26 protein-coding genes and 4 pseudogenes are annotated in these 42,355 nt (G+C 28.5%); 19 read left to right on the top strand and 11 right to left on the bottom strand.

All coding sequences use genetic code 11. The features are described from left to right. The 3 genes and pseudogenes from OCHUTO_RS01895 to OCHUTO_RS05740 form a co-directional block, all read right to left on the bottom strand. Positions 1–338: pseudogene (locus tag OCHUTO_RS01895) on the bottom strand (hypothetical protein); the annotation flags it as partial. A 166-nt stretch (positions 339–504) separates the two neighbouring features. Next, positions 505–732 carry a hypothetical protein gene (locus OCHUTO_RS01900; protein ID WP_045797166.1) on the bottom strand — a complete coding sequence of 76 codons (228 nt, stop codon included), beginning with the start codon at positions 730–732 and terminating at the stop codon, positions 505–507. Between the two features lie 417 nt (positions 733–1,149). Further along, on the bottom strand, positions 1,150–1,542 hold the full coding sequence (locus OCHUTO_RS05740; RefSeq protein ID WP_269745475.1) for an AAA family ATPase: 393 nt from the start codon (positions 1,540–1,542) through the stop codon (positions 1,150–1,152). Between the two features lie 1,411 nt (positions 1,543–2,953). On the opposite strand from OCHUTO_RS05740, the gene rodA reads away from it, so the two are divergent. From rodA to mrdA, 3 genes are read left to right on the top strand one after another with little or no spacing between them, the layout of a single operon-like run. Beyond that, complete coding sequence (gene rodA, locus OCHUTO_RS01910) at positions 2,954–4,084, top strand: rod shape-determining protein RodA (protein WP_045797168.1); 1,131 nt, start codon at positions 2,954–2,956, stop codon at positions 4,082–4,084. Positions 4,085–4,093: 9 nt separating this feature from the next. Next, on the top strand, positions 4,094–4,579 hold the full coding sequence (locus OCHUTO_RS01915; protein ID WP_045797169.1) for a hypothetical protein: 486 nt from the start codon (positions 4,094–4,096) through the stop codon (positions 4,577–4,579). Then, a complete protein-coding gene (mrdA, locus tag OCHUTO_RS01920; protein WP_232296930.1) occupies positions 4,566–6,326 on the top strand; it encodes a penicillin-binding protein 2 in 1,761 nt (586 codons plus the stop codon). The genes OCHUTO_RS01915 and mrdA overlap by 14 nt, the downstream gene beginning before the upstream one ends. 86 nt (positions 6,327–6,412) lie before the next feature. On the opposite strand, the gene OCHUTO_RS01925 is transcribed toward mrdA, so the two are convergent. The 3 genes from OCHUTO_RS01925 to ubiA all read right to left on the bottom strand — a co-directional run bounded on the left by OCHUTO_RS01925 (position 6,413) and on the right by ubiA (position 11,610). Next, positions 6,413–8,491: a hypothetical protein gene (locus tag OCHUTO_RS01925; protein WP_045797170.1), complete on the bottom strand. Its 2,079-nt coding sequence runs from the start codon at positions 8,489–8,491 to the stop codon at positions 6,413–6,415. A 445-nt stretch (positions 8,492–8,936) separates the two neighbouring features. Then, entirely contained in the window at positions 8,937–10,457 is a 1,521-nt protein-coding gene (locus OCHUTO_RS01930; protein ID WP_045797171.1) for a hypothetical protein, read from the bottom strand. A gap of 280 nt (positions 10,458–10,737) precedes the next feature. After that, complete coding sequence (gene ubiA, locus OCHUTO_RS01935) at positions 10,738–11,610, bottom strand: 4-hydroxybenzoate octaprenyltransferase (RefSeq protein ID WP_045797172.1); 873 nt, start codon at positions 11,608–11,610, stop codon at positions 10,738–10,740. Between the two features lie 41 nt (positions 11,611–11,651). Here ubiA and OCHUTO_RS01940 point away from each other — a divergent pair. From OCHUTO_RS01940 to dnaE (OCHUTO_RS07205), 3 genes and pseudogenes are all read left to right on the top strand, one after another. Continuing rightward, a pseudogene (locus OCHUTO_RS01940) lies at positions 11,652–14,209 on the top strand (valine--tRNA ligase). After that, a pseudogene (gene dnaE, locus OCHUTO_RS07200) lies at positions 14,206–15,645 on the top strand (DNA polymerase III subunit alpha); the annotation flags it as partial. The pseudogenes OCHUTO_RS01940 and dnaE (OCHUTO_RS07200), both read left to right, overlap by 4 nt. 261 nt (positions 15,646–15,906) lie before the next feature. Next, complete coding sequence (dnaE, locus tag OCHUTO_RS07205) at positions 15,907–17,913, top strand: DNA polymerase III subunit alpha (protein WP_458692774.1); 2,007 nt, start codon at positions 15,907–15,909, stop codon at positions 17,911–17,913. Between the two features lie 245 nt (positions 17,914–18,158). Here the strand turns inward: dnaE (OCHUTO_RS07205) and OCHUTO_RS01950 are convergent, their stop codons facing one another. The 3 genes from OCHUTO_RS01950 to OCHUTO_RS01960 form a co-directional block, all read right to left on the bottom strand. Beyond that, on the bottom strand, positions 18,159–19,196 hold the full coding sequence (locus tag OCHUTO_RS01950) for a hypothetical protein (protein WP_156961272.1): 1,038 nt from the start codon (positions 19,194–19,196) through the stop codon (positions 18,159–18,161). 263 nt (positions 19,197–19,459) lie between these two features. Next, positions 19,460–22,654, bottom strand: a complete 3,195-nt coding sequence (locus tag OCHUTO_RS01955; RefSeq protein WP_045797175.1) for a hypothetical protein — start codon at positions 22,652–22,654, stop codon at positions 19,460–19,462. Positions 22,655–22,695: 41 nt separating this feature from the next. After that, entirely contained in the window at positions 22,696–23,700 is a 1,005-nt protein-coding gene (locus OCHUTO_RS01960) for an HD domain-containing protein (protein WP_198139650.1), read from the bottom strand. Positions 23,701–24,417: 717 nt separating this feature from the next. Here OCHUTO_RS01960 and OCHUTO_RS01965 point away from each other — a divergent pair. Beyond that, positions 24,418–26,418 carry an Rne/Rng family ribonuclease gene (locus tag OCHUTO_RS01965; RefSeq protein WP_045797177.1) on the top strand — a complete coding sequence of 667 codons (2,001 nt, stop codon included), beginning with the start codon at positions 24,418–24,420 and terminating at the stop codon, positions 26,416–26,418. 320 nt (positions 26,419–26,738) lie between these two features. Here OCHUTO_RS01965 and OCHUTO_RS07210 read toward each other — a convergent pair whose 3' ends face one another. Next, on the bottom strand, positions 26,739–29,732 hold the full coding sequence (locus OCHUTO_RS07210; protein WP_232296931.1) for an NAD-glutamate dehydrogenase domain-containing protein: 2,994 nt from the start codon (positions 29,730–29,732) through the stop codon (positions 26,739–26,741). Beyond that, entirely contained in the window at positions 29,729–31,654 is a 1,926-nt protein-coding gene (locus OCHUTO_RS07215; RefSeq protein ID WP_045797179.1) for an NAD-glutamate dehydrogenase domain-containing protein, read from the bottom strand. Before OCHUTO_RS07215 ends, OCHUTO_RS07210 begins: the two co-directional genes overlap by 4 nt. Before the next feature lie 81 nt (positions 31,655–31,735). Here OCHUTO_RS07215 and mnmE point away from each other — a divergent pair, with 81 nt between their 5' ends. The 12 genes and pseudogenes from mnmE to OCHUTO_RS06325 all read left to right on the top strand — a co-directional run bounded on the left by mnmE (position 31,736) and on the right by OCHUTO_RS06325 (position 42,071). Then, positions 31,736–33,079: a tRNA uridine-5-carboxymethylaminomethyl(34) synthesis GTPase MnmE gene (gene mnmE / locus OCHUTO_RS01980; protein WP_045797180.1), complete on the top strand. Its 1,344-nt coding sequence runs from the start codon at positions 31,736–31,738 to the stop codon at positions 33,077–33,079. Between the two features lie 47 nt (positions 33,080–33,126). Continuing rightward, entirely contained in the window at positions 33,127–34,065 is a 939-nt protein-coding gene (locus tag OCHUTO_RS01985; protein WP_045797181.1) for a tyrosine recombinase XerC, read from the top strand. A 16-nt stretch (positions 34,066–34,081) separates the two neighbouring features. Continuing rightward, a complete protein-coding gene (gene dksA, locus OCHUTO_RS01990; RefSeq protein WP_045797182.1) occupies positions 34,082–34,522 on the top strand; it encodes an RNA polymerase-binding protein DksA in 441 nt (146 codons plus the stop codon). A 56-nt stretch (positions 34,523–34,578) separates the two neighbouring features. After that, complete coding sequence (ppa, locus tag OCHUTO_RS01995) at positions 34,579–35,100, top strand: inorganic diphosphatase (protein ID WP_045797183.1); 522 nt, start codon at positions 34,579–34,581, stop codon at positions 35,098–35,100. A 24-nt stretch (positions 35,101–35,124) separates the two neighbouring features. Continuing rightward, complete coding sequence (locus OCHUTO_RS02000) at positions 35,125–35,766, top strand: DNA polymerase III subunit delta' (RefSeq protein ID WP_232296932.1); 642 nt, start codon at positions 35,125–35,127, stop codon at positions 35,764–35,766. A gap of 203 nt (positions 35,767–35,969) precedes the next feature. Further along, positions 35,970–36,902: an RluA family pseudouridine synthase gene (locus OCHUTO_RS02005; protein ID WP_045797184.1), complete on the top strand. Its 933-nt coding sequence runs from the start codon at positions 35,970–35,972 to the stop codon at positions 36,900–36,902. Positions 36,903–37,855: 953 nt separating this feature from the next. Further along, entirely contained in the window at positions 37,856–39,610 is a 1,755-nt protein-coding gene (locus tag OCHUTO_RS02010; protein ID WP_045797185.1) for a type I secretion system permease/ATPase, read from the top strand. Between the two features lie 19 nt (positions 39,611–39,629). After that, positions 39,630–40,277, top strand: coding sequence for a putative HlyD family type I secretion protein (locus tag OCHUTO_RS06310; protein ID WP_232296933.1), 648 nt, complete (start codon positions 39,630–39,632; stop codon positions 40,275–40,277). 8 nt (positions 40,278–40,285) lie between these two features. Continuing rightward, the gene (locus OCHUTO_RS06315) at positions 40,286–41,167 is read left to right on the top strand and encodes an HlyD family type I secretion periplasmic adaptor subunit (protein WP_232296934.1); all 882 of its coding nucleotides are present in this window, start codon (positions 40,286–40,288) and stop codon (positions 41,165–41,167) included. 165 nt (positions 41,168–41,332) lie between these two features. Continuing rightward, positions 41,333–41,639 (top strand): annotated as a pseudogene (gene traD, locus OCHUTO_RS06320) (conjugal transfer protein TraD); the annotation flags it as partial. Positions 41,640–41,847: 208 nt separating this feature from the next. Then, the gene (locus OCHUTO_RS05120; RefSeq protein WP_232296935.1) at positions 41,848–41,997 is read left to right on the top strand and encodes a tetratricopeptide repeat protein; all 150 of its coding nucleotides are present in this window, start codon (positions 41,848–41,850) and stop codon (positions 41,995–41,997) included. Beyond that, positions 41,934–42,071: a tetratricopeptide repeat protein gene (locus OCHUTO_RS06325; RefSeq protein WP_232296936.1), complete on the top strand. Its 138-nt coding sequence runs from the start codon at positions 41,934–41,936 to the stop codon at positions 42,069–42,071. Before OCHUTO_RS05120 ends, OCHUTO_RS06325 begins: the two co-directional genes overlap by 64 nt. Positions 42,072–42,355: the final 284 nt, after the last annotated feature.

A 42,355-nucleotide genomic window follows, 5' to 3' on the forward strand; every position in this document is an offset into this window, starting at 1 on the left:
GTTTTATTATTAAGTTCAATTAAACCTGCATCTCTTAATTCTACTAGGCATTGCCTAACCCTTCTGTGCTGAAGTCCTAATGACTCTTCATAAAAGTAATAATTCTCCTGTAATTCCTCTATATCTTTATTGTAATAGATCTGTAGCCTATATACTATCAATGATAAGAGTTGTTTAGAGGTTTTACTTAAGGTTTTTCCATTATCTCCTGTTAACTTTCTCCATTCTGAGGGAATAAAATTTCCAATAAAACGATAAAAAATTGTGTCATTATTGGCACTGTTATTTTTAGTAAAATTACAACCATTGGTTAAAATATCGCGTACTATATGTTGCACTTTTTGCCTCCAAAAATACAGCTATAGCAGGTAGTTTTAGAAAATAATTTTTTATAAATTATTCTAAAATTTTGATTCAAAAGGTCGAATATAGGGAGCATAATTATTCTTATGCAAAACCTATTTTTATCTTCATACTGATTCTATCTGCCTTACAAGACCAGTTTTACCTATAGATAATATTAGTTATTATATAAAATCTATCTTCTAGGTTATAAGGCTGTTCAGTTATTTTCCTTATTTCAGCTAATGGTTCTGGTTTTTTATCATAGCGATAGTACTTATCATTTGTATGAAATCTGTCTCCTATATCTGTTATTACAGACTTAAACCAATCACCAATTTTACCTAAAACTGTTTTCTCACCTAACTCTGCAGCAGTTTTCAAATTCATGCTTTGATCTTTACTTAATTGGTAAATTAAGCTATTAAAATTTGAAGTAGCTTCTTATTACAATATAATTTTAATCTCTATATGCCTTGTCATAGCTACATAAGAGCTTCTTTTATTACTGCACCATCGTGTAAAATATATACATCTTTTATAGATGCTCCTTGAGCTTTATAAATTGTACTAGCATAACCGTGTTTAAAGCTGATTTCATTCCTTTATCTGTTTAGCTATAAACTTTTTTTCACTTACAAATAACAAGCTAGCAAACTCACTATTTCGAATTTCTTTATGCTTGTTTGAAATATGATTCTATCTCCAACCGTATAAGACTCTTTTTTACCAGCTATCAAACGGCAATATTCTGACCTTTCAGGTACCATTGCCTTTAATAAGCTCTTGCACTCAAATTAAGAACATCTACTCTTTGTTACGACTGTAATAATCAACGCTCATGTGGTGAAACTTACTCTGACTCCAGTCTTTAATTAGCCTACTCATAGAGTCTTCCAAAGTATAATCTATCTTGACACCTTCATGTTGCTTTAACAATAATAAACTGCTTTTAACGTTGTCATCAGCAAAGTTTCGAGCTACTTCTTTGCTCCAGTTTTTGCTTTGTCTCTTAATATCTGTTAATACATGGGAGCCAAATTTATTTGCCAATACTTCAAACATTCCACCTCTTTCTACTGATGTGAGTTGTTTTTCATCTCCAGCAAGGATTATTTGGCAATTATTCTCTTTCACTACTTTTAACAGCTCTAAATAATCGTTATTACTTAGCATTCCAGCTTCATCTACTCCAAAAATTGGTGACTGTTAGATATCGATTATCATAATACTTTGGAAATCTTAGCTCCTGTAATAACTCTGGAACTTTTACCTATAATGCTAACTGAGCTAGGTAACCAATTTGTTTTACATCACAACCTTCATCTATTTTCTTCATATAATCAGTCAAAGTTGAGTATTGATAGTCTCTTTTTGTTGACCCAAACTTTTCTCCTGTTAGTTCCTCTTTGATCTCTATTTTAACTTTGATATCAGAATAACGTTTTGCAAAAAAACTAGGAGTTCAATTTTTTACAGCTGGCTACTTTGAAGCATACTACCTAAAATACAGCAGGAAAACCAATCCACCCTTTAGTTTAAATTCTTCATTAAACAGAGCTTTACTCTCTGGGAAGATACACTCTGCAATCGGAATAAATTTAATTCTATCAATATAATACGACATAATTATAATTCCATATTTACTGACTGCATTGCCTGAATTCTAACATTATTGCCCTGTGCTACTTAATTGATTCTTAATCAACAATTCAACCCTAGCAATTACATAGATTTATGTCAATTACTTGCATACAAGAACATTTATGTATAATTAAATTAATTGTCAACCAATATGTTAAGTGTGGTATACGTCACTATATTGTGACACTTTATCAATAGAAATTTTTGTTGGAGCTCTGTTTCTATTCTTTAACGGCAATCTTACTCCATACAAATACTTTTCCCTACTCCAAAACCTTTTGTTACTGATTCAAAGCTCATTTTCTTTCTTTCACTTATAGCCTTTTTTCTAAAATCTATCTAATATGTCATACTAATTTCATTGCATCTTATTATTACTAACTGTTTTATACTAGTTTCGCTATAGAATAACATAGTAACTTTAATAAGATGACAATACTATTCAAAGAATATTAAGATTAGATTCATATAATTATAAATAGCTCATATAATGATATTTAATTTAAGGATGATGATATACTACTATTGTAATCTTTAAATATCTTATTTTAGGCATTATAGCAGGTTCTCTAATAAATATGCGACTTTTAACAAATCATCAAAAGCATATATAGGGCTGTTATATTTTTTTATATGATTTCCTATTTGATAATTTTTTTAATTTTCTTATAGAGTCCTTTATACGCAATGTTTTTTTCACAATTTACCTCTCTAAGTCCTCCATATAATCCTATTCTTCTAGTTCAAAACTGAAGTTTTAAGTAAGTATCTGTAATATCATTCTTATCAAGATTATGCCTTTTAGAGAAAACCTTCTATAGCTATATTAAAAGTGGTTTATAATAAATAAAAGGGAGTAAATATATAGAAAAAATTTTATAAATAATTCTGTATTTTAACATATTAATAGGAAAATTTTATTATTAAGATATGCTTACTTCAACGTAAATAACACATAAATATTTAAATGCAACTATACCAGAATGATATACCCACAGTTAAGTCAAAACTTAGAACGTTACCATTTGTGTTAATATTGGCAATATTCCTAGTTTGTATTTTGGGATTTACAATATTATACTCAGCAACTGATTGTAAGTTTTTTTTACGTGCTCATAAACAAGTTTTATACTATATTATATTTTTACCAATTGGAATACTACTAGCATTAGTCGATGTAAGATATATATATAAATATTCATATATTTTTTATTTTATTTCTTGTGTTATATTAATTATAGTTGAAATTGCTGGATATAGGGTTATGGGAGCTAAAAGATGGATAGGATTTTCTACTCTTAGAATTCAACCTTCTGAATTAGCAAAAATAGCTATAATTTTGATGTTAGCAAGATATTTTCATGATATTAATGTTTATAAGCTCAAAAAGATACAACATAGTATAGTGCCGCTATTATTAATAGCTATACCAACAGGATTAATAATAAAACAACCAGATTTAGGAACTGGAATAATTATGTTACTTATTACAGCATCAATGTTCTTTACTGCTGGAGTAACATTACAGACATTTATTATTACTTTTATAGCTGGCATTACCTCCATGCCTGTTATTTGGAGCTTTTTACATAACTATCAAAAGAAAAGAATTAAAGTTTTTCTTAATCCAGAGCTTGATCCACTAGGGTCTGGATACAATATCATTCAATCTAAAGTTGCAATAGGCTCTGGTGGTTTCATAGGTAAAGGCTTTGCTCAAGGTACTCAAAGTCATTTAAATTTTCTACCAGAACCACAAACTGATTTTATATTTTCTTGCCTAGGAGAAGAATTCGGCTTTCTTGGTGGATTCATGTTATTAACTTTATATTTTATAATAATTTGCTATTCTTTAGTGATTGCTATTAATGCAAGAAGTATTTTTAATAAACTAGTTACAGTTGGAGTTGCTTCTATGTTGTTTTGGCATGTTTTTATTAATATTGCTATGGTAACGGGGCTACTACCTGTTGTTGGCATTCCATTACCATTAATATCGTATGGAGGTACAATAATTGCTTCGACGCTTACCGGAATTGGTTTAGTCATGAATAGTCATGTAAATCAAGATGTTCATAATGTTAAATCGTATCATTAATTAGAAATTATGCTTTATAAATCATTAATTTTTCATTGTATAATCTTATTTTTTGGTATAACTAATTTTATTTTATTTAATTTAAGAGTTGATAGTTTTGCTTTACCAGAAACTGAAGTGCTTGTTTCTTTTTGTGCAGCATTTTATTATAATATCTCGTTGCTTGGAATTTTTACCCATGGTCTAATAATAGACTTTTTTCATGGCATTCAGATTGGCATTACGTCTCTAGCTCTTATAGTTACTTTTTTAATAATCGCTACTATACAAAAGAAATTTAAATTACTAGATTATTGTCATAGCTATATAATTTGTTTAATATATCTAATATTATTTACTAGTTTTAAATTATTTTTAATTGCAATTTATAATCATATAAATATTAATTACCAAATTCTAATCTTTAAAATTATTAATAGTAGCTTGTTTTATTTTCCAATCAAAAAAATCTTGCAATATATTTTTAGTAATTTAGCACTCAGTGATATTAAATAATAAAACACACTACAATAAACTAATTAATCGCAGAACATTTCTATTATTGATAGGAAAGTTATGGCTATTATGTATGTTAGTTGGTAGGCTTTTTTACTTACAAATCCTACAATCTGGTAAATATAAAATTTTGTCAGATAGAAATAGAATTAATATTATAGTATTAGTAGCCAAAAGAGGTAAAATTTTAGATTGTCATGGTAATATATTAGCATTTAATGAGCAAGTATTTCAAATTAGAGCAAATAAAAAAATCTTAGCTCAAAATCAATATACTACCCTAAATTTGTTATATGATATTTTAAATTTCAGTCAAGAAAAGCGTGAACAAATCAATAAAAAGACACTGACAAATATCAATGAAATTCTCATTCTGGATAACATTTCATGGAATGAGTTAGCAATTGTAGAAGAAAATTCATTGAATTTGCCAGGTATATATATTGATATTATAGAGTATAGAGCCTACTCCTACCCATTATCAACATCACATATTTTAGGCTATACAGCATGGGCTAATGATGCTGAGAAAGCAAATTTAAATATAGAACGTACTAGAATTCAAATTGGTAAAAGAGGTCTTGAAAAGCATTTTGAGGACGATCTTAATGGAACGTGCGGTTTTAAAAAAATTGAAGTTGATGCTCGAGGTTTGAAGGTTAGAGATCTTGAAACTACAGAGAGTATTCCTGGTAAAGATATAGTATTAAGCATTGATATTAGATTACAAAATAAACTTTATGAAATGTTTAATAACAACATAGGAGCTGCGATATTAACTGATGTAAATACTGGAAAAATCAAGGCACTAGTTTCAGTGCCAGGTTATAACATTAATGCTTTTCCTAGAAGAATTAGTACAAAGGATTGGCAAGCACTTCTAGATGATCCTAATCTACCATTAGTTAGTCGTGCCTCACAATCGCTATACCATCCTGGCTCAATATTTCAATTAGTAACAGTACTTGCAGCTTTAGATGCAGGTATTAATCCTAAATTAATAATATGTTGTAATGGTAAAAGCTTTGCCAATAACGCTAATTTTGGCTGCTGGGATGGACATGGTAATATTGATATGCTTAATGCAATTAAATACTCATGTAATAATTATATTTATCATCTTGCCAAGATGATTGATTACAATAATATTTTAGCAATGGCTAGAAAATTAGGATTTTGGAGAAAAACTGTAGTAAATTTTTCTAATGAATTGATTGGGAATATACCCACACCTGAGTGGAAAAAACAAAAAATAAAACAAAGGTGGATACTAGGTGATACATTAAATATTGCTATTGGGCAAGGTTATATTACTACTACTCCTCTTCAACTAGCAAGAATGATTACCAGTCTTGCTAATGGAAAGCAATTATTACAGTTAAGTTTGACTGTAGATGAGCATGGTTATCATAAAAATTTAAATATTAATGCAAGTCATATTGACTTTATTTATCAAGCCTTAAAAGCTGCTAGTATTAATGAAATTGGTGAAACAGATCATTCCTTACATAAGCTAATAATTTTAGGTAAAGCTGGTAGTGCTCAAGTAGGATCATCCTGGCAAAGACAGCAATCCCATGGATTATTTGTTGGATTTTCTACTACTTTTGATTGCCCTAAATATGCTGTAGCAGTAGTTTTAGAACATGCTGGACAAACTGGAATTAAATCTGCTACTACAATTGCTAAAAATATTTTGACTGAAGCATCAACTTCTTCAACAATATTCAATTCGGTACAGGAATAATGAAGAATTTCTTTCTCTATTATTTAATACAGCTTAAACATATATACAATTTATTCTTTGATAATTATTATAACAATAGATTTTTTTTAAAATCTAGTTTTTAGAATACTCTTTTTACGTAAATTTAGCGGAGTATTACAATATTGATCATTTGATATTTTCATATTATGATTTTTTAGATTAGGTACTATTTTCTTATCAAGTTGTTGTTGTATATCTTGATAAAGATTAAGGTTATTTTTATAGTTTTGTCCTTTTTGAATTTCTAAATTATCATCTTTATGTTTTCTAGGAAAAGCAATATTAGCTATTGTTTTGATAGAAGATATTATAGCCTTTTTGATATTGCTTATACTATTTGCAATTTTACGCCAAGTTGAGTTAAAGTGGATATAATTTGTATTTGCAATAGCAGAAGGAGTCATACGGTTTTTATATGGAGATAAAATGTGCCCTTTTAAACCTGCAAATACTCCGCTGGCTTTTAATCCAGCTGTACCTCTGCTACAGCCATGATGACCAGCTAAAAATTCTGAGTGATTAGACATCATAACTGAATGAGCAATTTTAGAATTATCCTGCTTTATAGAATTGCATAATTGTGTAATAAAGTTGTTTGCAGCAACAATACCAGTACGATCTTTCCCACTCTTACATGTAATCCAGGATATTTTGTTCCCTTTTTTGGTATTGGATCTAGCAGCTATAGTATCTAATGCTTGATTTTTATAATTTGTTGCAGCATTATTAGTAGCTATAATATTTAGATTTGCTAGCTGTTGTTTAGATTTGCCATCTTCTACAGATTTAATACCTTTATGCATTAGATTACATATCCTTCTTTCTTCCGTCATCACAGCAGCCATGCAATTATGTAATATACCTCTTTTAGAACTAAATTCTGTATTTAAACATTCAATATTTACTTTATGTTTATCAAATAATTCAACAGCTCTTTTAAAATTTAAATTAGTTATACGACACGCTTCATTTTTATCTGAGTAAGAAAACTGAGCTAATGTACCTGAACGACATTCTAAGTGACTATTTAATAACTGTTTATCTTCACTTATTCCTCTAACTTCAAGGTAAGCATTTTTTAGTCCAGGTAAGTTGCGCAATGAAGTAGGCAACATATGCTTATTATCGGTAATTTTTTCGAATTGTTTGATGATTAGATCTTGCTCTAATGTAGATAATTTTTGAAACCATAACGGAGCTTTTTGTTGTTTTAATGTTGAATCTACAATATTTTCATTGTGTTCTAATTTAGAATTAGCTATCTGAAAATACTCTTGAAGAATATTTTTGGACAATGGAGCTGCAATCATTGATGCAATTACTGGATATTTTGCAGAAGTATCTATTTCACTGCTAATAGTTACAACATGCTCATGGTCATCATTAAAGTTACTATAGTCTCTAATTAAAGCAATATTATCCTTAGATACAGGAATAGCGCTGTTATTGTATTTTTTTAAAACTTTAAGTGATTGCTCATTAAATTTAAGAGAAATAGTTTCTAGTTCTTTTTCAGCGATGTGTTTTTGCATCATTCTGTCTTTAGATGCTTTTAGCAGGTTAACTATACTATCTTTAGCATGTAATGCTGAGTCTTGATCTAGATACATGTTAGCAAATTCACAACAAGCTCTAGCCTGATTAGCAATTACAGCCAACCAATGTTCTGGAATTTCTCCTGGTTTTTTATCTATTGGTATTATTGTTTCTAAATTACTGTCACTTTGCAATCTACAATCCCTTACAATTACTTCAGATGTCTTAGATGACCCTAGTATAGGTTGATTCTTATATCTAAAATGCATAATACCCTGTTTTGCTTCAGCACTTTGCCGACTTATTGCAATTAGAGAATCAAAAAATTTACTATTAGAATTTGCATTTAATTGAGAGTACAATCTGGTAACTAATTTATCTAGTAAATGATTATCTGTAGAATATTGTTTACGTAATTTATCTATATCTGTTTTTTGAAAATGCTCATTAATAAGATTGCAAACACTTTGTTGTACATCCTGTAAATTAGCAATACTTTCCCCATAGCTTAATTGTTGATCTGATAGATGCTGCTGATTATTGTTTTGGTCAGTATTTATTAGTTTGCTCTCTATAGAGATATGATTTAATGATTGTTTATTATCCATAGGTAATTTGTATTTTTTTATCTTTAACTTTTATTAAGCTATATCTATATAAATTAGTCAATCACAATGTTAATTACACATTAACTGAATAATAAATTCAATTATCTTATCAAGATATTTAGTTCTTTTTAATCTAAGCTCAATATAAGAAATAGGATATAGGGATTGTTACAGCTATTTTTATATCATAGTGTTAAACAACATATTTTTGTACTTCATTTAAAGAATTTTTCAAAGCTGTTTATTAAATATTAAATCTTAGCTAGAGAAAAATCATAATAGTTCTTTTTATTTCCGAGATTTGCTAGCAGTCTTTATAGACCTGCTTTATTGTTATATTTTTTCTATTTTAATTATTAGATCATATCTGTACTATTGACATGACATTTCACTGCTTTCACAGTCTTTGTTTAAGCAGATCTTTATATTATATAAAATAATATCATTAAATTTGTACTTTAAAGTTTAATCCAACTTGATAATTTAAACTTTGCTTAGATATATTTATCTCCCCATATACATCATATTCAAACTTACTTGATTTAGTAGCTAATGCTCCGCCAATACTACAACATAATTTGTCTATCATATCATATATCACTGCTTCCTGTCGGTATTGATCATAGAAAGCATAATCTACAAGCATATAAACTGATGGAACAATTTTAATCATGCTAAAATTCTCTATTTTTGTAATCTTTGCTCCTAGAATAAATTTACTTTTCGTTTTTTGATAAATACTTGGATTGTTTATTATATTATGTGATAGCAGTGTATCAATTTGTAATCCGAATATAGAAGTGCATAATACTTGTTTACTTTTTATATTATGTCCTATATAAGCTTCTACACCGTATAATGTCTTATAATTCTCTTCAGTATTAAGTTGAAGGTTGCCTAAATTTAATTCAAAACAGATAAAATTATTATTTTTAAATTGAAAAGCATAATATGCAGATACTAATTGCATATTTAACTCTAACATATTAGTTATAGTCTTATTTTGTTGTTGAATATCTGACAGCAAAACTTCAGCTTTTGTAAGGGCTAATACTAGCTTAAATATACTACTACAAGTAACTTTTATATCAAACCCAATATTAGCTCCCTTGATATAAAACTTGCCACTATTATAATTCTCATGTTTACATTGCACTCCTTCTCCTACAAAAATTTTGGTCCATAACCCTACATTATACATAAAAGCATAGCTATCGTATGGCATTGCTGGAGAAGAATCAGAATTAGTATTCAATGTAGAATGTATAATATTATTCTTCGAAAAGTTTTTCATAGTGTTTGATGCTTCGGCTAATAGAATACTGTTATCTATAACAATCTTAGCTATGTTAGAATTGATTGAAGCAAAAATTTTCTCCTCTCCATATACTAAAAAATCACTAACATTGCTATTATAACTCTGTAAATTGTAATTTTTATCGTAATACTTATCTTTGGTTGTAGTACATATGGAAGTATTTGAAATGCTATTACTTAATTTGATACTTTCTATATCGCTATAATAGTATTTGTCTTCTGACTTTTCAGATTCTGAATCTGACTCTTCAGACATTGAAGTTTCATTGTGGTAGTCTAGCAAATCAGAATAGTCATAATAGTATTTGTCTTCTGACTTTTCAGATTCTGAATCTGACTCTTCAGACATTGAAGTTTCATTGTGGTAGTCTAGCAAATCAGAATAGTCATAACAGTATTTATCCTCTGACTTTTTAGATTCTGAATCTGACTCTTCGGACATTGAAGTTTCATTGTGGTAGTCTAGCAAATCAGAATAGTCATAATAGTATCTTCCCTTAGGTTTTTTGGACACTTGAGTTTTATTATATACATCATAATTGCCAGAATTATATGCATCTTTTACAGCATAAGTAGGAAAAATTGCAAATCTAACAAATAAGCAAAATATGACTGCGCTAGTTAATTTTATATCACAGTGTTTTTTCATAAAATAATACAATTCAGTTAAATTACATTAATAATTTAACTGAATTGTATTATTAACTGCAATAAGAATATTTAACTATTTTTGATAAAACTTGAGAATCTTAGTTTTTGATTAAGAAAGATTGGATTGTGAATAAAAATAGCTTAATAAAATGGTTTGCAGAGGATGAAATACTCTCATATCATTTAAAATATATGCTAAAATTATGTTTAGCAGGCCTTTTCCTGCGTAAACTAACTAAATGTATGTCCAAAATTTTGTGATGATATGCTCTAAATTATTATAATAAGATCATAGACATAAATAGTAGCAAGCCTACAATAGAATTAGATTGAAACCTTGTTAAGCAATTTAATGGCTGAGTAATGTTTAAAGTTTTAACCTGCCATATTAATAAAGCTGTAGCTATAGTTATAGATAATAAGGTTAAGGTTGATAATTTAAATCCTGCTAATAATATTGATTTAATGAATAGACTGATAAATGCAAGATATAATGAAGTTAAAATCCATAGCATATATTTGTTATTTTTAAGTAACAAAGCTAAAGATTTAACATTTATTTTTTCATCATCTTCAACATCTGCAAAGGCATAAATTGTATCATAACCAATAGACCAAAAAATACAGCTAACATACATTACAATGCTTGCTAAGGTTAAATTATTAGTAATATTAGTATAAGCTACTAAAACACCTAAATTAAAAGTAATTCCGAGAATTACTTGAGGATAGTAAGTAATGCGCTTCATTAATGGATAAATAAAGATTAATACTGATGCCAAAACAGCTAAAAGAATGGCTAAATATGATAATTGTATTAGTAATATTAATGCAAATATTGCTATAATTATCAGACAGATCACAGCATTAGTAATAGTAATTTGATTATTAGCAAGAGGACGAAGCTTAGTTCTAGCAACATAACAGTCAATATCCTTATCGAGGATATCATTCACTATACAGCCAAAGCTACGCATTAATATACTACCAAGCAAGAAAATTAATAAGCTATCATATTTATCTTTTGATGAAGCTAATCCCATACCAAAACAACAAGGAAAAAATAATAAAAAAATACCAATTGGATTGTTAAGACGAGATAGCTTTATTAAAAGATCAAATTGGTATATTATTCTTAAAAAAATATTCATCCTTACTATAGCAGAAAAATCAAATAAAATTGAATGAGATTATGACAGAATTATTACCAAATTACAACTTTGTAGAGGTTGAAAAAAAATGGCAAGAATATTGGCAAAGACAAAGAATATATAAATGGAATAAAGATATTTCAAAAGAACAAACTTTTGTTGTTGATACTCCACCGCCAACAGTATCAGGGCTATTGCACATGGGACATGTGCTAAGCTATGTACAATCTGATTATATTGTTAGATATCAAAGAATGTGTGGTAAGAATATATTTTTTCCAATCGGGTTTGATGATAATGGATTACCAACTGAAAGGTTCGTTGAAAAAATTAAAAATGTTCGTGCTGTTGATATGTCAAGAACAAGGTTCATTGAAATGTGCTAGAGGTAGTAAAAACTGAGGAAGAAAAGTTTTGTCAATTATTTAATGATATTGGTCTTTCAGTAGACTGGTCATTAAAATATCAGACTATTAGTCCATTATCATGCAAAATATCACAAATGTCTTTTCTTGATCTAGTTAATAAAAAACAAGTTTATCGTAGTAATCAGCCAGTATTATGGGATTATATCGATCAAACAGCTTTATCTCAAGCTGATATTGAAGATAAGGACAGAGTAGCATCAATGTATTATATTTTTTTTACTACTGTTGAAAGCAAATTAAAACTACAAATTGCTACTACTAGGCCAGAACTGTTGCCAGCTTGTTGTGCTGTATTTTTTAACCCTAATGATCAACGATATCAGCACTTACATAATCAATTTGCTACTACTCCATTATTTGAATCGATAGTTCCGATACTTGCAGAAGAAACTGTAGATATTAATAAAGGTAGTGGATTAGTAATGTGTTGTACATTTGGGGATGTTAAGGATGTTGCATGGTGGAGAAAACACAATTTACCAACTAGAATTATGATTGATTATTATGGTAAGATTAAACCATTAGACTTTACAGTTATTAGTCAAAATCAAGCTAAATTTGTACAATGCTATCAGCAAATTACTGATATGAAAATTTCTCAAGCTAGAAATAAGATTGTAGAGTTATTACAACAAAATCAGTTAATCATAAAACAGGAGCAAGTATCTCAAACAGTTAAACAGGCAGAACGATCTGGAGCAGTGTTAGAAATAGTTATGGCTCCTCAATGGTTTATTAAAGTAGTTGAACATAAGAATGCATTACTACAAAAAGCGCAAGAACTAGAATGGTATCCAAAATCAATGAAGATCAAACTTGATAATTGGATTAATAGTCTATCATGGGATTGGTGTATTAGCAGGCAACGTTATTTTGGTGTGCCATTTCCAGTATGGTATTCTAAACGTTTAGGGGAAGAAGGAAAAATTATTTTTGCTGATATATCTCAACTTCCTGTTGATCCACTATATGAATTACCAGCTGGTTACAGTAAGAATGAAGTAATTCCAGATTTAGATGTTATGGATACTTGGGCTACAAGCTCATTATCTCCTCAGTTATCTAGTTATGGTATTTCGCAGAATTTAACTGTAGATTCCACTCGACATAAGCAGCTTTTTCCGGCTGATTTAAGGCCACAAGCGCATGAAATTATTAGGACATGGACCTTTTATACTATGGTTAAGTCTTACCTACATCAAAATAGTCTACCTTGGTCTAAAATTATGATAAGTGGTTGGTGCTTAGCCGATGATAGAAATAAAATGTCAAAATCGAAAGGAAATGTTATAATGCCAACTGAATTAATCCAACTTTATGGAGCAGATGCAGTTAGGTATTGGGCCTCAACATCTGCACTAGGACATGATTGCGTAGTATCAGAACAAGTAATTAGTATTGGTAAAAAGCTAGTTAATAAATTATTTAATGCTACCAAGTTTATTCTACAACATATTACAAATAAACTTTTAGCAGAGCACATTATATCAATCAAATACTGCGTTGAGCACAAGATTATAGCTTGTACTACTGATTTATGGATGTTAAGTAAGCTACAAAATATTGTTAATAGTGCTTCTCAATTACTGGAAAATTATGAATATGCTGCTGCTAGATTACAAATTGAAGAATTTTTTTTAAAAGATTTTTGCGATAACTACCTTGAGCTAATAAAATCAAGAATATATGATAATGGCAATCAATATCAAAAAAGTGCTGTTTATAGTGCTTTCTGGGGACTAAAAACTATTCTAGAACTGTTTGCTCCCTTTATGCCTTTTATTACTGAGGAATTATACAGCGCTGTTTTTCAATCAAATAATTTACAAAATGACTCAATACATGGTAACAATAAATGGCCATTAAAACATAATTTTTATTACGATAGTTCAGCCTTTATTTCTGGAAACTTAGCTATAGATATTATTACTTTAGTTCGAAAATCAAAATCAGCAAGAAAATTATCTGTTAAAGCTCCAATATTATTATTACAAGTTAAGTATAATAACAATGATCAAGCTGAATTAGCAAGTGATTTTATTGAAGATTTAAAATCAGTAACTAATAGTAGTAATTTTTTGATTGTTGATAATCTTACTATTACTAATGATACAGCAATTGGAAGTCAAGTTATGGTTAATATAATTTATCCTGAACTGATGAAAACATGACGGCTAAATTTGTTCACTTACGAGTCCGAAGTTCTTATTCATTACTAGAGAGTGCGTTATCAATACAAGCAATATTATCGCTTTCTCAAGAACATGAAATGCAGGCTGTAGCACTTACTGATAATAGCAATTTATTTGGTTCTTTAGAATTTGCTCTTGCAGCTGTAAAGTTAGGTATTCAGCCTATTCATGGTATTATATTAAATATTCAATATTATGATCAAAGTAATAACAAAAAATATAGTGAGATATTATTAATTGCACAAAATAAAACTGGTTATCAAAATTTACTAAAACTAGCAAGCTTTCCTTATATAAAAAACGATAGAACTATTGTTAATCATATTACATTAGATGATTTATTTACTTACAGTGAAGGTATCATTGTTCTATCTAGTTATTTTTATGGAATTATTGGTAATTTATTGTTTGAAAAAAATTTTATATTAGCAGAAGATTATGCAAAAAAATTCAAAAAAGTATTTGATAGTCGCTTTTATTTTGAAATTAATAGAATTACTAGCAAACAAATCTATTCTATTGAAGAAGACTATGTTCAGTTAGCACAAAAATTAAATATACCTTTAGTAGCAACAAATAATGTTTTATTTGATAAAGGACAAAATTATGCTACACATGAAGTATTAATGAAGATTTGTAATGATAGCCTTGAAGAAGATAAGTTCAGAATAAATAACCAGTGCTATTTTAAGTCTCCAAAGGAGATGATTGAAACATTTTGGGATTTGCCTCAAGCGGTTGAAAATACAGTATATTTAACTCAGCGCATATCTTTTATGTTAGAGGCTAAAGAACCTTTACTGCCTAAGTTTGCAAAAGATGCTGATGAAGAAAATAAACTTATTAGACAATTATCTGAAGAGGGATTATTACAAAAACTAGATTTGCAATTTCACAACTGCTCTACCGATGAATTTAAAGATAAGAAAAAGATATATTTTGATAGGTTAAATTATGAGCTTAGCGTTATTTGTAGTATGAATTTTTCTGGATATTTTTTAATAGTTGCTGACTTTATAAAATGGAGTAAAAAAAATAATATATCTGTGAACCCTAGAGGATCAGGAGCAGCATCAGTAGTAGCTTGGGGATTAGGAATTACAAATCTTGACCCAATAAAATTTGGTTTATTATTTGAACGTTTTTTAAATCCAGAAAGAGTATCAATGCCTGACTTTGATATTGATTTTTGTCAAGAAAGAAGACTTGAGGTTATTAATTACGTTAGGCAAAAATATGGAGAAAGTAGAGTAGGACAAATTATCACCTTTGGAAAAATGCAAGCAAAAGCAGTAGTGAAAGATGTAGCTCGAGTTCTAGGATTAAGTTATCATTATGCTAATTATATTACCTCACTAATTCCATTTAATGCAATTAGCCCAGTAACATTAAAAGAGGCTATCAAAACAGTTAATGAACTTAAGAATGCGAATGAAGGTCAGGATTTATATAATTTTGAAGCATTAATTAATCTAGATGCTAGATATTTAAGGTTAATAAATAAGTGGAAAACACAAAATCACGTTAAAATTCAACAAATACTTAATAATATTGAAGATAAGCAATTAAAAAACTTAATCCTTGATAGCAAGGAGCAAGGTTATATAAATATCATCAGGTCTGAATGTATATATCAAAAAATAATTAACTACTGCCAAAGATTAAATTTAGATAATTTGGCAGCAGAATTCGAGCAAATGTGGGATGAATACCAAGATCTGATTAGTACTCGTAAAGCTCAAATTCAGAATGTTATTAAAACTGCTCTAGATTTAGAGGGTTTACATCGTCATGTTTCTGTACACGCTGCTGGTATAGTAATTTGCCAGCAAGACTTAATTGAAACAATAGCATTATATAAGGATAAGAATTCAGAAATTCCAGTAGTTCAGTATTCAATGAAATATTTAGAAGCAGCTGGACTTATTAAATTTGATTTTTTAGGGTTACAGACTCTTACTATTATTTCTAAATGTTTAGAATTATTGAGGAATAAAAATATTAACTTTGAAATAAACAGCTTAGAGTTTGATGATAAATTAACTTATAAACTACTTTCTAGTGGAAAAACTATAGGCGTTTTTCAATTTGAAAGTTCTGGTATGCAGGATGCTTTAAAGCGATTAAAACCGGACTGTATTGAGGACTTGATTGCTCTTGGAGCATTATATCGCCCTGGGCCAATGGATAATCTTAGAATCTATATTGATTGTAAGCACGGTAAATCACAGCCTAAGTATTTACATTCAAAACTTGAACCTATTTTAAAAGAAACTTATGGAACTGTTATTTATCAGGAACAAGTAATGGAAATAGCTAGAGTTCTTGCTAAATATACACTTAGTAAAGCTGATTTGCTGCGTCAAGCTATGGCTAAAAAAATAAAAACTGAAATGGAAAATCAAAAAGTAATTTTTGTTAATGGAGCTATAGATAATGGTGTTAGTAAAGAACAAGCGGAAAGTATTTTTTCTGAAGTAGAAAAATTTGCTGGATATGGATTTAATAAGTCTCATGCTGCAATATATGCAGTAGTTTCATATCAAACTGCATATTTAAAGGCAAATTATCCTACAGAATTCTTAGTTGCTTGTTTAAATCTGGATATTAATGACCATGATAAAATAGGTTTGTTTATTCAAGAAGCTAAAGAATTGGGTATAAAAGTTATTCCGCCAAATATAAATAAATCTGAAGAATATTTTACTATTTCGCAAGATAACGCTATAATCTTTGCTTTAGGAGCTATTAAAAATGTTACTCCTAGTGTAGGTAAAATGATAGTTAAAGAAAGATTGCGTAAAGGGCAATTTAAAAATATTTTAGACTTTGTTGTAAGAACTACTTCTTATGATATTAATAAAAAAGTACTTGAAAACTTAATACATGCTGGTTCTTTTGATGATTGTCATCAACCAATTAATCGACATCAATTATTTGCTAACATAGATCGCCTTAACAACTATGCTGTATCGCAACATCATGAAGAAAATATTCATCAATTTAGCTTTATTACTAGCACAGTAGAAGACATAATTAACTATGTACCTAAATATTCGCTACACGAAAAAGCAATGAAAGAATTTGAAGTGTTAGGATCATTTTTAACTTGTCATCCAATTTCATCACAGTGTGAATCACTTTTAGTTAATCATGGGGTTATTAATTCTAGGTATTTAAGTACAGAATTAGAATCTGGTAGTAGGAAAATTATTAGGATTGCTGGTGTAGTACAGAAAAAAAATTCTAGAATGTCAGCAAAAGGTAAATTTAATATTATTAAATTATCAGATAGGTATGGTACTTCTGAGATAAAAATTTTTGATGAAGAAATATTACGTAAATATGGATCTTTATTAGAAATAGGATCACTGGTAATAGCGAAATGTGATGTTTTTAAGGATGAAGGTGGTATTAGAATTGTAGCTACTGAGTTCAAGGATATTGAAACAATTAAAAATGATATAAATAAAAACTTACAATTAGTTATTGATCATGAACAGGATTTAATTGAAGTAATAAAGGTAGTTACCAGCAATAACAGCACTGAAGGTAATACTGAAATAAATATAGCATTACCATTTTTTAACCAGATATTTAAAGTAATTATTACTGTTAAATTAAAACATTCATTAAATATTGATCAAATAATAAGCTTGAACAAATTTAATCGAAACGATTAAGAATTAATCACTGAAGTTTTGGTATAATAAAGAGGTAATAGAATATCAAAACGTGACAAGATTTTGCTGAGTTAGAAGAAGTATAAACTAAAAATTTTGTGATATAGCAAAAGTTTTGCTATAAAAAATGATTTAGTAGGAAGAAATAAAACTTTTGATCAGAAAATACAAAATCTGATCTAGATAGTAATTTGCAGTACATGAAACAAAAAAATGTAATAGAAAAATATAGTTAAATACAAGCTCTAAACCTGCACATTACAATCCAAGTACATTTCACCTGTTGGTTTAGTATAAATATTTTGTAATTCATGATGTATACCGCACTCTTGGTTATTAACATCATCATATATGTTATTAGTACTGTCAATATTGGCAACAGAAATAGCGGAGCTTACATTAGCTGCTTGACTATTTTCTTCGGCTGTACTTGGATTATTCTGCAGTTTGTTTTTCTTCTGGACACGAGCATATATAGGAGACAACTGTACTTGAGTGTCAGGATTAAAAGGTTCAGCAGTAAAATCACTACTTGGCGGGATGCTTTGTAACTCAGCATACTCATCTTCATTTTTGCTAAGCAAATCGTTTTTCTTGTTGAGTAAATGTTCTAGCTTATTGCTTTTGCGATTAAGATAGCAGATTGCTGCTAAGGCAGCAGATGTTGTGATTGCTCCTACTATAACTATAAGTGGTACATAGTTATTATCTTCGCATTGAGTATGAGTAGTATCAATAGCATCATTGCTATTATTGTTGTTTTCATCAAGCATTGTTAGGTTATATATGCTGCAATATGCTTCTATTAAATACTCTTTAGCGCAATTTTTTACTACTTTACAGGTTATATTAGTATATTGTTCAACATTAAAAAGGCCATTTACTATTTCAAAAATACCAACACTATCGCTAATATCGGTACTTATATGCTTAGATGTTAAATTTTGAGTGGACATACAATGTTCAGTAACAATGGTTGACAACGCTTTTAATGTTAGCTTTTTAGTGCAATGCTCAGTAATACTTTCTAATGCCTCTGTAGGATTAGATACACCGAATACTAAGTCACTACTACACTCTTTAGAATCATATAAATGGTTGCTGTAGCTGTTACCACCATCATGCAGCGGTCGAAGAAAAATAGAGCCACACATCTCGTATGCTCTAAATCCCAATAGCTTTACTAAGCCTACTATTTCCTTAGAAATAGCAACAATACAATGCTTACTACTTCCTCCAGCAATATTGTGTTTAATATTTGAAACATTACCCATAATACTCATAAATAACCACCTTGTATTTAAATACTATAAAGCTTCAAGTGTATAGTATTTATTTCAGTTGTCAACATTACTAAAATATTTAATTACATACTGTATTTTTGAAAGCATATCAAATTTAGATATTTCTAAGTGTTATTTCCGACTATTATTCTCTAATAGCATAAATTCATATTTAGCGTAATTAACTTTATATTTTCCTAAGACAATATATATTCTTTATTTAAATCTTTAAAATCTATTTAGGCATGATTACAATAATTTACTTAACCGCCCATATAGTTTATTTCCTCATCCTCTGAACTGCCTGAAAATATCTCATCCTCTGAACTGCCTGATGAAAACATCTTAGCATTTGTAATATCTTTCTCCTTTGTTACTTCTGACGTTCCTGGTTGCAAATAATCATCTATGTTCAATTCAATATTAGTGTTTTCTGTTGTAGTGAAATCCAATTTCTCAATATTATCTCTAAGTCTGATCATATATTTAGTTATTTCTGCAATAGGTGGAGTCATAATAGTATGCTCATGTTTTTGAAGCCATTTTATGCAATTATTTAGATTTTGATTTCCAAATGATTTTTTAAATATTTTTAAATCCGTATACTCATGTTGCAATATGTGTATAATTCCTATAATTCTGTTTCTAATCATGTTAGATATTTCTTCTTGATCAGTTTTTTTATCCATATTTTTGTGCTGGAGCTCTAAGAAGTTTGCTCGTGTAGCAAAGAATGGCTGATGTTTTTTATCTTGAAAACATAATACATTATTAAATGTTTCTTTGCTTAGATATTTAGTATCGCACTCAGCCAATATAACTATTATATAGTTATATAGCTCTTCAATTTCTTTTTCTAAATTCCCAGAAACTTCTTTTGAAATATTGATGAATTCTAATATATTTAGAAATAATTCTGAATTTTTTCCAATTGCATGATTTACTATCTCACCAAATGCATCGTCCATAAATGCATGAAATATATGTACTAATTCTACAACTATTTCTTTGATAAATTCCTCACATTGTTTCAATATTTCATAATCTTGAAGTTCATCAGCTAAGTTTGCTTTTAATCTGGATATATTGATGAATTCCTTTAATATTGGGCATTCTTGATGGAAACCAGTTTTCTTAGGTATCAGTTCTTCTTTATAAATTTCTGTTTGATACATTGTAATACTGTCCTTTCGCTTCTCAATCTCTGTTGAGCTTGCTTTAATTAATTTTGATATTACAGAAAAAAATGTCTCTCCATATGGAGTAGAATAATTTATTAGCTCAGCACTGAATTTACTTTCAGTATCTTTTTCCTTAATATTAATTAATATATTAAATATAAGCCAAACTATATTATACTTTGGCTGTAATTCTAAGTCGTATTCATCAATAGCAAGATATTCTAATATTGCATGCCAAATTGAAATAACATTCTTCTCATTATCTTCATCAATCTTAAAATTTAAGAACTGTTGAACAAATTCAATATCTTTTTTGCTACTAAAAAATAAAAATTCCGTAGCCACTTCAATTGTAGTAATGTAATCCTTAGGATTTCCATGAAAATTTTGCGTTATATATTTTAATATTACAGACTGAAGCGTATCACCACACAATGTTTTATAATCTATTAGCTTATTATATAATCCTGGACATAATTTCTCTACAGTTTCTGATATTTTAATTATATTTAAAATTGGCTTGCAATCATTTTTTACTTTAGCATATTCTAGTGCTGCTGAAAGTAGTGTATCGATACTTTCAGTAAATATCTTTTTACATAATTCCATATCTTCATCTTTTTCTTTATCAATGTTTCTTAATGATTTGCAGATACTATTAACCAAATTGCAGCTTTTTTGTTCTTCTATATATTTTAACAGTATTGAAAAAACTGTGTTACCATCATCAAGTTGGTATTTAATTAATTCATTAATCAAGTTAATTCCATTTGACTTAGCTATAGAAGATATGGCAAAAACACATTCTATTATTGCAGTATTATTTACACCTTTAATATTATATGCGCGCAATAAATATATTGCTGATGCAGTAACATCAAAAAACTCATCACATTCTATTATTGCATTGTCATTTACACCTTTAATATTATATGTGCGCAATAAATGCATTGCTAATGCAGTAACATCAAAACACTCATCACATTTACTTTCATATATAAATTGTAATACCATAGAATGAATTGTATCACCATTTTCAATTTTATATGTTGTAAATATCTTGAACAACTCATTATCTATAAACTTTGATCCAAGCAACAATACAATTAGTGGTGCATATTGTTGTTCCTTTATTATGATGCTAAGGAATACTGGTAAGATTTGTTTAGATGTTATTAATTCTATAAGTGTTTCGTTTACGATTGTTTCAAATATATCAATTGCTTGACTAAATGTGTCTGCATTGTCAAATATTTGTTCATTTATTGTTGAAATCACATATTCCAATACTTGGTATAATTTTTGTTCAAGCACCTTTGTTCTGTTGATACGTATTAGAGCCTTGATTATATTGATTGCATCATTTACTTCTATATTTTCATTGTTACATTTTATATAGTTTTTTACTATTTTTTTATCTTCATTTCGAATATTGTCTTTGATGATATCAAAAATAAATTTTTCTTCAGTATATTCATTGCATTCGTCTGACACCGTATTGGTTATCATTGTATTATCTTCATTAACATGCTCATTAGAGGTTTCTATGCTATCTGTCAGCGCACTAAATAACTTGTTATACGTAATGTTGTCTGTACTTTTCGAGTATACAGTGTCAAATTTTTTATTTACATTCATATTAGTCATTAAAAAAGCAGTAAGCACTGTGATAACTTGTTGATATTGATCTATCAAGAACAATTTATTATTATTTTTCACTCCATTCATTTTAACTGATTGAATAAGTGGTATCGTTATCTGCTCAGCTTTAGATTGATCTGCAGTTCTTATTACTGCATCTTTTCTATTTTCTATATTAAAACTTCGACTTATAGCATTTTGTCTAAAAATAATACTATGTGGTTTATTTGATGCTATATTATCTGCTTTTCTATAACTTTGTTGGTTATTTTGTCGCTGTCCTAGTTTTAAGCTACAATCACTATTTATACACGTAATGCTAATCAGAGAATATACTATATAATTTCTAAATGTTTCAGCATCCTTTTTATTGGATGCTCTAGTACTAGAATTAGCAATAATATTATTAACAAACTGATTATCGAATTCTAAATCTTGATTGCTAGGTACAGTAAATTGTTGATTTTTAATATTGAATTGCATAAATGGTATAGACACATTAAAGTCTATATTAGCATCATTAATACTACCAGTCCTTAAATTTAATTCTTTAGCAAAAAACAAGACTGCTGAATCAATAGTACAAAATAATGTTATACTTACCAGCTTATCTTTATATAGTAATCTTACTCTCAAAATAAGATTATGTAATTCACTATTACATCCATATAGCTTCTCTATTGTATTACGTGTACTTTTTTCCTTAATAAAATTACTTTTATACCTCCAATGTGCAGCAGACCAGATTGAGCAACTTCATGCATCTTGCTAGTACGTATCTGCACCTCAATTTTTTGCTTTGTCGGACCAATTATTATTGTATGAAGAGACTGGTATCCGTTTTGCTTTGGTACTTTAATAAAATCCTGAACCTTTTCAGGTAAAAACTCATAATCATTATGTAGCAACTTTAATACTGTGTAACAACGTGCTAATGCATCATGGGTAGAATCTATAATAACTCTAAGAGCAATAATATCATTTAACTGATCTAATCTAATGCTCTTATTTTCCATTTTTTGTTGAATGGAACAAAAAGATTTAATTCTAGCTGATATCACTGCTTTAATTTCAGCGTGCTGTAAATTGTCTCGAATTTTATCAGCAATATTATAAATTACTAACTCTGCATCTTTTATAGTGTTTAGGTAGTCTATGATATCTCTTTCTGAAGCACTAAATAGTAAGTTTTTTAGAAAAAATTTATGTACTTTGGTTTGTATATCATTTATTCCTAACTCAGTTATTAGTGGTAAATAAACTTCTAATATTTCTACTATAATATATTGACTTTGCTCTTTAGTTATTTGAATTCGGTTAAATAGGCTTATATAGTGTAACAAATATGCTAGCCGAACAAGAAGTACCTCTATTTTTAGGTCTTTATCTATTTCTAGTAATATAGTTCTTGTTTGATTTAGATCATTTTGTAGGTAGTTATTAAATGATATTTTAAGATAATTTTTGACTAGTTTAACAATATCTAGACCAAAATTATTTTTTATTTTTGTTAAATCAGATTTGGTAATTTTCGGATCAGATATATTAATGGTTGTACAAAGCATTGATGCAATTACTAAGCTGTAGTTTGGGTATATAGCTACAATTATTTGTCCTATCTCTAATGGATAAAGCGCGTGGTATATACAATTTTTAACAGCAAAATCTATTGTTTTTTGCATAGTCATTATAATCCAAATGATAATTTGGCGTTTATACAATTAACCATTACACCTAGCATATATATCTTCCATCTTAATATTGGTACTACGATATCTTAAATAAACATTAAAACCTTTATATAATTTAGAGTATAATACTTTTTTATGAAAATCACCGAGATTTAATAATACTTTTAAATTATTATTACATTTAAACAATTAAATTGCTAAATTTTTGGGGTTGAGGTATAAGTACATAAATTAATCAATATCTATATTATTTTAGGATAAAAGTAAAAAACTAAAATAATTTAATTATAAAGCATAAGTAAATGTCATACTAGAAAATTTAATGCATTGATAGTTGTTATGATTAATAGTTGAATGTTAAGTTAATGTTCTTAATTGTATATAAGAACAATTCAAGTTTTTTATGAAGCAACATTAAACATATCTTAATGAAGCTATTTAGCCAATGAATTAACAAAGTGCTGAATAAAATCATGTAGTATTTTCTTATAAAGTTTATTACATATTCAATTTAATATAATATAGTTTGCAAGAGTTTAGATTTTATGCTGAGCTTTAATAAGCATAAAATACAAGATTTATAAATCTAAAGTATATGACATGATGTTATCTATGCTTGCTGTAATTTATGTAATAATAACATGTATAGCCTCAAAATTTGAATTTTATAAATTATATAGCGAGTAAGTTTATGGAGAATTTTTACAGATGAGCAAAAGAATTATAATAGATGCAAGTTACCCTAATGAAACTAGAGTAGCTTTAATAGATAATAGCTGTAGCATAGCAGAAATTGAATATGAAACAGCAAGCAAACATTTAATTAAGGGAAACATATATCTTGCAACAATTACTAATATTGAGCCTTCTTTGCAAGCTGCATTTATTGATTATGGTAACGGGAAAAGTGGCTTTTTACCGTTTAGTGAAATACATCCAAATTATTATCATAATTCTATTAACCACTTGCCATTTAGTACTATTCCTCTTATAGAAATTACTTCAGATGATATTAAGGAGCAGGAATTATATAATAATCTTTCAAGTGGTAAAGAAATTAATATTGAAGAATCTGATATTGATGATAGTAAAATAATTACAGCACTAAAAAATACTGAAAATATTCAAAACGATGAAATTGATCCACTAAGTAAACATAATGAGCAAAACAGTGTAGAATCATCAATGCCTGAAAAACAACAAGAAATTCAAGATGTAATTAGTAAAGGGCAAATGGTTTTAGTACAAGCAACTAAAGAATCTAGAGGTAATAAAAATGCGTCTTTTACTACTTATATTTCTTTATCTGGGAAGTATTGTATACTAAATTCAAATTTACCAAATAACAGTGGTATTTCAAGAAGAATTACAAATTCAGAAGATAGAAAACAATTAAAATCTATTGTAGGAGATATAATATCCAAAATAACAAATACATCTAGTGTTGTTATTAGAACTGCTGGTGCTGGTAGAACTTCCTATGAAATAAAAAAAGATTTTAATTATTTATTAAAGCTTTGGAATGAAATTATCAATACAGCTATACAGGTTAATTCTCCTGCATTCATTCACATTGAAAATGACATTATAAGAAGAACTATTCTTGATATGTATAATATTTCAGTTACAGAAATAATTATACAAGGCAAAGAAGCATACGATTGTGCTGTTAAGTTTATGAATGCTATTTTACCATCTGACGTAGATAAAATTAAAGAACATAAATCTATAATTCCGATTTTTACACAATATAAGCTTGAAGAACAGCTTGCTACATTATATAAGCCAATAGTTAATCTTCCATCTGGAGGATATATTGTTATTAATCCAACAGAAGCTTTAATTGCAATTGATGTGAACTCTGGTAAAGACACTTCTGAACAAAATATTGAAGAAACAGCTATCAAAACTAACTTAGAAGCAGCAAAGGAAATTAGCCGTCAAATAAAGTTAAGAAATCTATCAGGGCTTATTACCATCGATTTTATTTGCATGTTAGATTCTAAAAATCATAAATTAATTGAAAAAAGTTTTAAGCAATATCTTATCAATGATAAAGCAAGAATACAAATTGATTCCATTAACCACCTTGGGGTGTTACAAATGTCCAGACAAAGATTAAGACCATCTTTCTTAGAGTCTAACTCAGTTATATGTTCTCATTGTAATGGAAAAGGCATAGTTAGAGCCGAAGAATCTAATGCTATGATTATATTACGTACTATTGAAAATGAAATATACGCATCTAAATCAAATATTGTAAATATTTATGCTCACTTGCATTCTATTACATATATTCTAAATAACAAGCGAGCAGAAATAGCTGCTATAGAGAAAAAGTACAATGTGCAATTAAAATTTTATAATGATTTTCAATCTACTTCAGATAGTTTTTCTATAGAAAAAGTTACACTATCTTCAAATACTACTAAAGATTCCATTCTGGAAACACCATTAGTAACTAGCTCTAAATTATTAGATAACATAGAAAATCCTATTTTGAAAACAGTAGCTAATAATATTATTCCAGATTCTAAAATATTATTAACAAAAAGGAAGCAAAGAAAAGCAACTCTTGACCGAGAGTTGCAAATACCATCAGTTAAGAAAATATCTAAAGTTATAAATAAAAAGAGAAATAATCACAGTAAAACTGAAACTACTAAGCTAGTAAAAGGAAGAAAAAATATCGATGCTAAAAATACATAAAATATTAACCTTATCGTAATTTTATTTTTTATTAGCTTACTCTAAATTTGATAAATTGCTTAATGATATGTAATTGTGTTTTAAACTGGTAATTAGAAGATAATATATTAAGTTGATGCTATTTTTCATGATATTCTTTCTCTTTGATATTTTTTTAACATCCAATAGATTGTCTTTTATCATTTGTAAACCAGTTTGTTAAGTTGTTTTTTCATGACTTATATCCTAAGTCTTCTACTTAATTAGTCTTGAGCAAAAGTTGATAAATCTCTTTTCTATTAGCTTCCACACAAGGTTGTATTTGCTTTTCCACATCTATTCTAGCTAATTTTATTTAAAAACGCTTCGCATTTTTTATTAGCTAAGACAATCATATGCAAATCCACAGTTGTTTTATATAGAGCTATTTCATTGATAAGATCGAGATAAGCTATAGCATAAATCTTATTTTTTTGCCACCAACGCTCAAAAGTCAAATGTGGTTTTGCTGTCATTATACAAGATAGTAGTCTACGTTGCTTGTTATATAAATCTTCTTTAAGAGAGCGTATAGCTAGTCTATTCCAGTAATGGTCACTAATCATTAATTGATCACAACACTTTCTTAACCAATATAAGCTTAGTGTTTCTCCTGCAGCAAAGTAAGTTTTAGCAACTTTATTATAATCCGATTTACTATTGACTGAGACTAAAATAATGTCTAAAACAGATATTAAATAATCGATATTAGATAGATGAGTAGCAAGCCTTGATGGAATATTATGAGAACTATAATAATCAAATTTATCTTTAGCCTTTGCTGTAATACTATATGATAACGAAGAAATTTTCTTAGCCAATGCTATAGCAGGCTTTTTATAAAGATCGATAGTTTTAGTAATATCTAGTTCAGCGGTATTTTGTATAAACCAGCTTATACCTCTTCTAATTAGTTTATTGATTTCACTGAAAATTATAACTTGTACTTCATTATTAATATGAGTACCAAGATTATCAATATTTTGCCATAGCTCATCTATAGAGAAAATTTCATTAGTGATTACATATGATTTAACTATATTATCTATAGTAGCTTTTGTATCATTCTGTATCATATTGAGAATTGGTCCACTAATCTGATTAATAACCTTGTTACTTAATACAGTTAAAATAATTTCTTTTCGTAGTGGATGCGTTGATATTTCATCATAGAATCTTTTTTGCATTAACTCTGGAAAATAGTTCAGCAAATACTTATTTAAAAATGGCTCGCTCGCTAAATCAGTTTTAATTAATTCAGCGTATGTATGCATTTTGCTGTAGGACAATAAAATAGCTAACTCTGGTCTTGTCATTTTCTCTTTTGAAAGTGCTCTTTGAGCGATTTCATTATCTGATGGCAAAAATTCAACAGCACGATCTAGCAATCCAGCTTGCTCAAGAGTTCTAATCATATTTGTAAACATTTCCATAGTAAATAGTTTTGACTTTTCAGTAATTGTAATTGCCTGATTTTGTTTATAATTATCAATCAAAACTAGTTTTTCCACCATCGGAGACATTTGCTCTAAAATTTTATTTCTTTCTTTTAAAGTAAGCTTATTTTTAGCCATAGCGTTATTTAGCGCTATCTTAATATTAACTTCATGATCAGAACATCCTACTCCAGCTGAATTATCAATAAAGTCAGTATTAATTCTTCCACCTTGTCTTGCATATTCAATACGACCACGTTGTGATATTCCTAAATTTCCTCCTTCAGCTATTACTTTCGCTGATATATCTTTTGCATTGCAACGTAATGCATCATTTGATTTATCTCCAATATCGAACATACTTTCATCTGATGCTTTAATATAAGTACCTATTCCTCCATTCCAGATTAAATCGACCTTGGCTTTAAGTAACGCTTTAATTAACTCTTCTGGTTTTACTTCATTTTTGCTAAGGTTAAATAGTTGTTGAGCTTCTGAAGATAATTTAATGATTTTAGCAGAACGGGAAAATACTCCTCCACCTTTAGATAAAACTTTTGTATCATAATCAGACCATTTTGAGTGAGGAAGGTGAAATAATCTTAAACGTTCTTGATAACTTTGCTTAGGATCTGGATTTGGATCAACAAAAATATGAATATGATTAAAAGCTCCTACTAGCTTTATTGTATTTGATCTAAGCATTCCATTACCAAAGACATCGCCAGACATATCCCCAATACCAACAACAGTAATGGAATCTTTTTGTACGTCAATACCTAAATGTCTAAAATGATGTTGTACTGATATCCATGCTCCTTTAGCTGTAATTCCCATTTTTTTATGATCATAGCCATCAGAACCTCCAGAAGCAAAAGCATCTCTTAGCCAAAAATCGTATTCTTGAGAAATTTTATTAGCATGATCAGAAAAAGAAGCAGTGCCTTTGTCTGCTGCAACTACTAAATATGGATCATCATAGTCTTCGTTTTTTATTACAGTGTTTTTAGGAGGCAATATTCCATCAGTTACCGTATTATCTGTAATATCCAATAGCCCTCTAAGAAAGTTTTTATAACATTCTACAGCTAATTTTTGGTAAGAAGATGCATTAGCAGTACTTTCTGGATGAACTTTTACAAAAAAACCACCTTTAGATCCAACAGGAACAATTACAGTATTTTTAGTCATTTGAGCTTTCATTAATCCAAGTACTTCAGTTCTATAATCTTCTCCACGATCAGACCATCTGATACCTCCTCTTGCAACTTTTCCTCCTCGTAAATGAATACCTTCAAATTGGTTAGAAAATACAAAAATCTCAGCATAAGGCACTGGTAATGGCAAATCTGGTACTAATTGTGACTTAATTTTAAAAGAAAGGTAATCTTTGTACTTACCATTTTTAGTACGATGATAATAATTAGTTCTAGAGATTGCTTTAACCAAAGCTAACATTGTCCTTAATACCTTATCTTCAGCACTGCTGTTAATTAGACTTAAATTTTTATACAATTCTTGCTCAATACTATCAATATCATGTTTTATAGTTGTTAGATTAAATATATGATCAAATAAATTTAAAAGCGTATTAGTGAATTGGTAATGTTTGATAAGTAATGATTTTACATAATCTTTACTATAGGCAAATTTGATTTGTTGTAGGTAGTGAACTAATGCTTGTAAAAGTCTAACTTGGTAAGCATCTATATTAATTAATGTAATTAATTTATATAGTGCATCATGTTCTAGACCTTCTGTCGTAATCTTCTCTAGTATAGCTTCAACATTTTGTTTCATTAGTTCCAGATTTAGGGTATTAAACTCAATTTTAGGAGATAGATTAAAGTTATACATCATATATCAGATTGATTACTATTCATTGAATATAGAGCATTTAAATCTTGACGAATGTTGAAATTACTATCTACTAACTCTTGTTTATTGGAATCTAAAGCAAGTTGTGAAATTAGCGGCCTGCTGTTTTCAGTTGAGATTTTAAATGTTTGTTCATCTAAAATGTTAAAGTTTAAATTTTCAATTATAGGAAAAACTTGAGATAGTGAAAGTTTACTACCAGGATTATATATTTTTAAACTAAAAATATGCTGTGAATGTATTATAAAGTTAAATGTTTGCTTACCGCTTTTTTGAGCTTTAATAATATATTTTAAGTCATTAACTGCTTCAGCAGAATTAAAATTTTGAATGTAATTTTTAGGAAAAATATATGCATTATCTTTGAAAAGCTTTAATCCTTCAAATAACCCATATGATTTAACTAAAGATGCTTTAAATGATTCTATCCACTGGGCTGATAAATTTTCAAGGTTATTTTCAAGCTCTTTAATGTTTAAATTAGTAAGCACATTCTGATCAATTGGCATACTAATATAAATACTACAGAAATTTGGTGGAACTGTATTTAACTCACTACTTAAAATTTTAGTATTAAAAGCTTTTATTAAGCAACTAGTAATATTAGCATGAACATTAGGAGTTAATCTTATGCTTGGTAAAAAAACTATTATATCAATAATATTATTAAGACAATTCGGGAACAGGCAAAGCCTTAACGCATTATTGTTCATTGCAGATAACACTTTTAGGCAAGCACAATAAAGGCTTTCTAAGCTAGCTTCAAACAGCATTTCTCTAGGCAAAGATTCAAAAATTGCCTTAAATCTTTTTGCATTATAGCTGTTGCTGCTAAATTTTGAAAAACTAAGTATATCTTTTAATTTATCAAGTAATATAGGAATATTCTGCACTGATTGCTGCTTTGTTGAAGCGCTGTAAAGACCTAAAAAAATCATAGCTGAGTCAAAACTACCGTTTTTGTTTTTCTGCTTTATAAGCATATAATTAATAAAACTACTTTTATGAACTGTAGATGGCTTATTAATTTTACCAATTAGTATTGTCTTTTTATCATTACCTTGGTTACAGGCAAGATGCATAATATTTTCTATATCTTGCTCTGGAAAAAATGCTTTATGCCCAGCTACAAGACTACTTGTTCCATTTAATAAATTATAATTAATACAACTTAAAAAAGTAAAATTATCAGCTTTGAGCCAATGCAAAAAATCTACAATCGATTTTTTTTCCTGATCAGAAGAATGGGATAGCGATGTAATAATTTTTTCAATTTCCTGCAGAATAGGATGCCAATCTGCCGAAGTTTTATTAATTTGCTCTAAAATTGTAGTAAGCTGGCTTTTTATGCTATCTAAGAACTTTTTATCAAATGTTCCATGTATTTTACATAATATTAAAGATTCAATATTATTATTATTTACTGCATGGTTATTATTCTGAAAAGCAGGGAAAACATCAACTAGTGCTCCATTCTTATTTCTTTTTGTTGCAACTACAGGATGAATAAAGAAAAATGGTTCTAGCCCTATTCTCTCTAACAAAGACTTAATCGAATCAATAATAAAAGCTGCATCTATATTGATAATTTTAAACTCAATAAAAGGAGAAAAGTAGCTTGATTGATTAGATTGAGAGAGAGTAACTAGATAATTCTTATTTATAGGCTTTTTTTTAAAAAACTCATATGCACTTAAAGCTGCATCTTTGAAAAAATTAGTGCTATAATTTTCTGTGTAATCAATTGGAATATATGAATAAAAGCTTTTGACAAATTTAATTAATAACGTGTCATTAGAATACTTAGGCTCACTTTTTATTGCGTTAATAACTTCTGTTTGTAACTTAGTATTATCACAACTAAAGATTGAAGTAAGTGGAATATCTAAATCTTGATTATTCATATACATTAAATAATAATTTAAAATAGAAAGTTTATATTATAATATACGCTTTCAGCAATAATAAAAGTAATATCTAAACCAATGACTAGTGAAACTATCTTTGCCCAATCTTCTGCTAAAGGCAAAGCAGGAGTTGCTATTTTTAGAGTTTCTGGTAATTTATCATTGTTAATAGTTGAACGTTTATGTGGTAAATTTAATATAATTCCAAGGCGAGTCTACTATCGAACTATTCGTTGTCATATAACCAAACAAGTGATTGACAAAGCTTTAATAGTATATTTTCAAGGTAAACAAAGTTTTACAGGAGAAGATGTAATAGAAATACACACACATGGTAGTATTGCTGTAGCTAAAATGTTAACTAAATGTATACTAGAATTTGAGGGTGTAAGGTTAGCTGAACCTGGAGAATTTGCTAGGAGGGCTTTCTTAAACGGTAAAATGGATCTAACTATGGCAGAAGGATTAGTAGATCTGATTGAATCAGAAACACTGATGCAACATAAACAAGCAATTAGGCAAATGGAAGGAGAGCTTGAAAAGTTATATAGCTACTGGCGTAGAATGTTAATTAAAATAATAAGCTTAGTTGAAGGATATATTGATTTTCCTGATGAGGAAATACCGCAGTCAGTTCTTGAAGATGCAGAATCAATTATTGCTAGGTTAACCAAGGAAATTTCTAATCATTTAGGTGATGCCCGTAAAGGGCAAATGCTTAGGCATGGCATAGTATTAACAATTACTGGTGAAACTAATACTGGTAAATCTAGTTTATTAAATTATTTAACCATGAAAGAAGCAGCTATTGTATCAGATATTCCAGGAACTACTAGAGATGTTATTGAAGCTCACCTTGATATTGGTGGATATCCAATAATAGTTCGTGATACTGCTGGCATTAGAGATAGTAATGATCCAATAGAACAAGAAGGCATTAAAAGATCTTTGTTAGCATTCAAGAATTCTGATATTAGAATTTTAATGATTGATGCAACAAATATGAACAGTGTTAATCACACTATTGCCCATTTGTTAAATGATATTTATACAATTATAGTAATTAATAAGATTGATCTAGTAAACTATAACTATGACAGTAGTATTTTACCGCGCAACAAACCAATAGTTGCGATATCGCTGCAACAGCAGGTTGGGCTAGATCAATTAATGGCAGAAATAGTAAATTATGCTGAAAAAATAGCAGACCCAGGAAATTTTCCTGCTATTACTAGAGAGAGGTATCGTAACAGCCTAAATCAGGCATTGAAATTGCTACAGTTGGTAAATTTGAAAAGTGATTTAGTATTGGCAGCAGAAGATTTAAGAATAGCAATTAAGCATCTTGAACATATTACCGGACAGATTAAAATAGATGATATTTTATCAGAAATTTTTGCTACCTTTTGTATAGGTAAATAAATTTAACTTTATAAATTATTAATTATTACTGTTATATTTGTATTATTATGCGGCTTGATTCTCAACTAGAAAAAATTATGACTGAATGGCTTCATTACATTCAATATTATAAAAATTATTCAATTAATACATGTAATTCGTATAATAATGACTTAAAGCAATTTTTTGATTTTATAATTGATTATTGTAATTTAAGTAAATTAGATGTTAACCATCTTTGCTCAGTTGATATAAGATTAATGAGAAGTTGGTTAAGTCAAAGATATAGTCGTCAATATAATCCTAATTCTAACAGTAGAGCATTATCTAGTGTTAAAAATTTTTATAAGTATTTATTTAAGCAACATAATTTGGTTAACAAGATTATCAACAGTGTTAGAAATCCTAGATCAGCAAAGCGTTTACCAAAAGCACTTGACGTTGAAGATACAGTGGCTTGTACTAATAAAATCGATAGCATAGCAGCTGATAAATGGATAGGCGCTAGAGATAAAGCATTATTATTTTTATTGTATGGACAAGGGTTACGTATTTCCGAAGCTTTATCCATTACTAAAGCTAGCTTAAAATCTGAATCCTTAATAATTAAGGGAAAGGGAAATAAGGCTAGGCTAATTCCCTGGCTTGATATTGCTAAGCAACTAGTATTAGATTATATAAATGTTGTGCCATATTCACTAACTGATAGTTCTTCATTATTTGTCGGAAAAAGAGGGAAAAAACTACAACCAGCTGTATTTGGCCGTCATTTAATTAAATTAAGACGTCAGTTAAATTTACCAGAATCACTAACAGCACATACTTTTCGGCATTGTTTTGCTAGTCATTTGCTTAATAATGGTGCTGATTTACGTTCTATACAGAAGCTATTAGGTCATCAAAGTTTATCATCAACGCAGATATATACAAAAATTAATGCTGATTTTTTAACTTCAGTGTATAATAAATCGCACCCATTAGTTAGAGATCAAAACAACAAAACTTAATAAATTATAGTAAATTATGAGTAAAATAATACTACCTAAAGGATATAAACCTTCTGAAGAAGAAGAATATATGAATCCTAATCAACTTGAATATTTTAAGCAAAAACTTGAAAAATGGAAAAAAGAATTAATTCAAGTATCTTTGGAAACTATTGATCATTTAAAAGATGACCATCTTAAATACCCAGATTTAAACTATCAAGCGTCTAGAGAAGCAGAAACTACTATTGAACTTAGAACAAGAAGCAGATATAAAAAATTAATTGATAAAATTGAAGCTGCATTAAAGAGAATTGAACTAAAACAATATGGTTACTGTGAGGAAAGTGGGGAAAAAATAGGATTAAAAAGGCTTGAAGCTCGTCCAATAGCAACATTATGTATCGAATCACAAGAACGTCATGAAAAATTTGAAAAACAACATAATGATGATTCTGATGCAGATGAGTTTAATTGAGTATATTATTACAAAAATAATATTGAAAGAATAATAAGCAAATTTGGAGATTTATAATGTTTATTGAAAAGATAAAAATCGGAAACAATGTTCCTGATGATATTAATGCCATAATTGAAATACCGATGAACCAACAATATATCAAATATGAAATTGATAAAAGTTCTGGAGCAATAATAGTAGATAGATTTTTACAAGTAGCAATGTCATATCCTTGCAATTATGGGTTCGTGCCTCATACTATTGCTGGAGACAATGATCCATTAGATGTGCTTGTTATTACAAAATATCCTTTACTTTCAGGATCAGTAATCAATGTTAGACCAGTTGGTGGGTTAACTATGATAGATGAATCTGGTCAGGATGAAAAAATTTTAGCAGTACCTAATAGCAAAGTAGACAGTAGTTATGATAACATTAATGATATTACAGATCTAGACATTGATTTAAAAAAACGCATTCGCCATTTTTTTGAACATTATAAAGATCTAGATCAAAAAAAATGGGTTAAAGTGAAAGATTTTTTTAATCAAAACATAGCAAAAAGTATTATTAATCAATCATTAATAAAAAGATAAACTATCTTTAATTTTTATGTATGCATGCTAAATGTTCTAATAAAAAATTGGCAAAATAATATTTTTGCTAATGCTTGGATTATCGATACTGACAATGCAGATCATGCTCTAAGTATTTTACTGAAATTTTGCAGTAAAATATTTAATTACAGCTGTAATGCTATTTTGCAGCATCCAGATTTAATTCTAGTTAAGCGTGAGTCTCTTAATGATAAAAGCAAGTTTATTACTGTTAAGCAAATACGTGATATGCTATTTTTTTTAAATAAAACATCAATAAAGTCTACTACAAAAGTAGCAATTATATATGAAGCAGAATACATGAATATTCATTCTGCCAATTGTTGTTTAAAAATACTTGAAGATCCACCTCTTAATAGCTATATTTTCTTAATTACTACTAAATTTGTAAACCTACTTTCTACAGTTAGGTCGCGTTGTCATTTACTTACTCAGAAATTTAATAATACTAATATTAGGTTAGTATCACTATTTGAAATTGAATACAAAAATCTAATTAGTATGCTTAACGATCAAACTAATAAAATACAATTAGAATTTATTCAAAAAGTAAGGTCTATACAACTAAATTCGAAGAATGGTATAAATTTGGTCAAGCTTGCATCACATTACTTGTTAAATCTATTAGACATAAAGTTGGGTTAAAAGAAGATTATCCTAATAACGATCTTGCTATTGTTGAAATAGGAGTTATTGAAAAAATAAGTAATACTAATTCAATTGGAATGCTAATTCAAAAATATGAAAAGATAAGTAAAATTATATATAATACTAGCAATGTTGATTTAGATATTTGTAATTCTACATTATTAATATTATCACTAATACAGAATCAATTGTAGTGTTCGATGAAAATAATAATTAACGACTGTTCAGTTATAACCAGACTTGATAAGTTCTTGAAAAAAAAATATCCACATCTTACTCAAGGCTTGATAGAACGTGGAATAAGAAAAGGTCATATAAAAGTTAATGATACAAAACCTAAAGCAAAATTACATGTTAAAGATAATGATGTACTTATTATAGCCGACTATATAATAACTTGTAGTAATCAAAATTATATTAAACCTGAAAAACAAATTAAAGATAATGCTAATGTAAGGGCACTAGCTCACAAAATTATCAACAGTTATAAAATAGCTGAAACTTCAGATTATATTGTAGTTAACAAACCAGCCTCATTAGCTACTCAAGGTGGCAGCAAAATTTTACTCTCACTTGATGATGCTCTAAAGTACCTTAATAAGTTTTTTTATTATAATTTTAAATTAGTACACAGATTAGATAAAGAAACTACAGGTTTGCTCATTATTGCTAAAAATGATGAAACTGCAATTAAACTTTCACAGGCATTTTTGAATCATTCGATTAAAAAGGAATATACGGCTATTTTACAAGGTATTCCTAATCAGTTATCAGGTGAGATAATAACAAATATTTCCAAAACTGGATATAGAATGGCAGAAACTCAAAATGGCGGTAAAGTTAGTATTACTAAATATCAAGTTAAAGCAGTTTCTATAAATTCGCAATTATCATTAGTATCATTTATTCCAATTACAGGACGTACTCACCAATTAAGAGTACATGCTGCTAAAATTGGCTGTCCAATTATTGGAGATAAAAAATATAATAATTATAATACTTATCATGATTATTCATTAAAACTGCATGCTACTAGAATTTGTATTCCAAAGTTTAGTAACTATAATAATGAAAGAACATACTATGCACCTTTACCTAATCAATTTCAGCAGATAAAATCCATATTTTTCTAGATTATAGAATATGTTGAAATAATAACTAAAAGAAGAACATAAGAAGTAGAACTTATCTGTATATCAGAGTTTGATATAAGGAAAAATTTGAAATAGGTATTACAGTGTTTTTTTGCTCTTATGTGTATAGCCCTAAGTTTTAGATTAGAGAGTAGATTAAGTAGAGGACTTTAGAGAGATCAAGGAAAAATCTCTACAATTTCAAGATATAATAGCTCTATTAAATTTTGTAGATACTTGTATTAAAAGTATAATATAAATGAATTACATAGTTTATAGCAAAATTAGTAAATGCTAGTTTCTCCTGGAATTAAAATTACATTTGTAATTAATGGAATATAGATGATATTGCTCCTATTTCTGAATTAACCAAGTATATTATAAAACAATAATTGTTTTCTGGGTTTTATAATTAAGATTAAAGCCAGTAACTAGCATAAAGAACGAAAAATAAACTCTTGCCTTTAGTTGAAAAGATTTGACTATGTAAATGCTAGATTAATTTTCTGTTGTAGAAAATATGTAACTTTTTTGCAAGTTAAATAAAATATATATAATAAGTTGTTTATAGACTATTTTTTCTTATAACTAAATATAGTATCCTGAGTTATGGTTAATAGTTTTAATAAGACTAAAGTTAAAGGGTTTAGCAAAAAAAAAGTCCTGTACAATTAAGCTATTTAATATATGATTTACTATGTCAAGCATATATATTTAGTAATTCAGTGCAGTAATATATAAAACATTTAGATCATATCTTTTTCTAAGTCAATTTTTGACACAAGATGTTAAGATATGAATATTTTAATAGCTATACTTGCACTAATAAAAAACAAATTATACACATTTTATGAAAATTTTAATTGTGTTTTATATCAATGAAATATATATTTTGTGTGTAATATCGCAATGATGAAAAATTATTTAAATATTATGATTTTAAAGGTATTTTTATGAAACAAATTCCTATAGTAAATAAATTTGTACAGGAATTAAATCCCTTTCAAGAAGCTCTAGAGAAGTGTAGATTAGCTTTCTATATAATATTTTGTTTTGCATTTTGCATCAATATATTAATGCTTATTACACCTTTATATTCATTGCAAGTACTTGATCGTGTAATAGGTAGTGGTAATATTGAAACATTACTTATGCTATCTTTAATTATTGGTACGATTTATTTTGTTTATACTTTGATGCAAATTGCTCGTTCATTTACTATGATCAGAATTGGCATATGGCTTGAAAATAATATTTCTCCAATGCTTTTTTCTCACTCCATTGCATCATCTGCAATAAGGCAGTCATTAGCTACTGGACAATTATTGCGTGACTTCCAGGTGGTCAAGAATTTTTTAACTAGCGTGGGATTAAATACCATACTTGATGCCCCATGGACAATTCCATATGTTATAGTAATTTTTATGATTCATCCATATATAGGATATTTAACAGTTGTTGGAGGGACTATAATTATTATACTTGCATTTGTCAATGCAGCTATAACTAATAGAAATTTAGGTGAAGCGACTGAATATTCTATTAGAGCATTGAATCAGGCAGAAATTGCTAATCGCAATGCTGAAGTCATTGAAGCGATGGGAATGATGAAAAATGTCAGCTCTAATTGGAGTAAAATTAATCAGTTAGCATTATCTAAGCAAACTTTAGCTAGCTATCGTAATGGTATTCTTGCTAATGTTTCTCGATTCGTTAGATATATAATGCAAATGTGTGTTACTGGAATTGGAGCATATATTGTAGTTAAAACTGGAGGGCGCGAAATGTCAACAGGGGGAATGATTGCTAGCTCTATACTTGTAGGTAGAGCTCTAGCTCCTGTTGATAATGCAATTGAATTATGGAAACAAATTAATAATACCCTTAAAGCATATAAAAGAATTAATGACTCTTTTAAGGTATCAAATTTACGTGATAAAGCTATGCCTATGCTAAATGTAATTGGTAAACTTGATGTTGAAAGCGTTTATTTTTCTATGCCTTACTTAAGTCCTACTACTAAGCAGGTAGAATATAAACCTATTTTAAAGGATGTAAATTTTGGCTTAAGTCCTGGAGAAGTATTAGCAGTAATTGGTCCTAGTGCTGCAGGAAAATCGACATTGTCTAGGCTTTTAGTAGGAGTATGGCGGTGTAATTCAGGTACTGTAAGGTTAGATGGAGCTAATGTATATGATTGGAATAGAGAAAATTTTGGTAACCACGTAGGTTATCTTCCTCAGGGGGTTGAATTATTTAGTGGTACTATAAAACAGAATATTGCTAAAATGAATGAAGAAATTGATCCGGAGAAAGTAACAGATGCTGCTTTAATTGCTGGAGCCCATGATTTGATTTTAAGATTTCCAAATGGTTATGAGACAGATATTGGTATTGGAGGATCAAGTCTCTCAGGAGGACAAAAGCAACGTATTGGTTTAGCAAGAGCTTTTTATGGTAATCCTAAATTTATAGTATTAGATGAGCCTAATGCAAATCTTGATGAAGTAGGAGAAATAGCCTTATCAAATGCTCTACAGTATGCAAAACAGAAAGGTATTACAGTTATCGTTATATCACATAGGCCTTCTGTATTATCAGTAGTAGACAAAATATTAGTATTACAAAATGGAACAGTATCTATCTTTGGAGATAAAGAAGAAGTGCTGAATCAGCTTAAAGATCATAAAAGAAATACTTCTATATAATAAAAGATTTTGGTAAAAAATGTCTCAAATTGAAAATAACAATAACAGTAGCATCAAAGGAATAATGCCTAAAATGTCTCCTCAGGATCAAAAAGATATAATGGAAATGCTGCTGAAAAATCAGCAAAAACAACAAAAGTTAGAAAAGTATAAATTATTAAGATCGTTTTTTTCATGGTTATTATTAAGATTAAAGCAGTTAATTTACAGCATAGGTGATTCTGTAGACAGTTTTATCAATTTTATTATTAGTCCAAAAGGCACAGCAAAAAATATTGTAGTTCAGACTGCAAGAGGTCCAATATTTTTTGGAGTTTGGGTAATGATTACTTTTATAATTGTAGGTGGATTATGGAGTGCATTTGCTCCACTAGATAGCGCTGCAATAGCAGTTGGAACTGTAATATCAAGTACTGAGAACAAAATTATACAGCATCAAGAAGGAGGTATTGTTAAAGAAATTTTTGTTAAGCAAGGTGATAATATTAAGGTAGGTGATCCTATAATTGCTTTGGATGATACTAAAATTAGAGCTAATGTAGAAATTAAATTAGGTCAATATAGAACATTATTAGCTAATCAGGCTAGGTTAACTGCTGAACTTGAGCAGCAGGAAGAAGTAATATTTCCTGAAATACTGACTATAATAATAATATACCAGAAGTAGCTAAAATAATGTCAATTCAAACACATTTATTTCAAGCTAGAAGAAAAAGCTTAAATGCTAAAGTTATGCAATTAGAAAAAAGAATTAGTTCTTTAGAGGCTAAAGTTGTTGCATCTAATAAGCAGCTTGAATATAATAGAAAACTTATTCAAAATGCTCAAAGCTTAATTGCTCAAGGATTTGGACAGAGGACAGAGCTAGATAAGTTATTAGTTGAGGAAGCGAGTTTAGTAGGTAATATTATAATTACTGAGCTTGAAATAAACAGTACTCAGCAAGATATTGAAAGAATAAAATCTGAAGCAATGGATCGTACATTATCTGAACTTAAAGAGGTTGAGCATGGTGTTATTGAAGCTCAAGAGAGCTATAATTCTTTGATCGATATATTAAGTAGAACTTTAGTTAAATCTCCAGTTGATGGTATAGTTAAGGTTTTAGATGTTAATACTCAGGGAGGAGTTATTGGATCTGGGCAAAGAATTGCAGAAATTACACCTATTAATGATTCTTTGATAATTAAGGCAAAAATTCCTCAAAAAAATATTGACTCAGTTAAGGTGGGGTTAAAAGCAAAGATAAGATTTGGAGCTTTTAAATATAGAACTACACCAGTGTTTACTGGAAGAATAGTATTGGTATCACCTGATACAGTACAAGATCAACAATCAGCTATGCAGTTTAATAATGCGATGGTAGGTGATACTTTTTATATTGCTAAAATAGAAATAGATATGGATGAGTTTAATAAAGTAGCCCAGGTGCAGAAATTAAAATTATTTCCAGGAATGCAAGCAGATATTCAAATTATTACTGGTACTAGAACTTTATTAAGATACTTGCTTGATCCAATAACTGATAATATGTTTAGGGCATTTACAGAGAAGTAAAAAAATCTTGTGTTAATATATCGTTCAAGAAAAAAGAAAAAATAATTCAAATTCTTGGACTATTTTTCAAAAATGATAAGATAACAATTGTTAATTTTTTAATTTAAAGTTGTTATTTTATACTAAGCACTATACATCTTATAGAAATTTGTGGTTTAGCTGTTAAAGCTAGATCATTTACCTGCTAACAGTCTATTTGATGCTTTTGTTTATCTAAAGGATACTTTAACACAACATCCAACTGTTCAAGATCATTGGACTCAAATTGGTAAGACTATTTTTGATAAGGAGCAAAAAAACAAAGCCACCGTGATTTTAAAATTTTTCTCTGAACCAGATGAAAATACTAAGCACCACATTGGAATGCATGGCTTAAATTACTACCGTAATGAATGGAATAGCCATGTCAAAGAACTCCTTGAAGCACGACCTACTCCATATTCAATATGAACTTGAGCTGGTATCTCAATAATTTAAATAGAAAATAATGCAAAAAATAAAGAATCTTGATAAAATTTCTGATAACATTAAATACAGGCAAAAAATTAAAAGTTAAAAAGGTGATTATAATTATATGAAATTTATATATCAGCTGTTTTACTATTAACAATCTCAAATACAGCTATTGCATCAGAACAGAATAATCAGCTCATACAACAGAATTTAATTAGGATAAAGATATGCTAGCAGAAAAATATTTTAGTAAAGGAATAACTTTGCATAAATTAGGACAATATCATGAGGCAATAGAAAATTTTGAGCAGCTATTAAATACAACCCAAATGACGCCTCTGCTTATAAAAACAAAGGAATTGCTTTGTATGAAATAGGACAATATCATGAGACAATTAAAAATTACGATACAGCTATTAAGTATAAACCAAATAATGCATCTGCAAAATAGTCTGCTTATATTTTAGATCTTTAACTATATTCGCTTTTTTTTATTGCATAACTTACTATTTGCCTGGGATACTAAATTAAGTCTATACAAAAAATGTAAGATTTAATCTTGTCTAAGACATATCAGTATTATTACTAACTCCTGTTATTTCTGGATCTTCTAATGTATTACTTAATAAGTTATCATAATCACAATGATGTTTCTGAACATAAATATCTTCTGATTGATCTAATTTTCTTTTTACTCTCCGATCTTTATAAATAATATTGTCTATAGGATCACCA

It is taken from the genome of Orientia chuto str. Dubai, assembly GCF_000964595.1.
In the GTDB taxonomy this organism is placed as follows: Bacteria; Pseudomonadota; Alphaproteobacteria; order Rickettsiales; family Rickettsiaceae; genus Orientia; species Orientia mediorientalis.

What these genes read in the sequence shown, in the direction of transcription:
- OCHUTO_RS02005 (WP_045797184.1), top strand. Translation starts at nt 35,970, where the DNA reads ATGAAAATAATAATTAACGACTGTTCAGTTATAACCAGACTTGATAAG.
- OCHUTO_RS07215 (WP_045797179.1), bottom strand. Translation starts at nt 31,654, where the DNA reads ATGAATAATCAAGATTTAGATATTCCACTTACTTCAATCTTTAGTTGT.
- OCHUTO_RS01915 (WP_045797169.1), top strand. Translation starts at nt 4,094, where the DNA reads ATGCTTTATAAATCATTAATTTTTCATTGTATAATCTTATTTTTTGGT.
- OCHUTO_RS01950 (WP_156961272.1), bottom strand. Translation starts at nt 19,196, where the DNA reads ATGAGTATTATGGGTAATGTTTCAAATATTAAACACAATATTGCTGGA.
- ubiA (WP_045797172.1), bottom strand. Translation starts at nt 11,610, where the DNA reads ATGAATATTTTTTTAAGAATAATATACCAATTTGATCTTTTAATAAAG.
- OCHUTO_RS01985 (WP_045797181.1), top strand. Translation starts at nt 33,127, where the DNA reads ATGCGGCTTGATTCTCAACTAGAAAAAATTATGACTGAATGGCTTCAT.
- mnmE (WP_045797180.1), top strand. Translation starts at nt 31,736, where the DNA reads ATGACTAGTGAAACTATCTTTGCCCAATCTTCTGCTAAAGGCAAAGCA.
- OCHUTO_RS01965 (WP_045797177.1), top strand. Translation starts at nt 24,418, where the DNA reads ATGAGCAAAAGAATTATAATAGATGCAAGTTACCCTAATGAAACTAGA.
- OCHUTO_RS01925 (WP_045797170.1), bottom strand. Translation starts at nt 8,491, where the DNA reads ATGGATAATAAACAATCATTAAATCATATCTCTATAGAGAGCAAACTA.
- OCHUTO_RS06310 (WP_232296933.1), top strand. Translation starts at nt 39,630, where the DNA reads ATGTCTCAAATTGAAAATAACAATAACAGTAGCATCAAAGGAATAATG.
- OCHUTO_RS05120 (WP_232296935.1), top strand. Translation starts at nt 41,848, where the DNA reads ATGCTAGCAGAAAAATATTTTAGTAAAGGAATAACTTTGCATAAATTA.
- rodA (WP_045797168.1), top strand. Translation starts at nt 2,954, where the DNA reads ATGCAACTATACCAGAATGATATACCCACAGTTAAGTCAAAACTTAGA.
- OCHUTO_RS02000 (WP_232296932.1), top strand. Translation starts at nt 35,125, where the DNA reads ATGCTAAATGTTCTAATAAAAAATTGGCAAAATAATATTTTTGCTAAT.
- OCHUTO_RS01960 (WP_198139650.1), bottom strand. Translation starts at nt 23,700, where the DNA reads ATGCAAAAAACAATAGATTTTGCTGTTAAAAATTGTATATACCACGCG.
- ppa (WP_045797183.1), top strand. Translation starts at nt 34,579, where the DNA reads ATGTTTATTGAAAAGATAAAAATCGGAAACAATGTTCCTGATGATATT.
- OCHUTO_RS02010 (WP_045797185.1), top strand. Translation starts at nt 37,856, where the DNA reads ATGAAACAAATTCCTATAGTAAATAAATTTGTACAGGAATTAAATCCC.
- dksA (WP_045797182.1), top strand. Translation starts at nt 34,082, where the DNA reads ATGAGTAAAATAATACTACCTAAAGGATATAAACCTTCTGAAGAAGAA.
- OCHUTO_RS01900 (WP_045797166.1), bottom strand. Translation starts at nt 732, where the DNA reads ATGAATTTGAAAACTGCTGCAGAGTTAGGTGAGAAAACAGTTTTAGGT.
- OCHUTO_RS06315 (WP_232296934.1), top strand. Translation starts at nt 40,286, where the DNA reads ATGTCAATTCAAACACATTTATTTCAAGCTAGAAGAAAAAGCTTAAAT.
- OCHUTO_RS07210 (WP_232296931.1), bottom strand. Translation starts at nt 29,732, where the DNA reads ATGATGTATAACTTTAATCTATCTCCTAAAATTGAGTTTAATACCCTA.
- OCHUTO_RS01930 (WP_045797171.1), bottom strand. Translation starts at nt 10,457, where the DNA reads ATGAAAAAACACTGTGATATAAAATTAACTAGCGCAGTCATATTTTGC.